This window comes from Volucribacter amazonae (assembly GCF_029783845.1).
In the GTDB taxonomy this organism is placed as follows: domain Bacteria; phylum Pseudomonadota; class Gammaproteobacteria; order Enterobacterales; family Pasteurellaceae; genus Volucribacter; species Volucribacter amazonae.
Genome location: NZ_LWID01000001.1, coordinates 1,720,001 through 1,777,671, shown reverse-complemented (window position 1 = coordinate 1,777,671; position 57,671 = coordinate 1,720,001). Strand labels below are relative to the sequence as shown.

At 37.3% G+C, this 57,671-nt stretch carries 50 protein-coding genes, 2 rRNA genes and 2 pseudogenes (2 of these 54 running past the window's edge); 24 read left to right on the top strand and 30 right to left on the bottom strand.

What is annotated here, in order from left to right:
- From A6A20_RS08510 to A6A20_RS08485, 6 genes are all read right to left on the bottom strand, one after another.
- Positions 1-311 carry the start of a 5'-methylthioadenosine/adenosylhomocysteine nucleosidase gene (locus A6A20_RS08510; RefSeq protein ID WP_279573023.1) on the bottom strand. The gene continues 391 nt to the left of window position 1, outside the view, so the window shows 311 of its 702 coding nt (coding positions 1-311); the start codon lies at positions 309-311; its stop codon lies off the left edge, out of view.
- A gap of 72 nt (positions 312-383) precedes the next feature.
- Positions 384-1,055: a thiol:disulfide interchange protein DsbA/DsbL gene (locus A6A20_RS08505; protein WP_279573022.1), complete on the bottom strand. Its 672-nt coding sequence runs from the start codon at positions 1,053-1,055 to the stop codon at positions 384-386.
- 17 nt (positions 1,056-1,072) lie between these two features.
- A complete protein-coding gene (gene recJ / locus A6A20_RS08500; RefSeq protein ID WP_279573021.1) occupies positions 1,073-2,797 on the bottom strand; it encodes a single-stranded-DNA-specific exonuclease RecJ in 1,725 nt (574 codons plus the stop codon).
- A gap of 6 nt (positions 2,798-2,803) precedes the next feature.
- A complete protein-coding gene (gene dsbC, locus A6A20_RS08495) occupies positions 2,804-3,484 on the bottom strand; it encodes a bifunctional protein-disulfide isomerase/oxidoreductase DsbC (protein WP_279573020.1) in 681 nt (226 codons plus the stop codon).
- Positions 3,485-3,504: 20 nt separating this feature from the next.
- Positions 3,505-4,335: a formate/nitrite transporter family protein gene (locus A6A20_RS08490; protein ID WP_132689641.1), complete on the bottom strand. Its 831-nt coding sequence runs from the start codon at positions 4,333-4,335 to the stop codon at positions 3,505-3,507.
- A gap of 113 nt (positions 4,336-4,448) precedes the next feature.
- Entirely contained in the window at positions 4,449-6,377 is a 1,929-nt protein-coding gene (locus A6A20_RS08485; RefSeq protein WP_279573019.1) for an ABC transporter ATP-binding protein, read from the bottom strand.
- A 70-nt stretch (positions 6,378-6,447) separates the two neighbouring features.
- Between A6A20_RS08485 and A6A20_RS08480 the strand changes: the two genes are divergently transcribed.
- The 3 genes from A6A20_RS08480 to A6A20_RS08470 all read left to right on the top strand — a co-directional run bounded on the left by A6A20_RS08480 (position 6,448) and on the right by A6A20_RS08470 (position 9,397).
- On the top strand, positions 6,448-7,065 hold the full coding sequence (locus A6A20_RS08480; protein WP_279573018.1) for a MarC family protein: 618 nt from the start codon (positions 6,448-6,450) through the stop codon (positions 7,063-7,065).
- Positions 7,066-7,127: 62 nt separating this feature from the next.
- Positions 7,128-7,520: a RidA family protein gene (locus A6A20_RS08475; protein ID WP_279573017.1), complete on the top strand. Its 393-nt coding sequence runs from the start codon at positions 7,128-7,130 to the stop codon at positions 7,518-7,520.
- Positions 7,521-8,101: 581 nt separating this feature from the next.
- On the top strand, positions 8,102-9,397 hold the full coding sequence (locus tag A6A20_RS08470) for an adenylosuccinate synthase (RefSeq protein WP_279573016.1): 1,296 nt from the start codon (positions 8,102-8,104) through the stop codon (positions 9,395-9,397).
- Between the two features lie 282 nt (positions 9,398-9,679).
- On the opposite strand, the gene glnA is transcribed toward A6A20_RS08470, so the two are convergent.
- Positions 9,680-11,095, bottom strand: a complete 1,416-nt coding sequence (glnA, locus tag A6A20_RS08465) for a glutamate--ammonia ligase (protein ID WP_279573015.1) — start codon at positions 11,093-11,095, stop codon at positions 9,680-9,682.
- Positions 11,096-11,402: 307 nt separating this feature from the next.
- Between glnA and typA the strand changes: the two genes are divergently transcribed.
- Both typA and A6A20_RS12770 read left to right on the top strand, forming a co-directional pair.
- Entirely contained in the window at positions 11,403-13,247 is a 1,845-nt protein-coding gene (gene typA / locus A6A20_RS08460; protein ID WP_279573014.1) for a translational GTPase TypA, read from the top strand.
- Positions 13,248-13,415: 168 nt separating this feature from the next.
- Positions 13,416-13,550: pseudogene (locus A6A20_RS12770) on the top strand (transposase-like zinc-binding domain-containing protein); the annotation flags it as partial.
- 838 nt (positions 13,551-14,388) lie between these two features.
- Here A6A20_RS12770 and purB read toward each other — a convergent pair.
- A complete protein-coding gene (gene purB, locus A6A20_RS08455; protein ID WP_279573013.1) occupies positions 14,389-15,756 on the bottom strand; it encodes an adenylosuccinate lyase in 1,368 nt (455 codons plus the stop codon).
- 11 nt (positions 15,757-15,767) lie between these two features.
- Complete coding sequence (gene hflD, locus A6A20_RS08450) at positions 15,768-16,391, bottom strand: high frequency lysogenization protein HflD (RefSeq protein ID WP_279573775.1); 624 nt, start codon at positions 16,389-16,391, stop codon at positions 15,768-15,770.
- Between the two features lie 205 nt (positions 16,392-16,596).
- Here hflD and metK point away from each other — a divergent pair, with 205 nt between their 5' ends.
- The 9 genes from metK (at position 16,597) to secF (ending at position 24,791) form a co-directional block, all read left to right on the top strand.
- Positions 16,597-17,751, top strand: coding sequence for a methionine adenosyltransferase (metK, locus tag A6A20_RS08445; RefSeq protein WP_279573012.1), 1,155 nt, complete (start codon positions 16,597-16,599; stop codon positions 17,749-17,751).
- A gap of 56 nt (positions 17,752-17,807) precedes the next feature.
- The gene (locus tag A6A20_RS08440) at positions 17,808-18,308 is read left to right on the top strand and encodes a SprT family zinc-dependent metalloprotease (RefSeq protein ID WP_279573011.1); all 501 of its coding nucleotides are present in this window, start codon (positions 17,808-17,810) and stop codon (positions 18,306-18,308) included.
- Between the two features lie 66 nt (positions 18,309-18,374).
- Positions 18,375-18,953 (top strand): opacity family porin, encoded by a 579-nt coding sequence (locus A6A20_RS08435; RefSeq protein ID WP_279573010.1) that lies wholly within the window; start codon positions 18,375-18,377, stop codon positions 18,951-18,953.
- Between the two features lie 212 nt (positions 18,954-19,165).
- Complete coding sequence (locus A6A20_RS08430) at positions 19,166-20,584, top strand: alanine/glycine:cation symporter family protein (RefSeq protein WP_279573009.1); 1,419 nt, start codon at positions 19,166-19,168, stop codon at positions 20,582-20,584.
- 184 nt (positions 20,585-20,768) lie between these two features.
- Positions 20,769-21,281: a hemerythrin domain-containing protein gene (locus tag A6A20_RS08425; protein ID WP_279573008.1), complete on the top strand. Its 513-nt coding sequence runs from the start codon at positions 20,769-20,771 to the stop codon at positions 21,279-21,281.
- Between the two features lie 3 nt (positions 21,282-21,284).
- Entirely contained in the window at positions 21,285-21,497 is a 213-nt protein-coding gene (locus A6A20_RS08420) for a sulfurtransferase TusA family protein (protein ID WP_279573007.1), read from the top strand.
- Between the two features lie 132 nt (positions 21,498-21,629).
- A complete protein-coding gene (gene yajC, locus A6A20_RS08415) occupies positions 21,630-21,929 on the top strand; it encodes a preprotein translocase subunit YajC (RefSeq protein WP_279573006.1) in 300 nt (99 codons plus the stop codon).
- A 27-nt stretch (positions 21,930-21,956) separates the two neighbouring features.
- Entirely contained in the window at positions 21,957-23,804 is a 1,848-nt protein-coding gene (secD, locus tag A6A20_RS08410; protein ID WP_279573005.1) for a protein translocase subunit SecD, read from the top strand.
- A 15-nt stretch (positions 23,805-23,819) separates the two neighbouring features.
- The gene (secF, locus tag A6A20_RS08405) at positions 23,820-24,791 is read left to right on the top strand and encodes a protein translocase subunit SecF (RefSeq protein ID WP_279573004.1); all 972 of its coding nucleotides are present in this window, start codon (positions 23,820-23,822) and stop codon (positions 24,789-24,791) included.
- A 279-nt stretch (positions 24,792-25,070) separates the two neighbouring features.
- Here the strand turns inward: secF and rplI are convergent, their stop codons facing one another.
- From rplI to recX, 6 genes are all read right to left on the bottom strand, one after another.
- Positions 25,071-25,520, bottom strand: coding sequence for a 50S ribosomal protein L9 (rplI, locus tag A6A20_RS08400; RefSeq protein ID WP_279573003.1), 450 nt, complete (start codon positions 25,518-25,520; stop codon positions 25,071-25,073).
- Between the two features lie 15 nt (positions 25,521-25,535).
- On the bottom strand, positions 25,536-25,763 hold the full coding sequence (rpsR, locus tag A6A20_RS08395; RefSeq protein ID WP_005717555.1) for a 30S ribosomal protein S18: 228 nt from the start codon (positions 25,761-25,763) through the stop codon (positions 25,536-25,538).
- Positions 25,764-25,775: 12 nt separating this feature from the next.
- Positions 25,776-26,102, bottom strand: a complete 327-nt coding sequence (gene priB, locus A6A20_RS08390) for a primosomal replication protein N (protein ID WP_279573002.1) — start codon at positions 26,100-26,102, stop codon at positions 25,776-25,778.
- Positions 26,089-26,466: a 30S ribosomal protein S6 gene (rpsF, locus tag A6A20_RS08385; RefSeq protein ID WP_279573001.1), complete on the bottom strand. Its 378-nt coding sequence runs from the start codon at positions 26,464-26,466 to the stop codon at positions 26,089-26,091. The genes priB and rpsF overlap by 14 nt, the downstream gene beginning before the upstream one ends.
- Positions 26,467-26,675: 209 nt before the next feature.
- The gene (locus tag A6A20_RS08380) at positions 26,676-27,719 is read right to left on the bottom strand and encodes a DUF1266 domain-containing protein (protein WP_279573000.1); all 1,044 of its coding nucleotides are present in this window, start codon (positions 27,717-27,719) and stop codon (positions 26,676-26,678) included.
- 140 nt (positions 27,720-27,859) lie between these two features.
- Complete coding sequence (gene recX, locus A6A20_RS08375) at positions 27,860-28,306, bottom strand: recombination regulator RecX (protein ID WP_279572999.1); 447 nt, start codon at positions 28,304-28,306, stop codon at positions 27,860-27,862.
- 178 nt (positions 28,307-28,484) lie between these two features.
- Here recX and slyD point away from each other — a divergent pair, with 178 nt between their 5' ends.
- Entirely contained in the window at positions 28,485-29,084 is a 600-nt protein-coding gene (gene slyD / locus A6A20_RS08370; protein ID WP_279572998.1) for a peptidylprolyl isomerase, read from the top strand.
- 92 nt (positions 29,085-29,176) lie between these two features.
- On the opposite strand, the gene arcB is transcribed toward slyD, so the two are convergent.
- From arcB to nhaB, 3 genes are all read right to left on the bottom strand, one after another.
- Positions 29,177-31,390, bottom strand: coding sequence for an aerobic respiration two-component sensor histidine kinase ArcB (arcB, locus tag A6A20_RS08365; protein ID WP_279572997.1), 2,214 nt, complete (start codon positions 31,388-31,390; stop codon positions 29,177-29,179).
- A 67-nt stretch (positions 31,391-31,457) separates the two neighbouring features.
- On the bottom strand, positions 31,458-31,991 hold the full coding sequence (dsbB, locus tag A6A20_RS08360; RefSeq protein WP_279572996.1) for a disulfide bond formation protein DsbB: 534 nt from the start codon (positions 31,989-31,991) through the stop codon (positions 31,458-31,460).
- 32 nt (positions 31,992-32,023) lie between these two features.
- A complete protein-coding gene (gene nhaB / locus A6A20_RS08355) occupies positions 32,024-33,565 on the bottom strand; it encodes a sodium/proton antiporter NhaB (RefSeq protein ID WP_279572995.1) in 1,542 nt (513 codons plus the stop codon).
- Positions 33,566-33,711: 146 nt separating this feature from the next.
- Here nhaB and fadR point away from each other — a divergent pair, with 146 nt between their 5' ends.
- Positions 33,712-34,434: a fatty acid metabolism transcriptional regulator FadR gene (fadR, locus tag A6A20_RS08350; protein ID WP_279572994.1), complete on the top strand. Its 723-nt coding sequence runs from the start codon at positions 33,712-33,714 to the stop codon at positions 34,432-34,434.
- A 296-nt stretch (positions 34,435-34,730) separates the two neighbouring features.
- Positions 34,731-36,215: a nicotinate phosphoribosyltransferase gene (locus A6A20_RS08345; RefSeq protein WP_279572993.1), complete on the top strand. Its 1,485-nt coding sequence runs from the start codon at positions 34,731-34,733 to the stop codon at positions 36,213-36,215.
- Between the two features lie 155 nt (positions 36,216-36,370).
- Here A6A20_RS08345 and A6A20_RS08340 read toward each other — a convergent pair whose 3' ends face one another.
- From A6A20_RS08340 to metG, 3 genes are all read right to left on the bottom strand, one after another.
- Positions 36,371-38,158 carry a tetratricopeptide repeat protein gene (locus tag A6A20_RS08340; RefSeq protein WP_279572992.1) on the bottom strand — a complete coding sequence of 596 codons (1,788 nt, stop codon included), beginning with the start codon at positions 38,156-38,158 and terminating at the stop codon, positions 36,371-36,373.
- 131 nt (positions 38,159-38,289) lie between these two features.
- Entirely contained in the window at positions 38,290-39,456 is a 1,167-nt protein-coding gene (locus A6A20_RS08335; protein WP_279572991.1) for an SEL1-like repeat protein, read from the bottom strand.
- 269 nt (positions 39,457-39,725) lie between these two features.
- Entirely contained in the window at positions 39,726-41,771 is a 2,046-nt protein-coding gene (gene metG / locus A6A20_RS08330; RefSeq protein ID WP_279572990.1) for a methionine--tRNA ligase, read from the bottom strand.
- A gap of 255 nt (positions 41,772-42,026) precedes the next feature.
- On the opposite strand from metG, the gene apbC reads away from it, so the two are divergent.
- The 4 genes from apbC to A6A20_RS08310 all read left to right on the top strand — a co-directional run bounded on the left by apbC (position 42,027) and on the right by A6A20_RS08310 (position 45,902).
- A complete protein-coding gene (gene apbC / locus A6A20_RS08325; protein WP_279572989.1) occupies positions 42,027-43,133 on the top strand; it encodes an iron-sulfur cluster carrier protein ApbC in 1,107 nt (368 codons plus the stop codon).
- A 102-nt stretch (positions 43,134-43,235) separates the two neighbouring features.
- Positions 43,236-44,288 (top strand): endolytic transglycosylase MltG, encoded by a 1,053-nt coding sequence (gene mltG, locus A6A20_RS08320; RefSeq protein WP_279572988.1) that lies wholly within the window; start codon positions 43,236-43,238, stop codon positions 44,286-44,288.
- Entirely contained in the window at positions 44,285-44,929 is a 645-nt protein-coding gene (tmk, locus tag A6A20_RS08315) for a dTMP kinase (RefSeq protein ID WP_279572987.1), read from the top strand. Before mltG ends, tmk begins: the two co-directional genes overlap by 4 nt.
- Positions 44,904-45,902, top strand: a complete 999-nt coding sequence (locus A6A20_RS08310; protein ID WP_279572986.1) for a DNA polymerase III subunit delta' — start codon at positions 44,904-44,906, stop codon at positions 45,900-45,902. Before tmk ends, A6A20_RS08310 begins: the two co-directional genes overlap by 26 nt.
- Before the next feature lie 43 nt (positions 45,903-45,945).
- On the opposite strand, the gene A6A20_RS08305 is transcribed toward A6A20_RS08310, so the two are convergent.
- From A6A20_RS08305 to A6A20_RS08290, 4 genes are all read right to left on the bottom strand, one after another.
- Positions 45,946-47,556 (bottom strand): DNA recombination protein RmuC, encoded by a 1,611-nt coding sequence (locus tag A6A20_RS08305; protein WP_279572985.1) that lies wholly within the window; start codon positions 47,554-47,556, stop codon positions 45,946-45,948.
- Between the two features lie 146 nt (positions 47,557-47,702).
- The gene (rimO, locus tag A6A20_RS08300) at positions 47,703-49,034 is read right to left on the bottom strand and encodes a 30S ribosomal protein S12 methylthiotransferase RimO (protein ID WP_279572984.1); all 1,332 of its coding nucleotides are present in this window, start codon (positions 49,032-49,034) and stop codon (positions 47,703-47,705) included.
- Between the two features lie 166 nt (positions 49,035-49,200).
- Positions 49,201-49,449: a (Na+)-NQR maturation NqrM gene (gene nqrM, locus A6A20_RS08295; RefSeq protein WP_279572983.1), complete on the bottom strand. Its 249-nt coding sequence runs from the start codon at positions 49,447-49,449 to the stop codon at positions 49,201-49,203.
- An 18-nt stretch (positions 49,450-49,467) separates the two neighbouring features.
- Entirely contained in the window at positions 49,468-50,472 is a 1,005-nt protein-coding gene (locus tag A6A20_RS08290; RefSeq protein WP_279573774.1) for an FAD:protein FMN transferase, read from the bottom strand.
- Between the two features lie 343 nt (positions 50,473-50,815).
- On the opposite strand from A6A20_RS08290, the gene mobB reads away from it, so the two are divergent.
- Complete coding sequence (gene mobB / locus A6A20_RS08285; protein ID WP_279573773.1) at positions 50,816-51,325, top strand: molybdopterin-guanine dinucleotide biosynthesis protein B; 510 nt, start codon at positions 50,816-50,818, stop codon at positions 51,323-51,325.
- Positions 51,326-51,407: 82 nt separating this feature from the next.
- Complete coding sequence (locus tag A6A20_RS08280; RefSeq protein WP_279572982.1) at positions 51,408-52,997, top strand: ABC transporter substrate-binding protein; 1,590 nt, start codon at positions 51,408-51,410, stop codon at positions 52,995-52,997.
- Positions 52,998-53,116: 119 nt separating this feature from the next.
- Here A6A20_RS08280 and A6A20_RS08275 read toward each other — a convergent pair.
- The 3 genes and pseudogenes from A6A20_RS08275 to A6A20_RS12765 all read right to left on the bottom strand — a co-directional run.
- Positions 53,117-53,291, bottom strand: a pseudogene (locus tag A6A20_RS08275) (carbamoyl phosphate synthase preATP-grasp domain-containing protein); the annotation flags it as partial.
- 14 nt (positions 53,292-53,305) lie between these two features.
- A complete protein-coding gene (locus A6A20_RS08270; protein WP_279572981.1) occupies positions 53,306-54,274 on the bottom strand; it encodes a cold-shock protein in 969 nt (322 codons plus the stop codon).
- 766 nt (positions 54,275-55,040) lie between these two features.
- Positions 55,041-55,295: a transcriptional regulator, SarA/Rot family gene (locus A6A20_RS12765; protein ID WP_424585426.1), complete on the bottom strand. Its 255-nt coding sequence runs from the start codon at positions 55,293-55,295 to the stop codon at positions 55,041-55,043.
- 519 nt (positions 55,296-55,814) lie between these two features.
- Between A6A20_RS12765 and A6A20_RS08265 the strand changes: the two genes are divergently transcribed.
- Positions 55,815-55,970 (top strand): hypothetical protein, encoded by a 156-nt coding sequence (locus A6A20_RS08265; protein ID WP_279572980.1) that lies wholly within the window; start codon positions 55,815-55,817, stop codon positions 55,968-55,970.
- Positions 55,971-56,661: 691 nt separating this feature from the next.
- Here A6A20_RS08265 and rrf read toward each other — a convergent pair.
- A 5S ribosomal RNA gene (gene rrf, locus A6A20_RS08260) occupies positions 56,662-56,777 on the bottom strand.
- 200 nt (positions 56,778-56,977) lie between these two features.
- Positions 56,978-57,671 (bottom strand): 23S ribosomal RNA (locus A6A20_RS08255) (it continues 2,317 nt past the right edge of the window).

The following is a 57,671-nucleotide window of genomic DNA, read 5'->3' as shown; positions in this document are numbered from 1 at the left end:
GCGGTAACATCAGCATCGTGGTGGCAAGTCTGTTCAGAAATCACAATATCCCCCACCGATAACCCAGCGGCAATTCCACCTGCTGACCCCGTATTAATTACCATATCTGGTTGAGTAAGCTGTAATAATGCGGTGGTTCCTACTGCGGCAGCCACTTTACCAATCCCTGATTGCATTAATACCACATCAATTCCTTGAATTTGCCCTTGATAAAGGGTGCAATTCGCCAACGGTGTTTTTGTCAAGTTTTTCATCAAACTGACTAAAATCTCCACTTCTTGTGCCATTGCACCTATTACACCAACTTTCATTTTTTCTTCCTTATCTTAATCAAACTCTCTTTATTCCCCATTAACACAATGACTATGTTGACTTGCCTTATATTATTTCAATGTAAAAGTGCCATATTGCTGTCGTTCTGTACGTACTTTATCCACTAAAAAATCTAATACGGCAAAAGCATAATCATCGTCATATAACGTACTTTGGGTTAATACATAACGCCCATCAATCACCACAAAAGGAATGGTAAAAACTCCATATTTTTCAGTTAAATAAACTGCTTCTTCTGATTTTTGTTGAATTTCGGGTAATTGTAAAAACTCTAAAAACTGTTGATCAGGAATACCATTTTCAGCCACCCAAGTTAATAAGGTTTCTATATCTGTCAAGGCGGGATTTGTTGCACTATCAAATAACAGTAAATCCGCTAAATCTTCACGATCAAGGGCTAATAAAGCAAAATACACATTAGAAGAAAACTTCGCTTGTTCTGTGGCAACAGGTTGTTTTTGTAATACAATAATATGCGGGTGTAATTGACTATAAAGCGTTAATACATCTTGGCTTTGCGAGCAAATTCGGCAATCATAGGCAAAAAAAGATTGAATTAGGATTTTATTATCTTGCTGTTTTTCCAGGCTAATAGGAACACGATAAGAAAAATAATCCTTACCATCTTCAAATTGTGGTATGTTTTTTTCTACTATGGTTTGAGTTTCCGCATAAATGCAGGCACTCCAGCCCAATAATATGAGAAAAAAAAGTCTAGCCATAACCTTTCTATTATTCCCTAATTTGCTAACATCGGCTCAATATAATCCACTAAAAGTTGTAGCGAGCGATTGCCACGATATTCATTAATATCCAATTTATACACTAATTTCGCAAACTTAATAGATAAATCAGGATAATAACGGGTATCCACATTAAAGGCGATAGCGTCAAACAGTGGTCCGCCCTGTTTAGGTTCAACCATCATTTTTAAATGCTTTTCGCCCACTAAACGTTGCTGCAAAATACGAAATTCGCCATCAAACAAAGGTTCGGGAAAACGTTGCCCCCAAGGTCCTGCTTGTTTTATTTTTTCCGCCACCGTCAAATTCATTTGTGGGATACTCAGTTCACCATCTGTCCAAATAATCCCCTGTAATTGATCCTGATCTAACCAGTCCGCTACGGTTTGATTAAACACCTGCTGAAATAAAGCAAGATTATCTTCCATAATGGTTAAACCTGCCGCCATGGCATGCCCACCAAATTTCAACATAAGCTGAGGATAACCACTATGAATACGTTCCAATACATCTCGCATATGCACTCCCTCAATGGAGCGCGCAGATCCTTTTAACAACCCTGCTTGCTCTTGTGCAAATGCCACCACAGGGCGATGAAATTGATCCTTAATTCGGCTCGCCAGAATACCCAATACCCCTTGATGCCAATCCGCTTGATATAACACAATGCCTGTGGGTAATTGCTGCTGAAGTGCGGTCAGTTTTTGACAAATTTCTAGGGCTTCAAGTTTCATACCCTGTTCAATTTCTTTGCGAGCTTGGTTTAAGCTATCTAACTCCAACGCCAATGCCCTAGCACTTTCCATATCTTCAGCCAATAATAATTCAACCCCAATAGACATATTATCTAAACGCCCTGCTGCATTTAAACGTGGTGCAATAGCAAAGCCTAAATCACTACAATTAAGCTTACTTAATTCTCGCTGTGCCACTTCGGCCAAGGCACGAATACCGCAACGGCAACGTTCCGCACGAATACGCCCCAATCCTTGATAAGCCAAAATACGGTTATTCTGATCAAGTGGCACAACATCGGCAATGGTTCCCAATGCCACCAAATCCAATAATTCCACAAAATTTGGCTGCGATTGTGGCGAAAAAAATCCAAGTTCACGCAATTTTGCCCGTAATGCCAGCATCACATAAAAAGCAACACCAACCCCTGCCAAGGATTTAGAGGGAAATGCACATTGGGCTAAATTGGGATTAACAATGGCATCGGCAAGGGGTAATTGCTCAGGGGGTAAATGATGATCCGTTACCAACACCTTAACCCCACGTTGTTTTAACCAAGCTACTCCCTCAAGCGAAGAAATCCCATTATCCACCGTAATTAACAGTTCTACCCCCAACGCTAACGCCTGTTCCGCCACGGCAACACTTAAACCATAACCCTGCTCAAAGCGGTTAGGCACTAAATATTGCACCTGTGTAAAACCAAGTTGTCGCAAAGCCAATACCATCAATGCGGTACTAGTTGCTCCGTCAGCATCAAAATCTCCCACGATAACGATAGATTGCTGTTGTTGGCGAGCTTCTACTAACAACGCCACTGCCTGTTCAATACCATAAAATGAATGGGGGGCTAACATTGCCGATAAAGTGCGGTCTAATTGCTGAGAATTTTTTATTTCCCTTGCCCGATATAAGCGATCCAACAAGGGATCATCACAAACTGGCGGACTAGACGGCACCAAGCGACGTTGTATTGTCTTATTCATAACAAATTATTGTTGTAATGTGGCTAATAAATCTTTTGGCGACAAATACCCGCCAATTAACTCCCCTTGGGCAGTAATCATACTTGGCGTACCTCGCACACCAAATTGCACACCTAATTCATAATGTTTTTTAACGATATTAGGGTCTTTTAAGGTCTTCGGTAAATTGCCTTGTTCTGCTTGATTAAAGGCAAAAGCAGGATCTTTTTCTGTCCAAATGGCTTCCATTTGACGAGCCGTTTGATTATTTAAGCCACCACGAGGAAAGGCTAAATAACGCAAGGTAATGCCTAAATCATTATAGTCTTTCACTTGTTGATGTAATAAACGACAATAATGGCAAGTAATATCCATAAAAACCGTTACCACATATTTTTCTTGGCGAGCAGGAAAAACGATCATTTCTTTTTCATACTTCGCTAATTTTTCTAGCAACAAGCCTCTTGCAACATCAACCGCACCCTGTGGGGTTAATTCATATAAACTACCGTCAAAAACATAACGCCCATTCTCTGTGGCATAAAATACCCCTTGTTCCGCAATAATGGTATTAATTCCTGCAATAGGCGAAGGCTTAACTTCAATATTACGCAATCCCATTTCGCCAAGTTTTTGCTGTAACACCGTATTATTCGCCATTGCTGGCAAGGAGCATAAAAGCAATGCGGTAATTAATCGTTTTTTCATATTATTCCTTAATCTCAATCTTATTTTTTACGAATTTCATCATTCACTTGTCCGTAAATCATCAGGGTAAAGACCACTGTTCCCCCTAAAATATTTCCCAATGCAGTTGGAGCAAGGAAACGCACAAAATAGTCATACAATGATGCCTCACCTTGGAAAACAAGGTAAGCAATTTCAGCCGATCCCACCACCACATGGGCAAAATCGCCTAATGCGATCAGATAAATAAAAAAGAAAATCATAATGAATTTACCGCCATTAACCATTGGGGTCATCCACACAATGGAAGCAATTAAAATCCCTGCTGGAATACCTTTCCAAATACTATCGCTGACAGAAAAGGCTTTAACATGATGAGCAATTTGTTTCAATGCCACGACAAATTCGGGATTGAGTACATGGGAATTTTGTAAAAATAAAGCGGCTAATGTTGTACCAATTAAATTGGAAGCAAACACAATAAACCATAGTCTTGCCACAGCATATAATTTAGTTAAATTTAATGGGCTAAACAAAGGAACGACAGTGGTAATAGTATTTTCAGTAAAAAGCTGCATACGCCCTAAAATCACCAATAAAAACCCCACCGTATAGCCCATATTTGTAATCAAGGGTGCCCAAGGTTGTTGTGGTACATAGGCGGTAAAAATCGCTTTGAAAATAAATGAAAAACTGACCACTAATCCTGCGGTAATTCCTGAAAAAACAAGAGCTTTGGTTGGGCGAGTAAGTTCCTCTATGCCATCACGCCGAATAATTTCATAAAGTAAACGAGGGCTTAAACGCTCGTGTTCTTCAATCGCCATTTTATCCTGATAAGATAAATTACTAGTGTCTAACTGATCTTTCATAATACTTAACGTTTTCCTAAATTAATATATAGCCATTTCCGTTGCTAAACAAACTGTGCAATATATCATATTCTGCTAAATCTGGGAAAAATTTCTCCTCAATAGACCAGTCGCTATCCCTCTGTGGCAATGATCCCTTCTAGCTCCTCCTGCCCTGCTAGCCATTGGCTTTCAATTTGTTCTAATTGTTTTTTATCTTGCACTTGTTGTGCTAAAAATGCGGTGAGTTTTGCTTTATTTTTTTCATCATATAACTCACTATCCGCCAGTTGTAACTCAAGTTCATTGAGTTGTTTTGTGAGCATTTCCATTTGTTGCTCTAATTGGGCGATGTTCTTTTTCAGTGGGGCTGTACGTTGGCGTAGCTCCGCCTCTCGCCGTTTTTGTTCTTTACGACTTTCCTGCGTATAGGGCTTGTTTTCTGCTGGCACATCATTTTGTTGCTGTTGTTGAGGCAATGTTGCTAACTGGCTTAACCATTTTTGATAATCCTCTAAATCGCCTTTAAATTCTTGCACTTGTTGATCGTGAACTAAATAAAATTCGTCCACTGTATTGCGTAACAAATGGCGATCATGCGACACCACCACTAAAGATCCTTGATAATCTACTAGGGCTTCCGTTAAGGCTTGTCGCATATCCAAATCCAAATGGTTAGTGGGTTCATCTAATAACAACAAATTAGGGCGTTGCCATACAATTAATGCCAAAACTAAGCGTGCTTTTTCGCCCCCTGAAAAAGATTGCACTGGCTGATTGACCTTATCCCCCTGAAAAGCAAAGCCCCCTAAATAATCTCTTAATTGTTGCTCTGTTTGTTGGGGAGCTAATTTTTGTAAATGCCATAAGGCACTTTCTTCCGCTCGCAAGGTGTCTAATTGGTGCTGAGCAAAATAGCCGAGTTGAACCCCTTTCGCCAGTTGAATTGTGCCTGATAATGGCGGTATTTCGCCAGCCAATAATTTTATCAAGGTGGATTTCCCTGCCCCGTTTTTGCCTAATAAACCAATTCTTGAACCCGGTACAAGATTCAATTTAATTTTTTTCAAAATTTGTACCGCACTTTCGCCTGTGCCATAACCTGCACTTACCTGTTCTAACATTAACAAGGGATTAGGCAAGACAATCGGCGGTTGAAAATGAAAACGGAAAGGGTTATCTACATGTGCAGGTGCAATTAATTCCATACGTTGTAAGGCTTTTATCCGACTTTGTGCCTGTTTGGCTTTAGTGGCTTTTGCTTTAAAACGATCAATATAGCTTTGTAAATGAGCAATTTTTTGCTGTTGTTGGCGATACATGGCACTTTGTTGAGCTAACTTAGTGGCTCGTTGCTGTTCAAAGGAAGAATAATTCCCTGTGTATTCCTGTAATTGCTGTTGTTCAATATGAATAATTTTATTAACAATAGGATCTAAAAAATCCCGATCGTGAGAGATAAGCACTAACGTTCCTGCATAATTCGCTAACCAGTTTTCTAACCAAACTACCGCATCTAAATCAAGGTGGTTAGTGGGTTCATCAAGCAATAATAAATCAGAACGCACCAATAAGGCTTGGGCTAAATTTAATCGCATACGCCAGCCCCCAGAAAATGCCTTAACAGGTAAACTTAATTGTTGTTGGCTAAACCCTAATCCATTTAACAAAGTCGCCGCTCTGGCTTCAATCGTCCAAGCGTCAATAATCTCTAATTTATTATGCAACAAAGCAATTTGCTCTCCATCATTATATTGGTTAGCTATCGCTAACTGCTGTTGCAAATCAACATATTCCCGATCTCCTTGAATCACATAATCTAAAGCGGAAATAGACAACGCTGGGGTTTCTTGATTTACCCAAGCCAATTTCCAGTTTGTCGGCAATTCAAGCTCGCCCCCTTCAGGGCTAATCTCTCCTTTTAACAAGGCTAATAATGTGGATTTACCACAACCATTTTTGCCCACCAAGCCAACTTTTTGTTTTGGATTAATACTGGCATTGGCTTGGTTTAACAATTCTGTTTGTCCACGCTTTAATATCAAATTCTTAAAAAAAATCATTGCTCTATCACTATTTTGTTATAATATTTATCCTATCTTATCATTATTTTTAGTTTTATTGGATTTATTGATGTTTGACTCTCTTATTGTTCAATTTGTGGTACTTTGGGCGGTTATCGACCCTATTGGTAGCGTACCCGTATATCTTGCTAAAACCGTAGGTTTACCCCTTGAAGATCGGCGTAAAATCGCCCGTAATGCGATCCTTATTTCCGCAGGGATTTTAGTCTTTTTCTTAATTCTAGGACAAGCTCTATTGGAAGCGATGCAAATTCCACTTACCGCATTCCAAATTGCAGGCGGATTGGTATTATTGCTTTTTGCATTAACCATGATTTTTGGCGAAAGCAAACCTGAACAAGAAATACGCCTTTCCACTAACCTGAACGAATTGGCTGTGTACCCCCTCGCAGTTCCTTCTATCGCCTCGCCCGGGGCAATGATGGCTATCGTGTTATTAACGGATAATCATCGTTTTAGTTTTATCGATCAAATCTTTACCACCATAATTATGTTATTAGTCTTGTTAATTACTTATTTTTTACTGCTTGCAGCAAATAAAATTCAACGTATTATCGGTAATACAGGGGCGGCAGTAATTAGTCGGGTAATGGGATTAATTCTTGCGGCAGTAGCCATTAATAATATGTTAGTAGGTATTCGTGATTTCTTTACTCAAATCACTTAGTACCACAAAAGTGCGGTCAATATACCGATTTTTTATTCAACAAATAAGCAAAAGGAAACAATATGACTAACTTCATTCATACTGAAAAAGCCCCAGCTGCCATAGGGCCTTATGTACAAGCCGTAGATTTAGGCAATATAATTATGACCTCTGGACAAATCCCTGTTAATCCACAAACAGGCGAAATTCCAACGGATATTGTGGCACAAACCCGTCAATCACTACAAAATATTCAAGCCATTATTGAACAAGCTGGGCTAACTGTGGCAGATATTGTTAAAACTACCGTTTTCGTTAAAGATCTCAATGATTTTACTGCTGTCAATGGCGAATATGAACGTTTTTTCCAACAAAACAACCACCCCAATTTCCCCGCTCGCTCTTGTGTTGAAGTGGCACGCCTACCTAAAGATGTGGGAATTGAAATTGAGGCAATTGCGGTAAGAAAATCATAGATAAATAACAAACAAGCTAAAAATGGCATAGTATTACTATGCCATTTTTTACACTTAACCTTTATATAATCAACAAATTTTAAAATAAAATATCAACTAAAGAATCAACTTCTACTCAATCATTTCCTATGCCATACCCAGCGGAAACTCAGGTAAAAGGCATTAATCCATCTTAGTAAATGTAAAATACCAATCTCGTGATTGCCCCCCCAATTGGACTAACAACTAACAGATTACAAGGTAAATTTTTATGACAAAATATTCAATTAATTAGCATATCCTTTATCTTATCCTCTATTACCAGTCTTCTATATTTTGAACAATAAAAGAAATACGTCGCCAACAACGAAACTGTGAACATTAGCAAAAGCAGAGAAACAGCTGAAAATTATTTCAAAAATTGACTGCACTTTAATTTAAGAACAACAAAGAGAATATTAACAATTACTCTATATCCTATCTTCCGTCCACTGAAAAGCTAACAATAATCCACTTTTTTACATTGAGATCCACAGCAGAAAATAGTAAAGTAACAGGCTGTTTATTCTAATTAAAAAAACCAATAATTAAGGTGGCTTATTATGGGCAAAAGTGTAGTTATCCTTGGGGCGCAATGGGGCGACGAGGGTAAAGGGAAAATCGTAGATTTATTAACTGATCGAGTGAGTTATGTTGTTCGCTATCAAGGGGGGCATAATGCTGGGCATACGCTAATTATTAATGGAGAAAAAACGGTATTACGTTTAATTCCATCAGGTATTTTGCGTGATAATGTAACCTGTTTAATTGGTAATGGCGTAGTATTATCGCCAGAAGCCTTACTACAAGAAATGGGGGAGTTAGAAAGTCGTGGTGTTAATGTTCGTGATCGTTTACTCATTTCTGAAGCTTGCCCACTTATTTTGCCTTATCATGTTGCTATGGATCATGCTCGTGAAAACGCCTTAGGCAAAAACAAAATTGGCACAACTGGACGTGGTATCGGCCCTGCTTATGAGGATAAAGTGGCTCGCCGAGGTTTGCGCGTAGGCGATTTATTCAATTTAGACAGTTTTGCTGAAAAATTAAAAGAAATTGTGGATTACTACAATTTTCAGCTTACCCAATATTATAAAGCTGAGCCTGTGGACTATAACAAAATCCTTGAACAAGTTCGTTCAGTGGCTGAGCTTATTAAGAGCATGACCGCAGATGTGGCAAGCATTTTACATAATGCTCGAGCTAATGGTGATAATATCCTATTTGAAGGGGCACAGGGGACAATGTTAGATATTGACTATGGTACCTATCCTTTTGTAACAAGCTCTAACACCACTGCGGGTGGCGTAGCCACAGGGGCAGGTTTTGGGCCTCGTAATATTGATTATGTATTGGGTATTATTAAAGCCTATTGTACTCGTGTGGGAAGTGGGCCTTTTACCACCGAATTATTTGATGAAGTAGGGGCTGAAATTGCACGCAAGGGCAATGAATTTGGTGCTGTAACAGGTCGTCCACGCCGCTGTGGTTGGTTTGATGCGGTGGCAGTACGGCGTGCAGTGCAAGTTAACTCAATCTCTGGTTTTTGTATGACAAAACTTGATGTACTAGACGGTTTTGAAGAATTAAAAATTTGCGTAGGCTACAAAATGCCAAATGGCGAAGTTGTTGAATGTTCACCACTTGCCGCTAAAGATTGGCAAGGGGTAGAACCGATATATGAAACCATGCCAGGTTGGAAAGAAAACACTTTCCGAGTGACTAAACGTGAAGATTTACCGCAAGCCGCCTTAAACTACATTAAACGTATCGAGGAAATTGTAGGTGTACCTGTAGATATTCTCTCCACCGGTCCAGATCGCCAAGAAACCATTATCCTGCGTGATCCTTTTGCTTAATTCTAATCAATAGATAAAGTGCGGTAAAAAATTTCATTTTTTGACCGCACTTTTATTTCTGATCGTTACCTTTTTTCAAATAAAACAACTATAAAAACCCAAAGATAAAATAATCTAAAACCTCCGTTTAAATATATAGTCGCCTCAATTTAAAATGAGAAAGGCGGTACGTCAAAGACAGTACAAGTAGTACGGCGAGACGTACCAACGCTGTATCATTTTAAAGTGGAATGACTATAAAAAAGGCGACCCTAAGGGTCGCCAAACTGTAACATGAAGTTACTACGCATAATACATTTCAAATTCAACAGGGTGTGGAGTCATATTTAAACGTTCCACATCTTTACGTTTCATTTCAATATAAGTATCAATGAAATCTTTGCTGAATACTCCGCCTTGGGTTAAGAATTCATAATCTTGTTCAAGGGAGTTTAATGCTTCTTCTAATGAACCTGATACTGCTGGAATGTCTTTAAGTTCTTCAGGTGGTAAATCATAAAGATTCTTATCCATTGCTTCACCTGGGTGAATTTTGTTTAAGATACCGTCTAATCCCGCCATTAATAAGGCTGAGAAAGCTAAATATGGGTTTGCTAATGGATCTGGGAAACGAGCTTCAATACGGGTTGCTTTTGGCGAAGTTACCGCTGGGATACGGATTGATGCCGAACGGTTACTAGCAGAATAAGCAAGTAATACAGGTGCTTCAAACCCCGGTACTAAACGTTTATAAGAGTTCGTTGATGGGTTAGTGAAAGCATTCAGTGCTTTAGCATGTTTAATAATTCCACCGATATAATAAAGTGCGGTTTCTGATAAACCTGCATATTTGTCGCCCATAAAGATATTTTTTCCGTCTTTGCTTAAAGACATATTACAGTGCATACCTGAGCCATTATCGCCAGCAAAAGGTTTTGGCATAAAACAGGCTGTTTTACCATGTTCTGCTGCCACATTTTGCACCACATATTTATAAATTTGGGTTTCATCGGCTTTTAAGGTTAGTGAATTAAAGCGAGTTGCAATTTCGTTTTGCCCAGCTGTTGCTACTTCGTGGTGGTGTGCTTCAATCACTAAGCCCATTTCAGCCAATAATAAACACATTTCAGAACGAATATCATGTCCGCTATCATTTGGTGCAACGGCACAATAACCGCCCTTCACTAACGGACGATAGCCACTGTTACCTTCTTCATAATGGGTATTGGTATTCCAAGCAGCTTCTTGATCATCAATTTGGTAACTGACTTTGTTCATTGCAGTGCTAAAACGCACATCATCAAATAAGAAAAATTCTGGTTCAGGTCCAAAAGACGCACTGTCGGCAATACCTGTGCTTTTTAGATAATTTTCTGCACGTGTAGCAATAGAGCGAGGATCACGATCATAGCTTTGCATGGTGTTTGGTTCATAAATACTACAACGAATGGATAATGTTGGAATTTGAGCAAAAGGATCAACAACAGCAGTTTCTGCAATCGGCATTAATAACATATCCGCTTTATTAATGGTTCTCCAACCTTCTACAGATGAACCATCGAACATTTTCCCCTCTTCAAATAAATCTTCATCAACCAAATTGGCAGGGATAGAAACAGCGTGTTCTTTACCCTTAATATTGGTAAAACGCAACAATACAAATTTAATATCATTTTCTTCAATAAGACTAAAAACGCGACTAACAGCTGTGTTTGACATAGATACTTCCTCTTTTTGATTAAAATTTAACGTTTATTATGACTAATCTTATCAATGATTTAATCAATGTGGTAAAAGATACACATATCATCTAACAAAATCAATATATTTTTAAAAATAATTTATGAATTTAATTAATACTTGGTTTTTATATAAAAATGCAACTGTATTTGTGAAAAATTTTTAACTTATAATCCTATATGCTATGATTTTTTATATTATTTAATAGCTCACACCTTGAAAAAGTTGTATAATCTGCAACCTTTTTAATAGCATATTGTTCCTTAAACCATTAAGAATAGATTAAATGAAAAATACTTTAGACATTAATAAATTGCGTAATATTGCAATTATTGCACACGTTGACCATGGTAAAACCACCTTGGTAGATAAATTATTACAACAATCAGGTACATTAGAGGCTGCCCGTAATGGCGATCAAAATGAACGTGTTATGGATTCCAATGATCTGGAAAAAGAGCGCGGTATTACCATTTTAGCTAAAAATACTGCCATTAATTGGCAAGATTATCGTATCAATATCGTAGATACCCCGGGGCATGCTGACTTTGGTGGCGAGGTAGAGCGTGTGCTGTCTATGGTAGATAGCGTATTACTTATTGTTGATGCTTTTGATGGTCCAATGCCACAAACACGTTTCGTAACACAAAAAGCTTTTGCCCATGGATTAAAACCTATTGTGGTCATTAATAAAGTGGATCGTCCCGGTGCACGTCCTGATTGGGTAGTGGATCAAGTGTTTGATTTATTTGTTAATCTTGGTGCAACTGATGAACAACTTGATTTTCCAATTATTTATGCCTCAGCATTAAATGGCGTAGCAGGTTTAGATCACGAAGATCTTGCCCCAGATATGACCCCATTATTTGAGGCTATTGTGAAATATGTTGAACCACCAAAAGTAGAACTTGATGCCCCATTCCAAATGCAAATTTCGCAACTTGATTACAATAGTTATGTGGGGGTTATTGGAATTGGACGCATCAAACGTGGTGCGATTAAACCTAATCAACAGGTTACCATTATTGATAGCAACGGCAAAACCCGTAACGGTAAAGTAGGACAAGTCCTCGGACATTTAGGCTTAGATCGTTTTGAAGAAGATATTGCACGAGCTGGCGATATTATTGCCATTACAGGATTAGGGGAACTCAACATTTCTGATACCATTTGTGATGTAAATCATGTTGAGGCATTACCTGCTCTAACCGTTGATGAACCAACAGTTACCATGTTTTTCTGTGTAAATACCTCGCCATTTTGTGGGAAAGAAGGAAAATATGTAACATCACGCCAAATCCTAGAACGCCTGCAGAAAGAGTTGGTACATAATGTGGCATTACGGGTAGAAGAAACCGATAACCCTGATGAATTTAAAGTTTCAGGACGTGGAGAATTACACCTTTCTGTGCTTATTGAGAATATGCGTCGTGAAGGTTACGAATTAGCCGTATCTCGTCCTAAAGTAATTTTTAAAGAAATTGATGGACGTAAACAAGAACCTTTTGAACAAGTAACCATTGATATTGAAGAACAACACCAAGGTGCGGTTATGGAAGCCTTGGGGATTCGCAAAGGCGAAGTAAAAGATATGGTGCCAGACGGTAAAGGGCGTACACGTTTAGAATATATTATTCCAAGTCGTGGCTTAATTGGTTTCCGTAACGAATTTATGACAATGACCTCAGGCACAGGATTACTTTATTCCAGTTTCAGTCATTATGACGATGTTAAAGCTGGCGAAATTGGACAACGTAAAAATGGCGTATTAATTTCTAATGCCACAGGTAAAGCTCTTGCTTATGCATTATTTGGTTTACAAGATCGTGGTAAATTAATGATTGAGCATGGTGTGGAAGTTTATGAAGGACAGGTTATTGGTATTCATAGCCGTTCTAATGATCTCACTGTAAACTGCCTACAAGGGAAAAAATTAACCAATATGCGTGCTTCTGGTAAAGACGAAGCGGTAGTATTAGTACCACCAGTACGTCATTCTCTTGAACAAGCTATTGAATTTATTGATGATGATGAACTCGTAGAAGTTACACCAACTTCCGTGCGTATTCGTAAAAAATTACTCACTGAAAATGAACGCAAACGTGCTAATCGAGGTTCTGCGAACGCTTAATTTAGCTTATTAGGTTAAAAATAATCTAAAAATTAAACCGCACTTTGTTTGTAAAAGTGCGTTTTTTTTGGAGTAATGGACAAAAATGTGGGAAAAAAGCGGATTTAAGCCTTATAGTGCAAGACTTTAACTCACTTTTTTGAAAATGAACAAAAAACTTGTCCTTTTTGCCTAAATCTGAATATTAAGAAATATGGCATTCAAAATAATATTCAACACTATAAATGCTATCATTGTAATAAAACCTTTACCTTTAAAAATAAATTAAATCCCACTGAAATTTGGTTTCGTTATTCTCAATGAAAACAGACGTGTAAAGCGCTTGCAATTAAATATCAATGCTCTGTTAAAACAATTCAAAGATATATTGATACAGCCCCGAAAAATATCTTAATTTTACCCACATCAACTTATTTAAATATTATTATGAATACCACTTCTTTAAACGAGATTTTGGTGTGTTAGTGTTAATGGATAGCCTCGATTTATCATCAAATTATGAAAACAAAAAAGATATTTATTATCGGACAGCACTAAATCGGTTAAGAAAAAAAATCTATATTATTCAATCAACTACCTGCATAGCTGTCGTAGATTATTAAAAAATATTCAATACGCCTATTCAAATGAGTCATTTTCATCTTGTGGCAATGGCGATGAGAAGGTGAAGAAAAAACATAAATCTCTAGCTGGAAATGACTTAAGAAAACATTAAAAGAAAGTCAAAAGCATGATTTTTTGTCGTTTACATTATTGGTATTTAAAACATCAAGATTATTTGAATGAACGCTCAGAGAAATGCAATGAAAAAGGTTATTTTCCTTATAAACATAAAGGATTAATAGGAGCATTAAACATGATTAAAGATATTTATTTATCTTTGAAAAGCATACGGAATTAAATTTTGAAAAAACAACAAATCAATTAGAAGATTTATTTAATGAACTTAAGCGGAAATTAATTAATCACAACGGATTCATAGGAAAGCGTAAAATTTTGTTTATAAAGGATTTTTAAATAAAAAGAGTTGCTAACAATTTGAGGAAATTATTATTAGCAACTATTTTGTCCATTACACCTAATTAACGAATATTAAAATTTAGATTGCCCTCTGTTATTTAAGTTAGTGCGGTCTAAATTATTAAAGTTTTTCTACTAACTCAACGGCGGCACCAATATAGCTTGCAGGAGTAAGTTGTTGTAAACGTGCTTTTTCTTCAGCTGGAATAGCCAGTTTTTCAATAAATTCGTGCATAGCTTGTGCATCTACTCGTTTGCCCCGAGTGAGTTCTTTGAGTTTTTCATAAGGTTTTTCAATACCATAGCGACGCATAACCGTTTGAATTGGTTCGGCAAGAACTTCCCAGTTTTGATCGAGTTCATCAAGTAGGTGCTGTTGGTTGACTTCTAATTTGCTGATGCCTTTGCGTGTGGCGGTATAGGCAATTAAACAATAACCTAAACCCACGCCTAAATTACGCAATACGGTAGAGTCGGTAAGATCTCGTTGCCAACGTGAAATCGGTAATTTGCTGGCAAGGTGTGCCATGACAGCATTGGCTAAACCTAGGTTGCCTTCGGAGTTTTCAAAATCAATTGGGTTGACTTTGTGTGGCATTGTTGAAGAACCAATTTCGCCAGCTATGGTGCGTTGTTTGAAATGATTTAATGCAATATACCCCCATAAATCACGATCAAAATCAATAATAATGGTGTTAAAACGTGCAATATTATCAAAGAGTTCGGCGATATAATCATGTGGTTCAATTTGGGTGGTATAAGGGTTCCAAGTTAGCCCAAGGCTTTCCACAAATTCTTGGCTAAATTTATGCCAATCAATATTGGGATAAGCCGATAAATGTGCGTTATAGTTACCTACTGCACCGTTAATTTTGCCTAAAATTTCCGCTTGTTGTAATTGGTTAAGTTGGCGACGTAAGCGATAAACCACATTTGCCATTTCTTTCCCAATGGTGGACGGAGAAGCGGGTTGCCCATGGGTACGAGAAAGTAGCGGAACGGATTTGTATTGTTGTGCTAAGGCAGTAATATCCTCAATTAGTTGTTGCCATTCTGGTAGAAGCACTTGTTCACGAGCTGTTTTTAACATTAAGCCATGGGATAAATTATTAATATCTTCTGAGGTACAAGCAAAATGAATAAACTCACTGATATTGGTTAATTCTGGTAAATGTTCACTTTTTTCCTTTAAGAAATATTCTACGGCTTTTACATCGTGGTTGGTGGTACGCTCAATCTGTTTGATACGTTCGGCATCGGCTAAGCTGAAATTTTCTACAATTTGATTGAGGTAATCGTTTGCTTGTGTAGATAAAACAGGCACTTCGCTAATTTCAGTTGTTGCTGCCAGTTTTTGTAACCAACGAACCTCTACGGTAACTCTAAATTTTAGTAATCCAAATTCAGAAAAAATATCACGCAAGGCGTTGGCTTTGTCTTGATAGCGTCCGTCAATGGGAGAAATTGCGGTTAAGGCGTTGAGTTGCATAATAGCTCCATTTAATTAATCGATGATAAAAATTGTTGTGCTTGATTGATGATTTTACGGCGAGAAAATAAGATTTGCCATTTTGTGCCACCCACTTGTCGCCATAATACTGCCGAACGAATTCCTGCTAATAAACAAGCACGAATTTGGTGTTGTATTAAAGGTTGTTGTAGGTAAATTGGATTACCTTTCACTTGAATTTTGTTACCTAATGGACTGATAACGTCCACATAAATCGCAGCGAGGTTGGCGAGCATTTGTTCATCAAATAAATCAAAATACGCCATTTGGCTAGGTAAACGCTGAATTCTGTGGGCTAAATCAGTTTTTGCTGTGGCGGATTTATTGAGTTTGCTTTCTAAGGCTAATAAACTTAGCCAATAGCGACTTAGCTCAATATCTTTTTCCCCTTTTGCACCATTAAACTGCTCTAATAATGTGGTTAAACCTAGTTCAATTTCTTCTATACCGCCGTAAACCGCGAGGGTATTGGGTGGAGAGGTTTTGAGTAAACTCTGAATTGAAGGTTGTAACGAGGCTTTTTCAGCTTCACCATAGTGAGCAAATTGTTGTACTAATTTAGCAGATTGACATACGCCCGCAAGGGCAAGAGTAATATCGTAATAATTTGCCATGAATAAAAATAAAAGCAATAACAGTAAAAACTGACAGAAATATAACATTTCTCCATTAAATTTGAAAGCGATCAAAAAACAATCTTGCTTGTGATTGCTTACTTATTGTAATTTCTCTATCCAATAATTGATTTATCAATAAAAAAGCGTATTATAGACGTCCAAACATCTAAACATCTATTTAATTATCATTTAGGTATCATTTATGGCAAGTCATTTATTTACTTCTGAATCCGTATCAGAAGGACACCCAGATAAAATTGCCGATCAGATTTCTGATGCGGTATTAGACGAAATTCTTAAACAAGATCCTAAAGCACGTGTTGCTTGTGAAACCTATGTCAAAACAGGTATGGCATTAGTGGGCGGTGAGATTACCACTTCTGCTTGGGTTGATGTAGAAAATATTGCTCGCCAAGTGATTTGTGATATTGGTTATACCAGCTCGGATATGGGCTTTGATGGACATTCTTGTGCGGTATTGAATGCCATTGGTAAACAATCTTCGGATATTAATCAAGGGGTAGATCGTGAAAATCCGCTTGATCAAGGGGCGGGCGATCAGGGCATTATGTTCGGTTATGCCACCAATGAAACGGAAGTCTTTATGCCAGCGGCGATTACTTATGCACACCGTTTAATGGAGCGTCAGGCTTTGGTGCGTAAAAATGGTACTTTGCCTTGGTTACGTCCCGATGCGAAAAGCCAAGTGACTTTGCAATATGAAAATAATCAAATTGTAGGCATTGATGCGATTGTGCTTTCTACTCAACATGCGGATAATATTGAGCAAAAAGCGTTGCACGAGGCGGTAATGGAAGAAATTATTAAACCTGTGTTGCCTGCTCAATGGCTCACTGCCAAAACCAAGTACTTTATTAATCCAACAGGGCGTTTTGTGATTGGCGGTCCAATGGGGGATTGCGGTTTAACAGGACGTAAGATTATTGTGGATACCTATGGTGGTGCAGCTCGTCATGGTGGCGGTGCATTTTCTGGTAAAGATCCGTCTAAAGTTGACCGCAGTGCGGCTTATGCTGCTCGTTATGTGGCGAAAAACATTGTCGCCGCAGGATTAGCGGATCGTTGTGAAATTCAACTTTCTTATGCCATTGGCGTGGCTGAACCTACTTCCATTATGTTGGAAACCTTTGGCACAGCGAAAGTGAGTGAAGCCTTATTAGTTCAATTAGTGCGTGAGCATTTTGATTTGCGTCCTTATGGGTTAATTAAAATGTTAGATTTAATTCGCCCAATTTATCGTGAAACCGCTTCTTATGGGCATTTTGGGCGAGAGCATTTCCCTTGGGAGCAATTAGATCGTGTGGACGAATTAAAACAAGCCGCAGGAGTGAAATAATCATATTACATATTAATTAAGGGAATGTTCATTCCCTTAATAATCCTTACTATGCTATGCAACAACAGCAATTATTTCGTCATATTAATTTACAAGTGATACGCCAAGTAAAACATTGTTTGCAACAAGCGGAACAATATTTTCAACGGCATTTTGCCTTTCCCCAAATTGAATATAAGTTACGCGGTTTAAAAGCGGGTGTCGCTTATTTGCAACAAAATAAAATTAACTTGAACCGCACTTTATTATTGGAAAACCAACAAGCCTTTATTCACCAAACTGTTCCCCACGAGATTGCTCATTTAATTGTTTATCAACAATTTGGTTTGGTTAAACCTCATGGGGCGCAATGGCAATTTGTGATGCAAGAAATTTTCCATTGTCCCGCCACAACTTGTCATCAATTTGATGTAAGTAATGTGCAGGGCAAAACCTTTTTATATCAATGTGCTTGTCAGCAATATCCGTTGTCATTACGCCGTCATAATAATATTCAACGTAATGGGGCGGTGTATTATTGTAGAAAATGTAAAGGTGCATTGGATTTTGTCGGCTAATATGTTACTCTCAGCTTGCGATTTTTATATCGCTTACAGCATTTAATTATTTTAAGGAGTTTCATAATGAAAAAGACATTACTTACAGTCGCATTAGCAACCACATTAGCTGCCCCTTCGGTATTAGCAAATGTATATGTACAGGGTGATTTAGGTTATTCAACAACGAAAACGACAGGATCAATTTTTAAGAAAAACCATTTTGAACCTCGTTTAAGTGTAGGTTATCAATTACAGGATTTCCGCTTAGCGTTGGATTATACCTATTATCGTGATATTAAAGACGTTTATGATGATTCTGGTGTTCAAGGCAATGCTAAATTAAAAACTCAAGGTCTTGGTTTTTCTGCTATTTATGATATTCCGGTACAATCAGTGGTAAAACCTTATGTAGGCGTACGTTTAGCTATTAACCGCTTAAAAGTAACTGATGATTGGGTTGATAATGGATCAATTCCAGTTCAAGATGGTTACTATTCACATACTAATACCAATTTAGGTTATGGCGTAGTGGCAGGTATTACCTATCCATTAGTACAAAATTTAAAACTTAATGCAGGTGTTGAATATAACCATTTAGGTAAAATTGATGATGTAAATGTAAGAAATTACGGCGTTAAAGTAGGTTTACGCTACGATTTCTAATTAAAACATAGAATATTTTTTAGCAAGATAAAAACCGCTTGTAAAATAAGAGCGGTTTTTTTAATCGCACTTGGTCAGAATTAAATTTCAAATAAATTAAACAATAAATTATTAGATAATTTATAATTTATACTGATTTTGTTATTTGTCCTTTTGCCTTTTGTGATTTTTTCTGTATTTTATCTCGTCTTAAAATATGATTAGGAGAAAATATGGAAAAATTTCATCAGTTTATTAACCAAGTCAATGCACCTTTATGGGATATTGTTGTACTTGCATTGCTTGCTACTGGCTTATTTTTCACCATTACTACTGGCGGAGTACAAATTCGTTTATTTGCCCAAAGTATTAGAGAAATGTTCAATGGGCGTAATTCCGCAGACAAAAATAAAGAGAGTATCTCTGCTTTTCAGGCATTTGTGATTGGCTTAGCTAGCCGAGTAGGGGTTGGTAATGTGGCAGGGGTTGCTCTTGCTATTACTCTCGGTGGCCCGGGAGCTGTCTTTTGGATGTGGGTAACCGCCATTATTGGTATGAGCAGTGCCTTTGCCGAATCTTCATTAGCACAATTATTCAAAGTCAAAGACGCAAATGGACAATATCGTGGTGGTCCAGCTTATTATATTACTCAAGGGCTAAAACAACGCTGGTTTGGTGTGTTATTCGCTTTATCACTGATTATTACCTATGGTTTTGTGTTTAATGCCGTACAATCAAATACCATTGCTGAAGCAAGCCAAGAGGCTTGGGGACTTTCATCAACAACCGTTGGCATTGCATTAGTAGTGTTATCCGCCCCTATGATTTTTGGCGGAATTAAGCGTATTTCTAAAATTGCTGAATTTTTAGTGCCAGTCATGGCAACCCTCTATATTGGTATGGCGGTTTATATTTTGGTAAAAAATATCAGCTTAGTGCCAGAAGTGATCCATTATATCATTCGTTCAGCCTTTGATTTTAGTGCAGCGGCAAGTGGTTTCTTTGCAGCATTTTTCTCGCAAGCTATGATTTATGGCATTAAACGTGGTTTATATTCTAACGAGGCAGGTATGGGATCGGCCCCAAATGCCGCCGCCTCAGCGGACGTTAAGCACCCTGTTAGCCAAGGTATGATTCAAATGCTCGGGGTTTTTGTGGATACCATTATTATTTGTACCGCAACCGCCGTTATTATTTTATTATCCGGCGTACATATTGATGCCACTACCACAGGAGCACAGCTGACTCAATTAGCTATTGAAAGCCAAGTAGGGAGTTGGGGCAAAGATTTCTTAGCCATTATTATGTTTATGTTTGCTTTCTCTACCATTATTGGTAACTATGCTTATGCCGAAAACAACATTAGCTATTTAAAAGACAACCGTTTGTTATTAAATGTGTTTAGAGTGTTGGTGCTTGCTATGGTTTATTGGGGAACAACGCAAAAAGTAATGTTAGTTTGGGATATGGCGGATATGTTTATGGGCATTATGACCTTGATTAACTTAACGGCGATTTTATTGCTTGCCCCAATTGTTTGGACATTGTTAAAAGATTATCAGCAACAATTAAAGCAAACAAAAGTACCTCAATTTAACATTAATAAACACCCAAAATTGGCTAAACGTGTAGAGTCTGATATTTGGAAATAACTTATATCGCCGTTTAGCATATTAACAAAAACTTTTCTCAAAATAACCGCACTTTAAAGTGCGGTCTTTTTTCAACATTTTTCTGTATTGAGAATTTGCATTCAATGGGATTTACGCTTAATCTAATGGCATTTTATAGTCATTTTAAAGTGGAACGACTATATCTTGATTAAGAGGATAAATTATGCACATACTTGAACCCCAACAGTTTGCCAGTTGGCAAGATCCCATTGAAATGCTTTATGCTTGTCATAGCAAAGTCAAAAAATTTTGTCGCCAATTAGCGATTTTGCCCGATTATTTAGCGAAAAACGGCGTAAATCAAGCAGTAAAAAATGACGTTCGGCAAATTTTAAGCTATTTCAATCAAGCCGCTCCGCTACACCATGACGATGAAGAACAGGACTTTTTTCCTGCTTTAGTTAAACATCAACCACAAGCTCAATCTCGTATTGATGAATTAGCGGAACAACATCATCAGTTACATCAAAATTGGGCATTATTATCCACCCAGCTTGAGCAACTATTGCTAGGCGAAAGGGAACAAGTGGATCAAGTGTTAATTGAGCATTTTATTGCAGGTTATGATAGCCATATTGCCATTGAAGAACCTCTGTTTGAATTGGGTAAACAATGTTTATCGGCACAAGAGCTACAAACCATGGGAACAATTATGGCGAAACGGCGTCAGGGCTAGATAATGCAATATCAGCTTGATTTACGCCAATATCGTTGCCCCTTGCCATTATTAATGACCAAACAAGCCTTAGGTCATCTTAATCTCGACGATGAATTAATCCTATGGCTTTCCCCTGCCAGTGCAGTACAAGATTTTGAAGGGCTATGTCGTCAAATGGGTTATCGGTTGCAAATAGTCAGTGCGAAAGAATTAAAAATTCAAAAAATTTGTTGAAAACTGACCGCACTTTTTAAATATCTTTTTCACATTCAACGGATTTTATGCTATTTTTAGCAAACGATTTTTTCGTTAATATTTTTATTCATCTATTTTTATTACTAATTTATTATTAAGAGGAATTTCATCATGAATGAAGCACAAGGCGGCGGAATGTCAATGATTTTTATGTTGGTTATTTTTGCATTAATTTTTTATTTTATGATTTATCGCCCACAAGCGAAACGCAATAAACAGCATCGTGAATTAATGGCTTCTTTAGGCAAAGGCGAAGAAGTTCTTACTTCTGGTGGCTTAATTGGTAAAATTACCAAAGTTTCTGCTGAAAATGACTCTGTGGTCATCGCTTTAAATGAAAACAATGAAGTAACCATCAAAAAAGATTTTATTGTTGCCGTATTACCGAAAGGCTCCATTAAATCTCTCTAATTAATTTCTTTTCCGCAAGGGAAGTCTATGTTAAATCGTTATCCTTTATGGAAGAATCTAATGGTGATCCTTGTGATCATCATTGGTGCTTTATATGCACTTCCAAATCTTTACGGCGAAGATCCTGCCGTTCAAATTTCTGGTACAAGAGGACAAGCTGCGAACGAAGTTACCTTAAGTGAAGTACAAAAAGTGTTACAACAAAATCACTTAACGGCAAAATCCATTGTGTTAGAAAATAGTTCAATTTTGGCACGTTTTGCCAATACCGATGAACAATTATTGGCGAAAGATAAAATTGCTGAACAACTTGGTACAGATTATTCTGTGGCACTTAATCTCGCCCCTGCAACCCCAACTTGGTTACAAGTCATTGGGGCAAATCCAATGAAATGGGGATTAGATTTGCGTGGTGGTGTCCGTTTCTTAATGGAAGTGGATATGAATACTGCTTTGTCTAAGTTGCAGGAGCAATTACAAGATCATTTACGCACAGAATTACGTCAACAAAAATACCAATATACCGCTATTCGTAATGCTGATGATTTTAGCACATTAGTTACCCTAGCAAACCCTAGTCAGCTTGATGATGTGGTGCGTTTTTTACGTCGCCAACATACTAACTGGGACGTACGTCGTTTAAATGATAACAGCATTATTTTAAGTATGTCGCAAAATGCGTTGATAGCAGCGAGAGATAATGCGGTGGAGCAAAATATTGCGATTTTGCGTAAACGGGTTGAGGAGTTAGGCGTATCAGAACCTGTGATTCAACGACAAGGTGCAGAGCGAATTGTGGTGGAGTTGCCCGGAGTGCAGGATACGGCAAGAGCCAAAGAAATTCTTGGTGCAACAGCAACCCTTGAGTTTCGTATGGTAAATCAATCCGCTAATGTAGAGGGCGCAGTGCGTGGCTTGCTTTCTTCTGATTCAGAAGTGAAATACAGTCGTGATGGCACACCTGTGGTGCTATTTAAGCGTGCGATTTTAGGTGGTGAGCATATCACTGATGCTACTTCAAGTAGCGATGAATACGGTCGTCCGCAGGTCAATATTTCCCTAGATAGCGAAGGTGGCAATTTGATGTCAAATGCCACACGTTCCGCCATTGGTAAGCCTATGGCAACGCTATATAGCGAATATAAAGACAGTGGCAAAAAAGATGCGGAAGGCAAAACCATTTTAGAAAAACACGAAGAAGTCATTAATGTGGCAACAATTCAAGCTCGTTTAGGCAATTCATTCCGTATAACGGGCATTAATAGCCCTGCCGAAGCACAAAATCTTGCGGTATTATTACGTTCCGGAGCATTGATTGCACCGATTCAAATCGTGGAAGAGCGTACGGTTGGCCCTTCATTAGGGGCACAAAATGTGGAGCAAGGTATCCAAGCAGGCTTTTGGGGCTTATTGATTACTATTGTGTTTATGGCGTTCTACTATCGTAAATTTGGTATGATTGCGAATTTGGCTTTAATTTGTAATCTCGTGATTCTGATTGGTTTAATGTCCTTACTACCGGGTGCAACCCTAACCATGCCGGGGATTGCTGGGATTGTGCTATCCGTAGGTATGTCCATTGATGCCAACGTGCTAATCTTTGAACGGATCAAAGAGGAAATTCGTAATGGTCGTTCAGTACAACAGGCAATCAACGAAGGCTATAATGGTGCTTTTACGAGTATCTTTGATGCTAACTTAACCACCATTCTCACTGCCATTATTCTCTATGCTGCAGGATCAGGCCCAGTGAAAGGCTTTGCCATAACCCTCGCACTTGGTGTAGGGATCTCAATGTTTACAGCAATTACAGGAACACGAGCGTTAGTCAACTTCCTTTATGGCGGTAAACGCATTGATAAATTATCCATTTAGCGAAAGGACAAGATTGTGAGTTTATTAACAGATAAAAATGAGCCAATCAAAGAGATACAAGGTATCAAACTTCGCTATGGCTTAATTAATTTTATGAAATATCGGATTTGGGGATATGTGGTATCAAGTATCGTTATCCTTGCGTCCTTATTTTTCATTTTTACCAAAGGGTTTAACTGGGGCTTAGATTTTACTGGTGGAACGGTGATAGAAATGTCCTTTGCTCAACCTGCCAATATTGAGCAAATTCGTTCTACGTTACAACAAAATCAAATTAACAGTGCAACGGTACAAACCTCAGGCAGTGTGCGTGATATTATGATTCGTTTACCTGCCTCGGTGAATGATCCTAATATTGGTACAACAATTAGACAAATGATGCAGCAACTTGATAGAAATGTTACTGTCAAAAGTATTGATTTTGTCGGTCCGAATGTGGGAGAAGAACTCACACGTTCAGCAATTTATGCTACCTTGGCGACACTGGCTATGTTGCTAATCTATATTGGTTCACGTTTTGAATGGCGTTTAGCATTAGGGGCGGTACTTTCTCTTGCCCACGATGTGATTATGACCTTAGGTTTCTTCGCCTTTTTCCAAATAGAAGTGGATCTTACCTTTGTGGCAGCCATTTTATCGGTAGTAGGTTATTCCTTAAATGACAGTATCGTGGTATTTGACCGAGTAAGGGAAAATCTAAGAAAAATCAGACGGGTAGAAGTGTTTGATATTATTAATGTTTCATTAACTCAAACCCTCTCAAGAACCTTAATGACCTCAATTACCACCTTATTTGTGGTATTAGCACTCTATATTTTTGGCGGACCAACGATTCATAGTTTCTCTTTTGCCTTATTAATAGGTATCGGCTTTGGAACTTACTCCTCAATTTTCGTTGCCATTGCCCTTGCTTATGATTTCGGTTTAAAACGAGAACATATGCTACCACCAAAAGTAAATAATGATGAGGTTGATGAATTACCTTAAATTTATCAAGTAAAAGTGCGGTCATTTTTACAAAAATTTCTAACCTTAAATCTGCATCTTATTGATAAGGTGCAGATTTTTTTGTTTTTGATGATATTCAAAAATGTATCGTTCTCTTATTTTAGAATGGGACGACTATAGTAAAACAACGTGCCAATTCTGTATTATTTTAAAGTGGAACAATTATACAATACAGAAAGTATGGTAAATTGGCATTATTTCATACATAAAAACAAAAAACCCAGCAAATTGCTGGGTTTTATTTTTAATCATAAGAAATTATTCTGCAACAATTACGATATTTAATGTTGCAAATACTTCACCATGGAATTGGAATTTCACTTCATGTTCACCTGTGGTGCGAAGTGGACCGGTTGGTAAACGAACTTCGCTTTTGGTTACTTCAACACCTGCGGCGGTTACCGCATCTGCTACATCACGAGTTGTGATAGAACCAAATAAGCGACCTTCATCACCTGCTTTAGAGGCAATAGTCACTGAACCTAATGCTTCTAAACGCTCTGCTCGGTCTAAAGCTGCTGCTAAGGCTTTTGCAGCTTTTTCTTCTAACTCTGCACGGCGAGTTTCAAAATACTCAATGTTTGCTTTGGTTGCCATAACAGCTTTACCTTGCGGGATTAAGTAGTTACGTGCAAAACCAGATTTAACATCTACTTGATCGCCCACATTACCTAAGTGAGCAATTTTATCTAAAAGAATTACTTGCATTACCGACTCCTTAAATTACTGATGATTGTCAGTGTACGGTAACAACGCTAAATAACGTGCACGTTTGATTGCACGCGCTAATTGACGTTGATACTTCGCACGAGTACCGGTAATACGGCTTGGAACAATTTTGCCGCTTTCTGTAATATAGTTCTTTAATGTAGCCACATCTTTATAATCGATTTCAACTACATTTTCCGCTGTGAAGCGGCAGAACTTACGACGACGGAAATAACGTGCCATTTGGCTAGTCTCCTAATCTATAAATTCGATTTGCTCGGCATGTAATACTAATTGGCTTAAACCATTATTGGTTTTATGTGTATTCACAAAGCCCATAATTAATAATTTACAGCCGACCGTAATGCTTTGAGTTTTTTGAGTTAATTGATCGCCACTCACTTGTATTGGGACTTTACACCATACTTGCCGCATTAAACCAGCTTCTTGCTGTTGAGAACGATGTTCTAAATAAAAACGACAATGTTCAATACCGCTTGGGCTTTTCATTCGTTTTGGTAAACTGGCAACTTGACCAATTAACGAGAAACGATTATCAATATTCAAATTACTCTTCAGCATCCTCAAAATCGTTGGCTTCAACTTCAGCTAAAGGTTTACGCTCTTCGCGTGCTTTAACCATTGGGGACGCTTCGGTTACGGCGTGCTTAGTACGAATAATTACGTTACGAAGAACGGCGTCATTGTAACGGAAAGTTGTTTCTAGCTCGTCGATGACTTCTTGAGGCGCTTCTACATTCATTAACACATAATGTGCTTTATGAAGTTTATTGATTGGGTAAGCTAATTGACGACGTCCCCAATCTTCTAGGCGATGAATTTGACCGCCAGCTTCTTTAACAGAACCTGTATAACGTTCAATCATGCCAGGTACTTGTTCACTCTGATCTGGGTGAACCATAAACACGATTTCGTAGTGACGCATTACTGCTCCTTACGGGTTAATCAGCCTCCGACCATAGACCAGCCATCAATCTGCGGAAGCAAGGAACGAAAATTCAATATGGCTGTAAGGCGTGGATTATACAGAGATTATAAGATAAGGACAAGTACACAATGAAAAAATAAATGAATTTTTGACCGCACTTTTTAAAAATATTGCCCTTGTCCTTTTTACACAGCGAAATTTTCTGATTAAACCTCTTCTTGTATAAGTGCTTGTAATGCCGTTCTCAATTCGTCAAGCGAAGTGCCTTGTAATGGACTATAAGGATCGGCTAACACTTCATTTGCACATAACACACGTTCTAACGCATAATTATAAGCCATACTGTCATTATTTGATGCCACATTCCAAATTAAGAAATTAATCAAATAAGAATAAGCCAAATGTTGCCAATCACGATAATGATGAGCAAGAAACATTGCCGCAGAAAATAAGGCAGAACGTGTTTCTTGTTCATCTAAATAACCCAAAGTAAAGCCCGCTCGCACTAAATAAATAAAACGGACTAAATCAAAACCAGAAGCGTTGACTGGCAAATCCGTACAAGCAAATTGAAAACCAAAATCTTGCACCGCTTGCGCATAGGCTTTGCCTTCTTTGCTCGCTAAAAGATCATATTCCGCTCCTTCATTTGCCCCTTGCCATAGGGCATCAATTTGCTCCAAGGCGGATTCTCGCCCTGTAATCCCCCAAGACATCTCTAAGGCTTGCTTTAAATCTTCAATTAATGCAGTTGCTTTGGTGGAATAAAAGGCTTCAAGACTATTAATAAAGTGTGAGCCCCCTACAATATTGCCTTGTTTATCCTGACGGTAAGGCGGAATATAATCCGCATTATTGGCTAAACCTTGTAAACTGACTTTATCATAAAAATGAATCTTTGAACTTTCATAAAATAAAGTGGCTAATAAAGCGTATTGTTCCGCAATATTTTCAATTTTCACTTCGGGTTGCTTATTTTTTACCAAGGCAAAAAAGCATTTAGCTTTTTTTCGGTGTTTATTATCTAACAACATCATACAACCAAAAAACGTTCGCCATAAAGCATAAATCGCAAATACCGCATATAAAGCATAAATCAGCCAATGGGGTAAACGAAAACCTACTTGATCAAATAATTTATCAAAATCCTCTAATCCATAAAAAAATAATAACCCCAATAAAATGATTAATCCTAATAATGGGCGTAAAAAATCCAGTTGTTTTAAATAGAGTTTTTGTTTTATGTTCATACTTGATCCTTAAAGATATAGTCGTTTCAATTTAAAATAAGACAAGAAGGTACTCCGAAGACAGAGGCAGGCCAACACCGTCTTATTTTAAAGTGGAATGACGATAATTAATATGGTTAATTATAAAATATCTGTTTAAGCTATTCATCGCCTTGCCCAATATAATGGCTAAATTCTTCGGCATAAAAACCATGTGATGCCATATAACGCCAAATTTTTTGTTTAGTTTTAAGATCCTTAACTTGTGCAAAATGAGGGAATTTTTTACTTAATGTCGTTAATGCCAGTTCCTCCCAATCAATTTGCATACCGTCAAAAACGGTATTAAGGGTTTCATCATCGATCCCTTTCAAATAGTTAAGTTCTTGTTTTATCCGTAATTTCCCATAACCACGTTGTGAACGAGTGCGAATGTAACTTTCACAAAAACGCAAATCACTTTGCCAATTTTTTTGTTGGCAATATTGAATAGCTTGTTCAATCTCCTCTGGACTAAAGGCTTTTTGTTGCATTTTATGCCGAATTTCGGCTTCGCTGTATTCTCGTCTAGCCAATAAATTAATGACATAATGTAATGCTGATGACATAAATGATCCTTAATAAAGTCAATCTTATGATAATCTTAGGGATATTGTGGCATAAATCGCTGATTTAGCGTATTGTTTTATTTATAAATAAGATCTCAAGATTATTGAATGATTAACTTTCTATCTGATTTGATTTCTTATACAATGCCTGAATACTTGTACAACAATGGAGTAATCAATGAAAGTAGCAAAAAATGTGGTAGTAAGCATTGCTTATCAAGTGCGAACAGAAGATGGCGTTTTAGTGGACGAAGCACCGGTAAATCAACCTTTAGAATATTTGCAAGGTCATAATAATCTTGTAGTTGGTTTAGAAAATGCGTTAGAGGGTAAGTCTGTTGGCGATAAATTTGAAGTAAAAGTTAAGCCAGAAGAAGGTTACGGCGAATATAACGAAAATATGGTACAACGTGTGCCGAAAGATGTCTTTATGGGCGTTGATGAATTAGAAGTGGGTATGCGTTTTATTGCTGATACTGATGTTGGACCTTTACCTGTGGTAATTACAGAAGTTGGTGAAAATGATGTGGTGGTTGATGGTAACCATATGTTAGCAGGGCAAAGTTTACATTTTAGTGTAGAAGTTGTCGCAACTCGTGAAGCCACTTTAGAAGAAATTGCCCATGGCCATATTCACCAAGAGGGTGGCGGTTGCTGTGGTGGACACGAAGAAGAAGGACATGGCTGTGGTTGTGGCGGGCATCATCATGATCATCATCACGAGCATCACCACGATCATCATCATGACCATGGTTGCGGTTGTGGGCATAAGCATTAATTTTGTGAAGCAGTAGCTTACTTGTAACTTATATTATCATTTATAAAAAGTGCGGTGTAAAAATAAAATTTTTTACACCGCACTTTGCACAATTACGCTTTTCTCAAATATCGTTGCAACACATACAGATCTTGCCGCCAATATTGATTTAATTGCTTAATCCAATCGCCAATATGTTGATGCCATTGGGGATCTTGATCTTGTTGTGCCTGTTGAGCAAGTTGTTGAAGGCGTTTTAAACCAATAGACGCACTTGCCCCTTTAATTTTATGCGCAAGTTCTGTAAGGGGTTTTCGCCTTGATGGATCTTGCTGATATTGTTGATAGAGAATGGTTAGCTCGTTCAAATATTCTTGCATCATTTGTTCAAATAATTGGCTATTTTGTTGAACAAAATCCTGACCTAACATGGTCAACAGTTCGTCTAATAATACCTTATCCAAAATGGCAGCTTGATCGGTGGATTTCATTTGATGCGGTGGGGCTGGATTGTCATCAGTCGCAAAATAATCATATAAACACCGATTTAATGCCTCTATGGATAGCGGTTTACAGAGTACATCGTCCATACCTTTATCCAGATATTCTTGCTTGTTATTAATCACATTGGCAGTTAATGCAATTAATGGCGGTAAGTATTCATATTCATCGGCTTGGTATTTTTGACGCAAATGTTGAGCAACTTCAAAGCCTGTCATATCGGGGAGTTGAATGTCTAAGAGTAATAAATCATATTGGTGTTGTGTGAATTTTGCTATGGCTTGTTGACCTGTCATTGCCACATCAACTTGATAGCCCAATTTTTCCAACATAGCTTTTGCTACCGTAATATTCACATCAATATCTTCCACCAACAAAATGTTTAATGGCAAATTGACTTGTGGTTGTTCAAGCGAAGAGGGTTGGCTCACTTCTTGGGCTTTAATGGTTAAGGTAAAGGTTGAGCCTTTTCCTACTTCACTTTGTACCGTCAAATCGCCGTCCATTAATTTGGCAATATGTTTAGAAATGGATAAACCAATGCCACTGCCTAAGGCTTTTTGATGATGCTGTTTGTCTTCTACTTGATAATACATAGTAAAGATTTTATCCAATTCCTGTGGCGCAATACCAATGCCTGTATCCGTTAAGCTAAATTGTAATTGTGTATGCCCTAAGGATTTTACTGTTAAACAAATTTTTCCTTGTGCAGTGAACTTTACGGCATTGCTGATTAAATTCCATAAAATTTGGCTTAAACGTGTGGCATCAAGCATTACCCAATGGGGTAAATGCTTATCACATTGTAATTCAAACTTGAGTTTTTTTCGCTCTGCCATAAAAGAGGCAATATTATTAATGTCATTTAAAAAATGATGAAAGTCCGTTTCTTTGCGATAAATTTCAATTCTTCTACTATCTAATTTTTCCAGATCGATAATATCACTAAAAATATAGCCCAAAGATACCGCACTTACATGAATTGTTTTGAGATAGTTGCGTTGTTGTTCTGTTAATTGGCTATCAAGTAAAATTTGGCTTAAACCGACAATCCCATTTAATGGGGTACGTAATTCATGGCTAATGGTTGCCATTAAGTTGGTTTTATCACGACTATTTTTTTCTATGACTTCTAAATAACGCTTTCTTTCCGTAATATCTCGTCCAAAGCCCATAATGCAATGGTTTTTCGTCATCGTATCAAAATAAGGCACTTTATGAATTTCAAAACAAGCCAATTTACCGTCGGGATATTTTAACCACTGCTCATAGGTAATATCTTGTTGATTTTGTAGAATTTCTTGATCAATTTGTTGTATGCGTTCGGCAATTTCAGGGCTAAATGTTTGTGTTGGTGTCATTTGTAACAATTCTTTTTCGGTTTTCCCTGTCAGAATTTCCATTGCTTTATTACAGCCTAAAAATTGCCCTTGAGCAGAACGGTAAAAGACTAAATCAGGCGAAGCATCAATAAAGGAACGTAAAAATTCGGCTTTTTGTTCTAATTCTTGTTGTGCCTTGTTGAGGGCGATAATATTTTCATTTAATTGGTTATTACTTTGTGCCAGTTTCAAGCGAGAATGTTCGAGTTTTTCCACCAATAAGGTAAAGAAATAGATCACAAAGGGGGCTGACAATAAACCAAAAATAATTGAACGAATAACATCTTGCCAATAGATATTACCGACTATCATCAAGCTAGAAAGCCCTTGAATAATTAAGGCAAATATGGCTAAGATAACAAAACCTAACAGGGAAAATTTTAAACGACCAAGTTTGATAACCCAATTAATATAACGTTGAGTGAATTGCTTTACATTTTGCATAGTTAAATCTTATCAATAAATAAAAATCCTCTCTGAATAAAATCAAGAGAGGATTAATTAAGTGCGTTTAATGAAATAAGCGACGTTGTTTATGTGTTCGTGTTAATTGGCTAAGCAGAACAAATAGCAATAAAGCAATATAAAAAGCAAAAATCACTACGATCCACTGTGCCATAGTTAATCCTAAAAATTGCCATGTAATTTCATTACAAGTACCAGTAGGTTTAAACATAAAAGGAAACCATTTATCTAGTGGTAAAGTTTCAGGGAAATCCGCAAACACAGAACATTGTTTCCAAGGTGCTGGATTCATTTGATAATCAACATGTTTAAGTGCAATAAGTAAACCTTTTATTGCACTGGCTAACCCAACGGCAATGGCTATTAAACGCGTAATCAGAAATTGCGGGGCTATCAATCCCACCGCACCCGCAATAAGTACACCGAACAAAGCAACACGTTCATAAATACACAACACACAAGGCTGTAACGCCATACCATGCTGGAAATATAAGGCGGTTAATTCTAATATTAATGCAGAAATCAATAATAACAACCAACCTAGACGTTGTGTGGATAACCCTTTTAATTTCTTCAGCATAAATAACTTTTCCTTTTATCGTTTTTATCATATTACATTGGGGTCAGTAAACCTAGGCTTTGAAATAAAGCTGTTAGGCTCGGTAAAATAAATTCTACTGACAATAAACCCACTAAGGATAACACAATCGTATAAGGTAATGCCATTAATACCATTTTGCCATAAGATAAACGAATTAAGGGAGCAAGGGAAGAAGTTAATAAGAATAAGAATGCCGCCTGCCCATTTGGCGTTGCCACCGAAGGTAAATTTGTTCCTGTATTAATTGCCACAGCTAATAATTCAAATTGTTGATGAGAAATTGCACCTGAAGTCCAAGCAGCTTTAGCTTCATTAATATAAACCGTGCCCACAAAAACATTATCAGAAATTGCGGATAATAAGCCATTAAATACATAGAATAATGCTAATTGTGTACTTTCACTGGCGGATAAAACAAATTGAATAATAGGGGCAAATAATTGTTGATCAATAATGACCGCTACAATAGAAAAGAAAATAACTAATAATGCAGTAAAAGGCAGAGCTTCTTGGAATGCTTTACCAACCTGATGTTCAGAAGTAACACCACAAAATGCTGTACAAAAGACAATAATGGTCAATCCGATTAAGCCCACTGCAGCCAAATGGAAAGCAAGTCCAATAACCAACCAAACACCAATAATTGCCTGTATAACTAATTTCATTTTTTGTTGCTTCGTCATTTTGGCATCTTGGGCACGATCAAATTTTGCTAATACTGCCCAAACTTTGCGTGGCAGTTTTGCCCCATAATCAAACCATTTGGTTTTTTCTAATAACACACAGGTTAAAATACCGCAAATCAGTACAGGTAAACTAACAGGTAAAACACGAAAGAAAAACTCTTTGAAATTCCAGCCGGCTTGTTCCGCAATAATTAAATTTTGCGGTTCGCCGACCATCGTCATTACCCCTCCTAAAGCTGTCCCTACACCAGCGTGCATCATTAAACTGCGTAAAAAGCGGCGAAATTGCTCTAAAGTCTGTTGATGATGAACAATTTTATCGTCATTTGTAATATCTGTTGAGTCTTCAAAACGATGTCCCGAAGCAACTTTATGATAAACCCCATAAAATCCCATACCCACACTAATAATTACTGCCACAACGGTTAAGGCATCTAAAAACGCCGAAAGAAAGGCTGCACTTAAACAAAAAGCCAGTGATAAAATGACTTTTGAGCGGATTCCTAATAATAATTTTGTAAATAAATACAGCAATAATTGCTTCATAAAATAGATACCCGCTACCATAAACATTAACAGCAAAATGACCTCAAAATTTGCCATAATTTCTGCTTTAACATGTTCAGGCGTTGTCATACCAATGATTACCGCTTCAATAGCCAATAATCCCCCGGGTTGTAACGGATAGCATTTCAATGCCATGGCTAAAGTAAAAATAAATTCAGCAACAAGCACCCAGCCTGCCCAAAAAGGACTTACCAAAAAGAATAACAAAGGGTTAACAATAAGAAAAAGAAGAATAGTATATTTATACCAATCAGGGCTTTGCCCTAAAAAGTTTTTAAACAAGGCTCGCGAGTATTCCATATTCGGATTCCTTAATGCGATGAGATAAGTTTTATGATTGTAATATAAAAAAGTTTGAACGATAATAGTTTCTTGCGAGATAATGAAAGAAATAGCATATTTATTTTAACTAGATCAATATACTCAATAAGGGGTAACCCAAAAATATGACAAATCAAACAATTTTAAAAGCACAAAGCCCCGCTGGGTTAGCTGAAGAATATATTGTAAAAAGTATTTGGAATAATCATTTTCCGCCGGGCTCTGATTTACCTGCCGAACGTGAATTAGCAGAAAAAATTGGGGTAACACGCACAACATTGCGAGAAGTCTTACAACGTTTAGCCCGAGATGGCTGGCTGAGTATTCAACATGGCAAACCCACCAAAGTGAATAATATTTGGGAAACATCAGGCTTAAACATTATTGATGTATTGGTTCGCCTTGATAGTACCAAATTACCTTCACTAATCGCCAATGTTCTCTCTGCTCGTACCAATATTTCGCCTATTTACATCAAAAAAGCCTTTAAAATTTCTCAATCAGAAAGCCTAAGTATTTTTGAACCCCTAGATACATTGCAAGATAATGCGGAAGATTACACCAATTTTGACTACGATTTATTCCGTAAACTGGCATTTGCTTCGGATAACCCCGTTTATGGTTTAATTTTAAATAGCCTGAAAAACCTATATACCCGAGTGGCGTTATTTTATTTTACTAATCCGCAAGCTCGTCAATTAGCCAAACAATTCTATCAACAATTAAGAGATATTTGCCAACGCCAAGCTATTGACGAAGTTACCCCTTGTATTCGGCAATATGGTAAAGAGAGTGGGATTATTTGGGCAAAATTACAACAAAGTCTTACAGCCGAATTTAATGATTAAATAGTAAAAACCGCTCTTTTTCAATATCATGTCTGAATAATGAAAAGAGAAAAATATTCCTTCTAACAAGTTAAAGTGCGGTCTGTTTTGGATTTATTTTAAAATGAGACAATGACAAAATAAACGAAAAACAGACCGCACTTTATTCATCATATCCTCAATATGATCGTTATCATCGTTTCACGACAATATGGCTAAACAAAAAATGTCCTTTTATCACAAATGCAATTTTTACTTTACATAAAAGGCAATACATTGCTATATTAACAACAAATAAATCATATATACTTTACGTTATGAGCAAAATCACACAGCCTTATACCTATCATCAAAAATCTTCTGCAATTCCAAGTTTACTTTGTGATTTTTATAAATTATCCCATCGTAAACAGTATCCTGCAGGAACAGAAGTCATATATAGTACCTTTACGCCAAGAGATAACCATCATGCTCCTTACCTTGATCGTGCGGTATGTTTTGGGGTACAAGGCTTTATCCAACGATATTTAATTGATTATTTCAACGATAACTTTTTCCAACGTCCTCAAACGGAAGTGTTACAAGAATATCGTGATTTTATTTACCGCACATTGCAACAAGAGGATCAAGGGGAACATATTGCACAACTTCATCAGCTTGGCTATTTACCCATAAAAATCAAAGCCATTGCTGAAGGAAAAAGTGTTGCGATAAAAGTACCAATTATGACCATTGAGAATACTGACCCACGATTTTTTTGGCTAACCAATTATCTTGAAACCTTAATTAACCTTGCTTTATGGCAACCTATGACTTCAGCTTCAATGGCTCGCCGTTGTCGCTTAACCTTTGAACAATTTGCTCAACAAACTTGTGATGACTATCAACATATTCCTTTCCAAGCTCATGATTTTTCTATGCGAGGAATGAGCGGATTAGAAGCTGCTGAGATTTCTGGTGCCGGACATTTAACAGCTTTTCTCGGAACAGATACCATTCCAGCTATTTGCTATGTGGAGCATTATTATGGTAGCCAACAGTTGATCGGCACATCCATTCCCGCTTCGGAACATTCCGTTATGAGTGCCTATGGGCAAGATGAACTAGCCACATTTCGCCATTTAATGGCTCTTTATCCTAACAATATGTTATCTATTGTGGCTGATACCTTTGATTTTTGGCATAACATTAACGTAAATCTACCTTTGCTCAAAGCAGAAATTATGGCACGTCCTGAACAAGCGAAAGTAGTCATTCGTCCTGATAGTGGTGATGCGGTTAAATTACTTTGTGGCGATCCGCAAGCTAATACAGAATATGAACAAAAAGGACTGATCGAATGTTTATGGGATTTATTTGGTGGTAAGTTGAACCAAAAAGGTTATAAAGTGCTAGATAGTCATATCGGAGCAATTTATGGCGATGGGTTAAATTATCACAAAATGGAACAAATTTTAACGGGCTTAAAAACAAAAGGCTTTGCTAGTAGCAATATTGTGTTTGGCGTTGGCTCTCGCACTTATCAACAACTTAGTCGTGATACCTTAGGTTTTGCCATGAAAGCTACTTCAATAACCATTAATGGTAAAGAACAAGCCATTTTTAAAGCCCCTAAAACAGATACAGGATTAAAAAAATCACAACGCGGGCGAGTTAAAGTACTCACATTAGACAATTATATTGAAAATTTAAGTGCGGATAGCGATTTTAGTGATGATTTACTAGAAGAAGTATTTTGTAATGGAAAATTACTGAAAACCACTGATTTTGATCAAATTCGGCGAAACTTGGGCTTTATTTAGTTGTTATTAGCACAATCAAGATAATGATGCTTGATTGTGCCTTATTTTAAATTGAAACGACTATAAAAGCCTAGGATAACTGAATTGTGAAAGTGCGGTCAAAAATAAAAATTTTTAACCGCACTTTTTATATTATAGTTACTTCAATTTTCACCTTAATGATTATTCAACTTTCTATAATTCTCACAACCTAATTCATTATCCTGCTCACAAGCCTTACCAAACCATTGTGCAGCTTGAACATAATCTTGTTTTACGCCCAATCCTTTAGCATATATAATCCCTAAATTATATTGTGCCTCAGCATCACCCTGTTCAGCTGCTTGACGAAACCATTGTATCCCTTGAGTATAATCTTGCTTTACACCTTGTCCACTGTAGTATACGATTGCTAAATTATTCTGAGCTTTCGCTAAACCTTGTTCCGCTGCTTTTTTATACCATTGCACTGCTTGATTATAATCTTGTTTTACCCCTTTTCCTTTGTCATACATAAACCCTAAATTATTTTGGGCTAAGGCATTATTTTGTTCCGCCGATTTTTTATACCAATACACTGCTTGGGTATAATCTTGTTTTACCCCTTGTCCTTTGTCATACATACACCCTAAATAATATTGTGCAACAGCATTACCTTGTTCCGCTGCTTTTCTATACCATTGCACTGCTTGAGTATAATCTTGTTTTACTCCTTGTCCTTTTTCATACATAAACCCTAAACTAACTTGGGCTTCTGCATGACCTTGCTCCGCTGCTTTACGATGCCACTGCACTGCTTGAACGTAATCCTGTTGTACTCCTTGCCCTTTAGCATACATCATTCCTAAATTATATTGTGCATCGGCATCACCTTGTTCCGCCGCTTTTTTATACCATTGCACTGCTTGAATATAATCTTGCTTTACCCCTTTCCCATCGGCATACATCACCCCCAAATTATTTTGTGATGCAGTATAGCCTTGCTCAGCAGCCTTACGAAACCATTGCACCGCTTTCGTATAATCTTGTTCTACTCCTCGTCCATCACCATACATTAAACCTAAATTAAATTGTGCTAAGGCGTAATTTTGCTCCGCTGCTTTACGATACCACTGCACTGCTTGAACGTAATCCTGTTGTACCCCTAACCCTTTAGCATACATCATTCCTAAATTATATTGTGCCGCGGCATCACCTTGTTCCACTGCTTGGCGATACCATTTTATTGCTTGAAAATAATCCTGTTTTACTCCTTGCCCATCGGCATACATCACCCCCAAATTATTTTGTGATGCAATATAGCCTTGCTCAGCAGCCTTACGAAACCATTGAACCGCTTGAGTATAATCTTGCCTTACACCTTGCCCATTGTAGTACATGTTTGCTAAATTATGTTGAGCTTCCGCTAAACCTTGATCTGCCGCTTTCTTATACCATTGCACCGCTTTCGTATAATCTTGCTCTACTCCTAGTCCATCACCATACATTAAACCTAAATTAAATTGTGCTAAGGCGTGATTTTGCTCCACCGCTTTGCGATACCACTGCACTGCTTGGACGTAATCCTGTTTTACGCCCTGTCCTTTAACATACATAAGCCCTAAATTATATTGTGCATCAGCTTGACCCTGCTCCGCGACTTGGCGAAACAATTGGGCTGCTTGAGTATAATCTTGCCTTACGCCTTCTCCATTGTAATACATGACTGCTAGATTATATTGAGACTCAACGATACCTTGTTCCGCTGCTTTGCTATACCAATATTTAGCTTTAACCTCATCCTTTTTTACGCCTAGACCATTTCCATATATTACGCCTAAATTATGTTGTGCCTCCGCCATTCCTTGTTCGGCTTGTTGGTGTAATTGCTCAATAATATTTGCTTTGGCAGGAAACATAATAAGCCCTAACAGAGTAATGAGAATTAAATTAAAACGATTGGATAATAATTTGATTTTTTTCATAATAACCTCTAGATAAACATATCTTATAGTTAATCCTTAATAGAATAATAAACTTTATTTAAAAGGAAAACGTAAAAATATTTATTTCTAATAACTGATATTGAATAAGTTATGAAATTTTTTATAAAAAACTAATTATTGCTTTTTAATTCTCTATATTTATCACAGCCTTGTTGATTACCATTATCACAAGACTTTTTAAATAAATTTTGAGCCTGATAAATATCTTTGTTAACCCCTTTTCCCTTAACGTACATCATTGCTAAATTATTATTTGCTTGCATATCTCCTTGTTGAGCGGCTTGTTCAAAATATTCTATCGCTTTTTGATAATCTTGTTTTACACCTCTTCCATACTCATACATTATACCTAAATTATTTTTAGCTGATAAATTACCTTGACTCGCCGCCTTTTGATACCATATTATCGCTTTAGTGTAATCTTGTTCTACTATTTTCCCTTCGTCATAGATTAACCCTATGTTATGTTGTGCTTTTGCCATACCTTGTTCTGCAGCCTGTAGCCAATATTCTATGGCTTTCTGGTAATCTTGCTTTACACCTTGTCCTTGAAAGTACATCGCTCCTAAATTAAATTGTGCTTCAGCATAACCTCGTTGAGCCGCTTGCTCATAATATTCTACCGCTTTTATATAATCTTGCTTTACCACTCGTCCATTTGCATACATCGCACCTAAATTATAAAGTGCATTGATATGCCCCTGCTCTGCAGCCAATTGCCAATATTGTATTGCTTTATCATTATTTTGTTTGATATTTTTACCCTGAAAATAAATATTACCTAAATTATTTTGAGCAAAGATATTGCCCTGTTGAGCCGCCTGCTGCCAATATTCTACAGCTTTCTCATAATTTTGATTTACTCCACGCCCAGCCGAATACATATTGCCTAAATTAAACTGAGCAGAAACATTGCCCTGTTTGGCTGCTTGCTCCCAGTATTCAACTGCTGTGGAAAAATCTTGCTTAACACCATGTCCTCTATCGTACATCACGCCTAAATTATACAAAGCATCAATATCCCCTTGTTGTGCTGCTTTTTGCCAATATTTTTTTGCTTTGAGGTAATCTTGTTTTACTCCTTGCCCTCTAGCATAGATTATCCCTAAATGATATTGTGCCACTGCATCTCCTTGATCTGCCTGTTGTTGTAATTGTTCAATATCATTTGCATTAGCCTTTATGGTAATAACATTAAATAAAATAACTGCAATAATGAGAACAATATAATTTAACTGTTTTGTTAAATCATTTGCTAATAATTCACGCTTTTTCATTAAATCTCCTGTTAGTGGTTAGTCCATCATTTCATTTTTCTTTGATAGGTCAAGAAAACGTTTCTATTTATAAGTTATAAGATATGATAAGAGGGAAATAAAACCAATTAAAATTATAGTGATTTTAAATTTAAAATAAGACAAGGCGGTACGCCGAATAAAGTACAACGAGTCCAGCGAGACGTGCCTACGCTGTATTATATTAAAGAGGGACGACTATATTTTGGCACAATCAAGATAATGATGCTTGATTGTGCCTTATTTTAATTTTAACTAACTTTCATACCCGCTAAGGCGTGTTTGTCAGCGGAGAGTAGTGCTAATACTTTATCATCGGCACTTGCGCCCGTTAGGATCATACCTTCTGATACGCCAAATTTCATTTTGCGAGGGGCTAAATTTGCCACCACTACCACAAAGCGTCCCACTAGCAGTTCAGGCTGATCGTAGGCGGATTTGATTCCTGAAAAAATTTGTCGTGTTTCATTACCTAAATCAATTTGGAATTTCAGAAGTTTTTTAGATTCAGGCACTGCTTCACAGCTAAGCACTTTACCAATACGCAAATCTAATTTCGCAAAATCCTCAATGCTAATTTGAGGGCTAATTGGTTCAAATTCTTGTGAATTTTGCACCGCACTTTGTTCAGAGACTGGCGTATGTGCGGCATTTTCTTGTTTTGCGGCTTCAATCATTGCTTCAATTTGTTTCATCTCTACTCTTGAGAATAAGGCTTTAAATGGTTCAATATGATGATCAAGTAAAGGTTGTGCCAAGTTATGCCACATTAATTCCGTATTTAAGAATGCTTCTGAACGTGCGACAAGCTGTGGTAATACAGGTTTTAAATAGCCCACTAAAATACGGAATAACTGAATTCCCATGGAACATACTTGATGCAATTCTTGCTCTTTTTCAGGATCTTTCGCTATCACCCAAGGGGCTTTATCATCAATATACTTGTTAGCTTTATCGGTCAGAGCCATAATTTCTCGAATTGCCTTAGCAAATTCACGATTTTCATAATATTGAGCAATATGTTCTGATTGTGCAATAAATTCGTCAAATAAGGCTTGACTATCTAGTGTCGCAGCTAATTTACCGTTAAAGCGTTTATGAATAAAACCAGCATTACGAGAGGCAAGGTTGACTAATTTATTCACTAAATCCGTATTAACACGTTGTACAAAATCCTCTAAATTCAAGTCAAGATCGTCTATACGATGACTTAATTTAGCGGCATAATAATAGCGTAAACATTCAGGATCTAAATGCTTCAAATAAGTTGAGGCTTGGATAAACGTACCTCTTGATTTAGACATTTTTTCGCCATTAACCGTAACATAACCATGCACAAAAATATTGGTTGGTTTACGTAAGCCTGCCCCTTCAAGCATTGCAGGCCAGAATAGGCTATGGAAATACATAATATCTTTACCAATAAAATGATAAAGTTCGGTATCGCTTTCTTTCTGCCAAAAACGATCAAAATCAATACCGCCCTTTTTCAAGCAAAGATTTTTAAAGGACGCCATATAGCCAATAGGGGCATCAAGCCAAACATAAAAATATTTGCCAGTTTGCCCCGGAATTTCAAAGCCAAAATAAGGGGCATCACGAGAAATATCCCATTGTTGTAGCCCTGCCTCAAACCATTCTTGCATTTTATTTGCCACTTCGGTTTGTAATGCACCAGAACGATTCCATTGTTTTAACATAGCTTCAAAGGCAGGTAAGTCAAAAAAGAAATGTACCGATTCTTTAATTATCGGTGTCGCACCAGAAATAGCTGAGCGTGGATTAATTAATTCTGTGGGGCTGTAAGTAGCTGAACAAACCTCACAATTATCGCCATATTGATCCTGTGCTTTACATTTTGGGCAAGTTCCTTTCACAAAACGATCTGGCAAAAACATTTGTTTTTCGGGATCAAATAATTGTGAGATCGTACGAGATTTAATAAAGCCGTTTTGATTTAAACAATGATAAATTTGTTCCGATAATTGACGATTTTCTTCACTGTGGGTGGAATGATAATTATCAAAACTAATATTAAAACCGTTAAAGTCCGCAATATGTTGTTGTTGTACTTGAGCAATAAGTTGCTCAGGGCTAACGCCCATTTGGTCGGCTTTTAACATAATTGGTGTGCCATGAGCATCATCAGCACAAACAAAATAAATATGATGCCCTCGCATACGCTGGAAACGTACCCAAATATCAGCTTGGATATGCTCAAGCATATGCCCTAAATGAATTGGCCCATTAGCATAAGGCAAAGCACAAGTAACTAAAATATGACGAGGTGTTGACATTATCTTGATTTCCTAACTTTCTATACGCAAAAAATTGGCTTAATGTTACCTTAATCAAGCCATTTTTTCCAGTTTAACCGCTGTTTGGTATTTAACAGAGCGGTATTTATGGTTATTATATTGAGGCTTGTAGTCGTTTCAATTTAAGACGGTACGGCGAAGCGTACCAGCACTGTATTATTTTAAAGTGGAACGGCTATATTTTGAGTAATAATAAACTTGGCTATTTAATTAGCGACAAAAATAGGACAGAATATGCCAATATTTACTGATAACCTTACGACACAACAAGCGGATATTTTAGATTTATTTAAACAATTTTCTCACCCTAGCTTACAAAAAGATTTAGTTAGCCTCAATGCCATAAAAAAAATTGAAAAAGGTGGCGAAACATTACGCATTGAGTTATTACTGCCCTTTGCTTGGAATAGTGGCTTTGCACAGTTAAAACAACAACTTACCCCTGCATTACAACAAGTAAGTGGTTGTTCACAAATTAAGTGGCAAGCTAATTATCAAATTGCAACCTTAAAACGAGCCAATAATCACCCTGCGGTAAAAGGGGTAAAAAATATTATTGCGGTAAGTTCTGGCAAAGGTGGGGTTGGTAAATCAAGTGTTAGCGTCAACCTCGCCCTTGCTTTGAAAGCCCAAGGGGCAAGAGTAGGCATTCTTGATGCAGATATTTATGGTCCTTCTATCCCTCATATGCTTGGTGCAACAGATCAACGCCCAACCTCGCCAGATAATCAACATATTATTCCGATTGAAACCCAAGGGCTTTTCTCTAATTCTATTGGTTACTTAATGGAACCAGATAACGCCACCATTTGGCGTGGTCCAATGGCAAGCAGTGCGTTAAGTCAATTACTTAATGAAACATTATGGCCTGATTTAGATTATTTGGTAATTGATATGCCACCCGGTACTGGCGATATTCAGCTCACGCTTTCTCAACAAATTCCTGTTACTGGGGTAATCGTGGTTACCACACCGCAGGATATTGCTTTGCTTGATGCAATCAAAGGGATTGCAATGTTCCAGAAAGTGTCTGTTCCAGTGTTGGGCGTAGTGGAAAATATGTCGGTACATATTTGTAGCCATTGTGGACACCAGGAAACTATTTTTGGTACAGGTGGGGCAGAAAAACTTGAACAAAAATATCAAGTTAAAATCTTGGGTAAACTGCCGTTACATATTCGCTTGCGTGAAGATCTTGATCAGGGCATACCCACTGTGCTTGCTGATCCACAACACGAAATCAGTCAGGCATTTATGCAACTGGCTGAGCAAGTGGCAACTGAGCTGTATTGGCAAGGTTCAGTTATTCCAAGTGAAATTATGTTTCGTGAAGTAAAATAATAAACAGTAATCTTATCGCCTATCGCCATTTTAATAGCAATGGCGATATGTTACACTCTATTGCTATTTTGGCTATTTGACTAATCCTAACGAAATATTGCTATGAAAAAATTGCTTGGTTGCTTATTCATTCTTTTTTTATTCGGCGTGGCAAGTGCGGTTTATGCTTGGCATCAACTTGAGCAAATGCTCTATGCCCCTATTCCTCAAGCACAGCAAGACAATCCGCATTATTTTACGGTTACACGTGGTACAAATAGCCAACAATTAACCCAACAACTTCATCAAGCAGGGTTAATTTCTCAACCAAACTGGCTACCCATTTTATTAAAGATCAAACCAGAATACGCTCAAATTAAAGCAGGTACTTACGATATAAGTGCGGTCAAAAATCTGCACGATTTATTGCAGTTATTCAATAGCGGCAAAGAAGCACAATTAGCCATTCGTTTTACTGATGGCGAAACCTTTAAACAAATTCAACAAAGTTTAGCCAAATCCCCCTATTTGACCAAGCAATTATCGGAAAAAAGCATTGATGAAATTATGCAATTATTAGCAATTCCTAGTTATGCTAAAAATGCGTATAAATGGCAAAGTTTAGAAGGCTGGATTTACCCAGATACTTATCATTACACGCCTTATTCCAGCGATTTATCCTTATTAAAACGTGCTTCAGCTCGCACTATTAAGCTACTAGATCAGGCTTGGCAACAACGTGATAAGGATCTGCCCTTGGGGAATCCCTATGAATTATTAATTCTTGCCTCTATTATTGAGAAAGAAACCGCCATAGACAGCGAACGGGGTAAAGTAGCCTCGGTCTTTGTTAATCGGTTAAAACGCAATATGCGTTTACAAACCGATCCCACCGTTATTTATGGTATGGGCGACACATATCAAGGCAATATTCGCCGTAAAGATCTCCAACAAGCCACCCCTTATAATACCTATGTCATTGACGGCTTACCCCCTACGCCTATTGCAATGCCAAGTGAAAAATCCATTATGGCAGCGGCCAATCCAGACAAAACCGATTTTCTCTACTTTGTGGCTGACGGCTCAGGGGGGCATAAGTTTAGTAAAACCTTAGCGGAACATAATCGTGCAGTACAACAATATTTACGCTGGTATCGAGAGAATTATCAAAAATGAAAGGAAAATTTATTGTTTTAGAAGGGCTTGAAGGGGCTGGCAAAACCACCGCACAACAAGCCATTGTTGATGTATTAGCGGAATATGGTATCAAAGATTTAGTGTTTACACGTGAACCCGGTGGCACTCCCCTTGCGGAAAAATTGCGTCATCTGATTAAACACGAAGTAGAAGAACCTGTTAGCGATAAAGCAGAATTATTAATGCTCTATGCTGCCCGTATTCAGTTAGTAGAAAATGTCATTAAACCTGCACTTTTAGCGGGCAAATGGGTCATTGGTGATCGTCATGATTTATCCTCACAGGCTTATCAAGGCGGAGGACGACAATTAGATCAGCAATTATTGGCAAATTTAAAACAAGCTATCCTAGCAGATTTTCAACCTGATCTTACCCTTTACTTAGATATCGATCCCGCTATTGGACTTGCTCGAGCCAGAACAAGAGGAAAATTAGATCGCATTGAACAACAACAATTAGACTTTTTTCAACGCACACGTAGCCGTTATTTACAATTAGTGCAACAAGATCCAAAAGCCTTGATTATCAATGCAGAACAACCCTTAGAAAAAGTGCGTGCCGATATTCAACAACAAATACGACATTGGATTATAAATGAACAACTTATACCCTTGGCTTGAGCCTTATTATCAAGAAATTAGCCAAGCCTTTCAGCAAGGTTATGGACATCATGCCCTATTGTTTAAAGCTGAACCCGATATTGGTGTTGCGACATTAATCCAACAAGTATCAGCTTGGTTAATTTGCCAAGAACCACAAAAACCTTGCCAACATTGCCACGCCTGTCAACTCTTTAAAGCGGGTAATCACCCCGATTATTACCATATCTATCCTATTGAAAACAAAGATATTAGTATTGAACAAATTCGGGAACTGAGTGAAAAATTAAATCAACATGCTCAACAAAATGGCAATAAAGTCGTCTATTTACAAGATGCTCATCGCCTTACTGAAGCGGCAGCAAACGCACTTTTAAAGACCTTAGAAGAACCTCGTCCACAAACCTATTTTTTATTACAAACGGATTTATCTTCCCCTTTATTAGCAACCATTTATAGCCGTTGTCAAACTTGGTTAATCCATAATCCCACTGAACAACAAGCACACCATTGGTTACAACAACAACTCCAACAAAACCACAATGAATATGATCTATCCACCTTACAAACGGCATTAAGAATTACCTATAACCGCCCTCTTGCTGCTTTAACCTGCTTACAACAAGATTGGCTTAAGGAGCGTAATGAATTAATTCGTCAATTTTGGCGTTTTTATCAACGTGATGACATTCTGCAAATTTTGCCTTATTTCAAAACCGAGCTGATTTTCCAACAATTAGATTGGCTAATTGCTTTCTTAATGGATAGCCTAAAAGCTAAACTCAATATTCAACATCATTGGATTTGCACTGATTTCCAACGAGCAATCATTCAATTTGCTCAACAAAATAACCTGCAAACCTTGCTTAACGCCAATCAAACCCTACAAAAAGTGCGGTCTGATTTGAAAAATATTAATGGCGTTAATCAAGAGTTAATACTAATTGATGGATTGAGTGGATTATTATTGGCAAAAGAAAATATCTTGAAATAGTAGCCTGTAGTTCGTCTTATTTTAAAGTGGCACAACTTAGTATCTAAGGTTTTTCCTCATTCTCCTGATAAAGGCTTAACTTTTCCAAATCAAGATCATTATGTAACACATCAAGGTTTGGCATAGTTTTATTGGCTTTAGCCGAAAGGGCTTTAAAACGTTCTACTTTACCGATTAAGCCTTGTTGTCCGACTAATGCAGTTACCGTACTATTATAATGCCCACTTACCGTAGATAAACTATTACCTAATTTTAGTAAGCGTTCTGCCACTAAGCATATTTGATTATAAATTTCGCCTGCTTTTTCGCTGATTTCTTTGGCTTCATTATTACCTCGTTCAATTCGCCATAAATTGGCAACGGTACGCAAAATCGGCATTAAAGTGGTATGGGAAACTAAAATAACATTGCGTTCATAACCATAATTAAACAGACTTTTATCCTGTTTCAATGCCTCAATATAAGCAGGTTCAATGCCAATAAACATCAACACAAAATTTGGGCTACGCACACCAATTAAATTACTATAATCCTTGCGTGAGAGATCCTCAATATGCTGTTTAATGGCTTTAATATGTTCTTGTAAGTATGTTTCTTGCTCTCCCTCTTGCTCGGCACTTACCGCACGTTCATAGGCATTTAATGACATTTTGCTATCAATAATTAAATGTTTATTATCAGGTAAGGTCAGTACAAAATCAGGATAATTATGTTTCCCTTGTTCATCTTTGAAATGGGCTTGAGCAAGATAATGTTCGCCCTCAATTAATCCAGCTTGTTGCAAGGCAGAGGCTAATTGTATTTCGCCCCAATTACCTAAGGTTTTTTTCTGTCCTTTTAATGCTAAGGTAAGATTATTTGCCTCTTGCGACATATTTAACCCAATTTGCAACACTTTTTTAATCTCGGCTTCCAATCCTGCATTACCTTTTAAGGCTTCAGAATGAATTTCATTAACCCGTTTCTGAAATCCTTCAATTTGTTCACGAAAAGGCTTTAATAAATTGTCCAATGCCGTTTGATTGGTTTGACTAAAACGCTGGCTTTTTTCTTCTAAAATACGATTAGCCAAATTTTGGAACTCTTGGCTTAATTGTTGTTTACTTTGCTCAAATTGCTGTTGTTGAGCAACAAAATGTTGTTCTTTTTGGGCTAATGTGGCTTTTAATTCGGTAAATTGTTGGGAAAGTGCGGTCAGTTTTTCATTTAATTTTGATAATTCTTGATCTTTGAGATTAATTTGACTCTGGCTATAATCCAGTTGTTGTTTTAACTGTTGTAACTGGGCTGAGGCAATGCCCATATTTTCTTTTAAACTGGCTAATTGGGCATTAGCTTGCTGATGGCGTTGTTGTTCTTCATCAAGTTCTTGGGTTAAGTATCGCATTTTATCATCACGTTCTTGTAAACGTAATTGCAAATTTTCCCCATGGGTTTCCACTTTAACGAGGGCTTGATCCACTTGGTGTTTTGCTTGAGTCAAAACCTCGTATTTTTGCAATAACTGATTAAATTCCGTAACGGTTTTATTCAAATCCTGTGTTAATGCTTGGCTATCAGCCTTACGCCTTACATTAACAAACAACAGAATAAGGCATAATAATAGCAAGATCATTGTGCTAATAAGCCAAGGGTTAGCGAAAAATGAAAGCATAATATTCTCCTTATTCTGTGTTATAGTCGTTCCACTTTAAAATGATACAGCGTTGTTACGCCTCGCCGTACTACTTGTACTGTCTTCGGCGTACCGCCTTGTCTCATTTTAAATTGAAACGACTCTAGTAAATTCACGATGAATACTTAACAAGTCCCCCATAAATCATAATCATCGGCTTGCGTAATGGTAACTTGAATAATATCGCCGACTTTTACAGGTTGAGCAGAAAGATTATCCACATACACCACGCCGTCAATTTCAGGGGCGTCCGCCATTGAACGACCAATAATCCCGTCTTGGTCAATATCATCAATAATCACCGCTAATTGTTTCCCTACTTTCGCTTGTAAACGTTGTGCCGAAATGCGTTGTTGCAACTGCATAAAGCGATGATAACGTTGTTCTTTGATTTCTTCTGGTACTTGATCAGGTAAATCCGTCGCCACCGCCCCCTCTACTGGGCTAAATTTAAAGCAACCCACACGATCTAATTGTGCTTGCTCAAGAAAATCTAATAATAATTGAAAATCTTCTTCTGTTTCGCCAGGGAATCCCACAATAAAGGTTGAACGCAAAGTCAGTTCTGGGCAAATTTCACGCCATTGCTTGATCCGCTCCAAAGTGCGGTCAATTTTGCCCGGTCTTTTCATGGCTTTCAGGATTTTAGGGCTAGCGTGCTGCAATGGAATATCCAAATAAGGCAATATTTTTCCTTCTGCCATTAAAGGAATAAGATCATCAACGTGCGGATAAGGGTAAACATAATGCAAACGAATCCAAATGCCTAATGAACCTAATTGTTTACACAGGGTCATTAAATCATTTTTAATCGGCATACCATTCCAAAATACGGTACGGTTTTGTTGCTCTTTGCTTTGATCAAGGGAATATGCCGAGGTATCTTGCGAAACAATTAATAATTCTTTTACCCCAGAATCCACTAAACGTTTTGCCTCGTCAAGCACTTGAGTAATAGGGCGACTATCTAAATCCCCACGCATAGAAGGAATAATACAAAATGTACAGCGATGATCACAACCTTCCGAAATTTTTAAGTAGGCGTAATGTTTTGGTGTGAGTTTTACCCCCTGTTTAGGCACTAAACTCACATAAGGATTATGAGCAGGTTTAGGCACATATTTATGCACATGGGTCATTACCGCTTCATAGCTATGAGGGCCTGTAATCTCTAACACTTTAGGGTGAACTTCACGAATTTGATCTTCCTTAGCCCCCAAACAGCCCGTAACAATCACCTTACCATTTTCTTGTAATGCCTCACCAATCGCCTCTAAAGATTCCTGTACTGCACTATCAATAAAACCGCAGGTATTAACGATCACTAAATCCGCATCTTCATAGCGAGGGATAATATTATAACCATCAGAACGTAACTCCGTTAAAATACGTTCTGAATCCACTAAATTTTTAGGGCAACCTAAACTAATAAAACCAATGTTGGGTGTCGTTCTCATAACTATTCTCAATAATCACTCTAATAAAAAATCGGGGCAAATTGTACAGAAAAGGAGAGGGAAAAGCGATAATAATTGATATATTTAAAAATCAAAACAAACTACAATCTGACAAAATAAAATATATGCTACTAAATGATATTTAATAGCATATAGGATTTAAGTATCATTTTACTTCATAAAAGGCTTCTTGTTTTTTGTTAAAACGTGCTAATTCTGAAGCATCAAGCTCACCTTTTTCTACTTTATCTTTAAGATTGTCGCAAGGTTCTTCACAATCACACATTTTCTCAATCCCCATGGCACTCATTCCCCCACAACTGCCTTTTAATTCTTTGCGATTAAAGATATAACCTAATGCCATGGCTAAGATAATTAATAAAAAAATTACTAAGGTAATTAAAAATGTTTTCATATTCTATTCCTATTTATTTTATTCATTTATGCCTGTTAACCGTTTAAATTCACGAGACATTTTACTCTCAAAATGATCGCCCTGTTTAATAATTAAATAAATCGCCAAATCTTGTTGTTCTGCGATTTCTAGGGCTTTATCAGCACCGAGAACAAACAAACCTGTGGATAAACCGTCTGCTGTCATTGCCGATGGGTTTAATACAGTAATTGATGCAAGATTATGTTGAATTGGATAACCTGTTGTCGGATCAATTTCATGGGAAAAACGCTGACCATTTTCTTCAAAATAAATACGATAATCTCCCGACGTTGCCATTGCCATATTTTCTAAACCAATCACTAATTGCGGTGATCTTTCTCCCATATCTGTTGGTTTTTCAATAGCAATTTGCCAAGATTTCCCCTCAATATTTTTCCCCTTAGCACGAATTTCCCCACCAATCTCAACCATATAATTTACAACCGCATTTTGTTCTAAGGTATCTGCAACCAGATCTACTCCATATCCTTTCGCAATGGAAGATAAATCAATATAAAGTTGCGGTACGGTTTTGGTTAAATAAGCCTGTTCAGCTTGTTGAGTTAATTGCAATTTATCCAGCCCAATCCAAGCTCGCCGTTGTTCAATTTGTTCTGGGGTAGGCTGTTTATCTGGACGATGTTCTGGCCCAAAGCCCCATAAATTCACAAGTGGGCCAACGGTAATATCTAATCCCCCCTGCGTAAGCTGATTTAAACGAATCGCCTCTGCCACAACGGTAGCAAAAGCGGTAGAAATAGGCATTGGATTATTCACATTTTGTGATTGATTAAATTGGCTAATTTCAGAACTAGGTATATAAGTGGACATCTGCTGATTCACCAGATGCAATTGTTGTTCCACTTGCTCCTGTAGTTGTTCCGCAGACAGCTTAACATCACCCCTATCAATATATTTAATATGATAAGTTGTCCCCATGGTTTTGCCCGTTAAACTGATAATTGAAGGCTGTTTTTCACAGGCAGATAGCATAAATATCATCGCTAATGCAGTAAATCCACAAAAAAATTTTTTTAACACATTAATATCCCTAATCAAGAATAGCCAAAATAGTTAGCTATTATAACGAGAAATACGTGCAATTTACAGACTAACAAAATAGAGTTGTTAATTATTACTGTTAAAGCTGATTATTTTTCCTTTTATTCCTCATTTGTAAACATAGAATGTCTTATTTACCTTATGGGCAACAGCTTAAAGTGCGGTTAGTTTTTAGAATATTTTTATATTTTTTCTTATTTCAAACTCGGTATAATTTGTTTAAATAGATACATTTTGAATTAAGGTATTTGAAATACCAAAGGAGGGCAATTTGACAATCCCAATGCTAGGTATTACGGGTTATAGCGGCAGTGGCAAAACCACCTTATTAGAAAAACTGCTACCTCTATTACAAGCAAAAGGCATAAAAGTAGCGGTAATTAAGCATACTCACCACAATGTTGAGCTAGATAATCCACGTAAAGACAGTGGACGTATGACGCAAGCAGGAGCAAGTCAAGTTATTATGGCTTGTGAACAACGTTGGGCATTAATGACTGAAACAAAACAACAACCTCTTGATTTAACTTATCTTGCTCAGCAATTTGATCCCCATTTAACCGATTTAATTTTAGTGGAAGGGTTTAAACAAGAACCTATTGCCAAAATTTTACTCCATCGCCAAAGCCAAACAATGGATAAGCCCTTAGCTGATCTTGATCCTTATGTGGTAGCATTAGCGACAGATTATCCAATAGAAAGTGAAAAAGTGCGGTTAGATTTGAATGATATTTTTGCGATAACAGAGTTTATTTGCCAATGGTTTACGATGATAAAGAATAAATCGTTATAATTCATATAATTTTAATCTTTCAAGCTCATTAAGTTTATTATATCTTTAGTCTTGAATGAATCCGTCAGCATAGGAGAAACCAATGAAATTAATCAATAAGTTTTCATTAACAGCACTGGCTTTATCAATAACCACTTTCGCTCAGGCTGAAACGACTTTTGTAAATTGTACGAGCCGTTCGCCAACGGGATTTAGCCCTGCATTAGTAATGGACGGCATTTCTTATAATGCGAGTTCCCAACAAGTTTATAACCGCCTAGTAGAATTTAAACCTGGCACAACCACAATTGAACCCGCTTTAGCAGAAAGTTGGGAAGTCAGTGATGACGGATTAATTTACACTTTTCATTTACGTCAAGGGGTAAAATTTCATAGCAATAAAATCTTTAAACCGAGCCGTGAATTTAATGCCGATGATGTAATCTTCTCTTTTCAGCGTCAATTAGATCCAAATCACCCTTACCACAAGGTATCTAATGGCACTTACCCATATTTTAATGCAATGAAATTTCCTGCTTTGTTAAAAGCGGTAGAAAAAGTTGATGATCGTACTGTGCGTATTAGCTTAAACAATCCTGATGCCACTTTCTTATCTAGTCTTGGTATGGATTTTATTTCCATTTATTCCGCAGAATATGCCGATAAAATGTTAAAAGCAGGCACGCCAACCAATATTGACACCCAACCTATTGGTACAGGTCCTTTCGTCTTTGCAGGCTATCAAGTGGATCAAGCGGTTCGTTTCTTAGCCAATAAAGATTACTGGAAAGGTAAAGCACCTATCGATCGTTTAATCTTTAGTATTACTCCTGATGCCACTGCTCGTTATGCTAAAGTGCAAAGTGGGGCTTGCGATATGATGGATTTCCCAAATACCTCTGATATCGCTCGTATGAAACAAGATCCGAAAATCCAGCTATTAGCTCAAGAAGGCTTAAATGTTGCTTATGTTGCGTTAAATACCGAGAAAAAGCCACTTGATAATGTAAAAGTACGCCAAGCGTTAAATTATGCCACCGATAAAAAAGCCATTATTGACGCAGTTTATCAAGGAGCAGGCATTGCGGCGAAAACACCATTACCACCAACCATTTGGGGATATGATGAACAGATCGAAGATTACCCTTATGATCCTGCTAAAGCCAAACAACTTCTTGCCGAAGCAGGGTATCCAGATGGTTTTGAAGTAGAATTATGGGTACAACCTGTAGTGCGTAACTCTAACCCTAATCCACGCCGAATGAGCGAAATGCTACAAGCAGATTGGGAAAAAATTGGGGTTAAAGCCAAACTTGTCAGCTATGAATGGGGAGATTATATTAAACGCTCTAAAGCAGGAGAACTTGAAGCAGGCACTTACGGCTGGTCAGGGGATAACGGCGATCCTGATAATTTCCTCTCACCATTATTAGCTTGTTCCAACGTAGGCAACAGCAATTACGCACGTTGGTGTAATAAAGATTATGATGCACTATTAAATCAAGCAATCCGCTTAACGGATCAAAATGAACGTGCAGAATTATATCGCCAAGCTCAACAAATTATTAAACAACAAGCCCCTTGGGTCACCATTGCCCATTCGGTAACCTATATTCCAATGAGCCAACGCGTACGCAATTATAAACATAGCCCATTTGGTTATACCGCATTTTATGGGGTGAGTGTTGAATAAAAATCCTCTCCATTAATCTTGTTTTAAATAAGTGTTGGCACACCTTACTTTTTATATTGTCTTGGTGTGCCGCTTTGTCTGATTTTACGACTATATTCTGCCCCCATAGTTGGTAACAGCATATCAGGAGCTGTTATTATTGTGGCAGAATTAAAATTGACTAGACTTTATAGCCTTCCTCACGCAAAGCCTTACAGGCTTGCACCCAGAATAGTCAGACTAACACGCTTGCACAATAACAATAGGGTCTGCGCCAATGATTAAGATAGATTTTAGGTCGATTCTTTTTGGGATACTTACTCTTGAAATTATTTAATATCTTTTAAATCGTCAATCGCATCTAATGGGTCATAATCAATATTTGCTAATTTTTTATTCAATAAATCAATTAAACTAAAAATGCTTACTTCTTTAATACGAATATCAGTTACGCCTCGATGTGTTTGAAATAACTCTGTTTTATCTTTGGTAATTACCCAAATTTGTTTATTTGAATTACTATTTAAACCAATTCTTTCTCTGTTAATGGTAATAGATTGCTGCTGTATTTGATTAATATAATTTGAAATTTGATTTTCTTTGTATTCTTTAAAATTTTTAGATAAAGTGCAATCGTAAATCACTTCTAAATTTTTATACTTAAATAAGCCATCAAACAACCCTGCTTGCTTATCACGTGGGCTAGTATAAACCTCGGGAACAAGCATTTTCAAAATAGTGTGTGCATAATCCTCAAAGACAAAAGGATCATTAATATTTTGCGCATTATGTTTCATTAATTGAATAATAGAATAAATAATGCTGGAAAAGTTATCTTCTGCTATCTCATTTATTTGAAAAACACTCTTTTCTTCATTTGATTGAAACAATTGAATTTTATTAGCAAACGAACCATGTGGTTCAAATTGAACAACCATACCAATTTTCAAGTCATCAAATTGAATATTACATAATTCTTTTTCAATAAAGAAAAAATCCCTCTCATCAGTTTCACTAAGCTTACAAATGAAACCATTACGCTTTTCTGGATTTAAGTATTTAATTTGAGATTGAACAAGTGTTTTTCTCTGATTAACTTCAGGCAATGTTACCTTGTTAGCAAAATGACCATGTATCTCAAATTGCACTTCCATGCCCTCAGTTAAATCGTCAAATTTCAGATTAATTAATTCTTTTTCAACAAACAAAAAATCTTTTTCATCAGTTTCGTGAATTTTATGAATAAAACCACTACGTTTTTCAGGGTTTAAATATTTGATTGTGGAAATTTCCGTCATTGGTTTACTCCAAATACATAAAATAGTAAGCATAGATTTATTTATAAATTAAATCCATAGCAATGATTTCAAAATTGTTGGTTTAATTGTCTAAATTATTCAGATTACCTGAAAGATTTTATCCATTTCTAAATTTTGGCTAAAAAAATGCAACATAATCACTATAGATTGTCTAGCGTACTTTCTTGATAAAACAGTTACATCAGCCACGAAAGCAAGTTATCTTAAACAAAGACATCTCAAACTTCAAGTATATTGATTGTTTATTAAACAGTAAATTTTAGCTCTAGTTGATTAGAATGTCTCCTCAATTTAAACCTCAATAAATGATAAAACAAGCCTGAAAGCATAGATTAAAAATGCCTTATCAGGTGTTGCAATACGCCGAAAATGCTTTAGTCTCGCAAATGTATTTTTAACCCAATTATGTAACTGAGTGATCCACTTGCATATTGATGACACTGTACATCACCTCTGTCAGCGAATACCCATTCTGATCAACTTCTTTTCGTCAAAAAAATGTTTCTTAGACCAGCGATTAAACCCCGTTTCCATGTGCATAAGACTTTTGGTATATCTTGCCTTTTTGTTTTACTTATTGCTTTTTCGTATATTAACAAAACTGTTACTACATGATTATTATCATATTTTTCAGATTGGGAATATACTCTACTCAACATCCTATAAAAATATTCTCAAAACCAACCGCACTTTGCACCAATAAATTATCACACAATTTACATATCGCTTTTTGCAGTACGCGAATTTATTCAAGTCTTAGGTCAAATTTTTGAATAATGTTCATACAAATCAAACTTTGTTCGCATTTTTGTTGCCCTTGCTCGGTAAAATTTAGCACTACTTGGCGTTCGTCTGTTTTAGCGCGTTGTCGCTGGATCAAGCCTTGTTGCTCTAAGCCTTTTAAAAGAGAGTTAATGTGTTGGAGATAAGAAAGAATTTTTGTCCTAATTGATTGACGGTGTGATTTTCGGTTTTGCTTAAGGAGAGCAACACAATCCATTAGGGTATATAGTAAAACCCATAAAAAATCGCTATTAATACTGCAATCATACAGCCCTACAGCAAAAAGCTGTTGATTAAGTATAGCACCAATAGCATTTCTCTGATTTTTAAGCTGCCAGTTGTACTAGCTAATACAAGGCTTACCTCTTTAAGCATACCCATGCGGTCTGTTGTCATGCATTTTATAGTCAATTCAAAGCTAATTTTCTCAGGCAAAAATGGCATACTCAATAGATTTACGAAAAAAGCATTAAAGCTTTACGCCCAATGCTTTACCGCTAGATTAACTTGAAAAAACAAATAGGTAGCTTAAAACACTGAGTGACAGGGCAAAATGCCATCAAATTAGATAGGCAAAAACTGATGAGCTATGTAGAACAGCCCCGAAGCCTACCTTTACGAAATTGCTCAATATCTCTGTTCAACCTCTGCAGTTTTTATGCATTCAAAAGATGAGGAATAACACATAAAAAGTCCACGACGTACAAAGAACAAGCCAAAAAAAGTCGCACATTATTTGACACAATTAGCACAATTTTCAGATTATCAACAGGTTTATCTTGATGAAACAAGGATTGATACTTATCTCTTTCGCCCTATGCACTTAGGACAAAAGGTTAAAGCCAAAGTCAGTGGGAGAAAATATCAACATTTATCCTTGGTTGTAGCTTAAATCGAACATAAATTAGTTGTCCCTATGGTGTATCAGCACACCATGACGCGTACCTTTTTGAAGCTTGGTTTGAGCATGCTTTACTCTCATCATTAACACAGAAATCGGTCATTATTTTGGATAACGCTCGTTTTCACAGAGTGGGTATTTTGCAAGTAATGGCGAATAAGCGGAGACACCATATTTACCGCTATCGCTTTATTCACCAGAACTTACACTTGGGCAAATATTAAGAGATATATTCGTTATTTGTTCGGGTAACTTGTTGGATATGCTGGTGTATCATTCCTATTTTAATTAACTCCATTTAAAACAACTAGTTAAAGGTAACTTATTCTAGTTATCTAGTACAGCCCCTTAATTAGAATATCTTACTAAAATTTGTGGTAAACGTTGATTAATTAAACAAAATGATTTTCTATAATCCGAAAAATATCGTTGAAAGGTAGTAGGCTTTCTGCTTCTGGCTCTACACCAACTTTATTTAAAAACTTATTATATAGATAAATTCACACTAAAATTTTTTAAAGAGAAGGGAAAATGAGAATATCAATATTTATGAGAAAAATTATTCTAAAACTAACCGCACTTTGGTGTAATAAAGTGCGGTCAGTTTTAAAATATTTTTTTCTTAATTCTTAATAAACAAAAACCCCCGTTGCTTGACAACAGGGGCCATTCATAAATAACAACCTGGCGGTGACCTACTCTCACATGGGGATACCCCACACTACCATCGGCGTTACGGCGTTTCACTTCTGAGTTCGGCATGGGGTCAGGTGGGACCACCGCACTATCGCCGCCAAGATAATTCCTTTGATGATTTTACTTCGATTCTGTCCTTTCTTTATTCTTCTTCTCTTTAACTTCAAAAACAAGCTGTCTACTTTAACTCTCTATTCTCTATCGTCTGAATCTTTATTCTTTATTTGTCGTTTTCTTTACTTCACTTTATTTTCGCTTTGTTTCGCTACTTCCTCTACTCAGCAAAAACACTACAGCGTTGTATAGTTAAGCCTCTCGGGCAATTAGTACTGGTTAGCTCAATGTATCACTACACTTACACACCCAGCCTATCTACGTCTTCGTCTCAAACAACCCTTACAATCCTTAGATTGGGATAACTCATCTCAAGGCAAGTTTCGTGCTTATATGCTTTCAGCACTTATCTCTTCCGCATTTAGCTACCCAGCAATGCCTCTGGCGAGACAACTGGCACACCAGTGATGCGTCCACTCCGGTCCTCTCGTACTAGGAGCAGCCCCTCTCAATTATCCTACGCCCACGGCAGATAGGGACCGAACTGTCTCACGACGTTCTAAACCCAGCTCGCGTACCACTTTAAATGGCGAACAGCCATACCCTTGGGACCTACTTCAGCCCCAGGATGTGATGAGCCGACATCGAGGTGCCAAACACCGCCGTCGATATGAACTCTTGGGCGGTATCAGCCTGTTATCCCCGGAGTACCTTTTATCCGTTGAGCGATGGCCCTTCCATTCAGAACCACCGGATCACTATGACCTGCTTTCGCACCTGCTCGACTTGTCCGTCTCGCAGTTAAGCTTGCTTTTACCATTGCGCTATCCTCACGATGTCCGACCGTGATTAGCAAACCTTCGTGCTCCTCCGTTACTCTTTGGGAGGAGACCGCCCCAGTCAAACTACCCACCAGACACTGTCCGAAACCGCGTTTCGCAG

Excerpts from the sequence above, each read along its gene's own strand:
- A6A20_RS08505 (WP_279573022.1), bottom strand. The coding sequence starts at position 1,055 with ATGGCTAGACTTTTTTTTCTCATATTATTGGGCTGGAGTGCCTGCATT.
- recJ (WP_279573021.1), bottom strand. The coding sequence starts at position 2,797 with ATGAATAAGACAATACAACGTCGCTTGGTGCCGTCTAGTCCGCCAGTT.
- dsbC (WP_279573020.1), bottom strand. The coding sequence starts at position 3,484 with ATGAAAAAACGATTAATTACCGCATTGCTTTTATGCTCCTTGCCAGCA.
- A6A20_RS08490 (WP_132689641.1), bottom strand. The coding sequence starts at position 4,335 with ATGAAAGATCAGTTAGACACTAGTAATTTATCTTATCAGGATAAAATG.
- A6A20_RS08485 (WP_279573019.1), bottom strand. The coding sequence starts at position 6,377 with ATGATTTTTTTTAAGAATTTGATATTAAAGCGTGGACAAACAGAATTG.
- A6A20_RS08480 (WP_279573018.1), top strand. The coding sequence starts at position 6,448 with ATGTTTGACTCTCTTATTGTTCAATTTGTGGTACTTTGGGCGGTTATC.
- A6A20_RS08475 (WP_279573017.1), top strand. The coding sequence starts at position 7,128 with ATGACTAACTTCATTCATACTGAAAAAGCCCCAGCTGCCATAGGGCCT.
- A6A20_RS08470 (WP_279573016.1), top strand. The coding sequence starts at position 8,102 with ATGGGCAAAAGTGTAGTTATCCTTGGGGCGCAATGGGGCGACGAGGGT.
- glnA (WP_279573015.1), bottom strand. The coding sequence starts at position 11,095 with ATGTCAAACACAGCTGTTAGTCGCGTTTTTAGTCTTATTGAAGAAAAT.
- typA (WP_279573014.1), top strand. The coding sequence starts at position 11,403 with ATGAAAAATACTTTAGACATTAATAAATTGCGTAATATTGCAATTATT.
- purB (WP_279573013.1), bottom strand. The coding sequence starts at position 15,756 with ATGCAACTCAACGCCTTAACCGCAATTTCTCCCATTGACGGACGCTAT.
- hflD (WP_279573775.1), bottom strand. The coding sequence starts at position 16,391 with ATGGCAAATTATTACGATATTACTCTTGCCCTTGCGGGCGTATGTCAA.
- metK (WP_279573012.1), top strand. The coding sequence starts at position 16,597 with ATGGCAAGTCATTTATTTACTTCTGAATCCGTATCAGAAGGACACCCA.
- A6A20_RS08440 (WP_279573011.1), top strand. The coding sequence starts at position 17,808 with ATGCAACAACAGCAATTATTTCGTCATATTAATTTACAAGTGATACGC.
- A6A20_RS08435 (WP_279573010.1), top strand. The coding sequence starts at position 18,375 with ATGAAAAAGACATTACTTACAGTCGCATTAGCAACCACATTAGCTGCC.
- A6A20_RS08430 (WP_279573009.1), top strand. The coding sequence starts at position 19,166 with ATGGAAAAATTTCATCAGTTTATTAACCAAGTCAATGCACCTTTATGG.
- A6A20_RS08425 (WP_279573008.1), top strand. The coding sequence starts at position 20,769 with ATGCACATACTTGAACCCCAACAGTTTGCCAGTTGGCAAGATCCCATT.
- A6A20_RS08420 (WP_279573007.1), top strand. The coding sequence starts at position 21,285 with ATGCAATATCAGCTTGATTTACGCCAATATCGTTGCCCCTTGCCATTA.
- yajC (WP_279573006.1), top strand. The coding sequence starts at position 21,630 with ATGAATGAAGCACAAGGCGGCGGAATGTCAATGATTTTTATGTTGGTT.
- secD (WP_279573005.1), top strand. The coding sequence starts at position 21,957 with ATGTTAAATCGTTATCCTTTATGGAAGAATCTAATGGTGATCCTTGTG.
- rplI (WP_279573003.1), bottom strand. The coding sequence starts at position 25,520 with ATGCAAGTAATTCTTTTAGATAAAATTGCTCACTTAGGTAATGTGGGC.
- rpsR (WP_005717555.1), bottom strand. The coding sequence starts at position 25,763 with ATGGCACGTTATTTCCGTCGTCGTAAGTTCTGCCGCTTCACAGCGGAA.
- priB (WP_279573002.1), bottom strand. The coding sequence starts at position 26,102 with ATGCTGAAGAGTAATTTGAATATTGATAATCGTTTCTCGTTAATTGGT.
- rpsF (WP_279573001.1), bottom strand. The coding sequence starts at position 26,466 with ATGCGTCACTACGAAATCGTGTTTATGGTTCACCCAGATCAGAGTGAA.
- A6A20_RS08380 (WP_279573000.1), bottom strand. The coding sequence starts at position 27,719 with ATGAACATAAAACAAAAACTCTATTTAAAACAACTGGATTTTTTACGC.
- recX (WP_279572999.1), bottom strand. The coding sequence starts at position 28,306 with ATGTCATCAGCATTACATTATGTCATTAATTTATTGGCTAGACGAGAA.
- slyD (WP_279572998.1), top strand. The coding sequence starts at position 28,485 with ATGAAAGTAGCAAAAAATGTGGTAGTAAGCATTGCTTATCAAGTGCGA.
- arcB (WP_279572997.1), bottom strand. The coding sequence starts at position 31,390 with ATGCAAAATGTAAAGCAATTCACTCAACGTTATATTAATTGGGTTATC.
- dsbB (WP_279572996.1), bottom strand. The coding sequence starts at position 31,991 with ATGCTGAAGAAATTAAAAGGGTTATCCACACAACGTCTAGGTTGGTTG.
- nhaB (WP_279572995.1), bottom strand. The coding sequence starts at position 33,565 with ATGGAATACTCGCGAGCCTTGTTTAAAAACTTTTTAGGGCAAAGCCCT.
- fadR (WP_279572994.1), top strand. The coding sequence starts at position 33,712 with ATGACAAATCAAACAATTTTAAAAGCACAAAGCCCCGCTGGGTTAGCT.
- A6A20_RS08345 (WP_279572993.1), top strand. The coding sequence starts at position 34,731 with ATGAGCAAAATCACACAGCCTTATACCTATCATCAAAAATCTTCTGCA.
- A6A20_RS08340 (WP_279572992.1), bottom strand. The coding sequence starts at position 38,158 with ATGAAAAAAATCAAATTATTATCCAATCGTTTTAATTTAATTCTCATT.
- A6A20_RS08335 (WP_279572991.1), bottom strand. The coding sequence starts at position 39,456 with ATGAAAAAGCGTGAATTATTAGCAAATGATTTAACAAAACAGTTAAAT.
- metG (WP_279572990.1), bottom strand. The coding sequence starts at position 41,771 with ATGTCAACACCTCGTCATATTTTAGTTACTTGTGCTTTGCCTTATGCT.
- apbC (WP_279572989.1), top strand. The coding sequence starts at position 42,027 with ATGCCAATATTTACTGATAACCTTACGACACAACAAGCGGATATTTTA.
- mltG (WP_279572988.1), top strand. The coding sequence starts at position 43,236 with ATGAAAAAATTGCTTGGTTGCTTATTCATTCTTTTTTTATTCGGCGTG.
- tmk (WP_279572987.1), top strand. The coding sequence starts at position 44,285 with ATGAAAGGAAAATTTATTGTTTTAGAAGGGCTTGAAGGGGCTGGCAAA.
- A6A20_RS08310 (WP_279572986.1), top strand. The coding sequence starts at position 44,904 with ATGAACAACTTATACCCTTGGCTTGAGCCTTATTATCAAGAAATTAGC.
- A6A20_RS08305 (WP_279572985.1), bottom strand. The coding sequence starts at position 47,556 with ATGCTTTCATTTTTCGCTAACCCTTGGCTTATTAGCACAATGATCTTG.
- rimO (WP_279572984.1), bottom strand. The coding sequence starts at position 49,034 with ATGAGAACGACACCCAACATTGGTTTTATTAGTTTAGGTTGCCCTAAA.
- nqrM (WP_279572983.1), bottom strand. The coding sequence starts at position 49,449 with ATGAAAACATTTTTAATTACCTTAGTAATTTTTTTATTAATTATCTTA.
- A6A20_RS08290 (WP_279573774.1), bottom strand. The coding sequence starts at position 50,472 with ATGATATTTATGCTATCTGCCTGTGAAAAACAGCCTTCAATTATCAGT.
- mobB (WP_279573773.1), top strand. The coding sequence starts at position 50,816 with ATGCTAGGTATTACGGGTTATAGCGGCAGTGGCAAAACCACCTTATTA.
- A6A20_RS08280 (WP_279572982.1), top strand. The coding sequence starts at position 51,408 with ATGAAATTAATCAATAAGTTTTCATTAACAGCACTGGCTTTATCAATA.
- A6A20_RS08270 (WP_279572981.1), bottom strand. The coding sequence starts at position 54,274 with ATGACGGAAATTTCCACAATCAAATATTTAAACCCTGAAAAACGTAGT.
- A6A20_RS12765 (WP_424585426.1), bottom strand. The coding sequence starts at position 55,295 with ATGGATTGTGTTGCTCTCCTTAAGCAAAACCGAAAATCACACCGTCAA.